This window comes from Sagittula sp. S175 (assembly GCF_049800975.1).
Taxonomy (GTDB): domain Bacteria; phylum Pseudomonadota; class Alphaproteobacteria; order Rhodobacterales; family Rhodobacteraceae; genus Sagittula.
Window position 1 is genome coordinate 1 of record NZ_JBNAGB010000002.1, and the last position, 55,908, is coordinate 55,908.

A 55,908-nucleotide genomic window follows, 5' to 3' on the forward strand; every position below is an offset into this window, starting at 1 on the left:
CGAACGAGGCGATCGGCAGCGTCACCGCAGACGGTGCGTATGATACCCGCAAATGCCACGACGCCATCGCTGACCGCGGTGCCCATGCCGTCATCCCACCCCGCAAAAACGCTAAGTCGTGGAAGGCCGTCACCGCGGGTGCGGTGGCCAGAAACGAGGCCCTGCGAACTTCGAAATACCTCGGCCGCGCTATCTGGCGAAACTGGAGCGGATACCACCGCCGAAGCCGCGTCGAGACCAAGATGCACTGCGTTAAACTGCTGGGGCAGCGCCTCATGGCGCGGGACTTCGACCGACAGGTCGCTGAGCTTCAGGTCCGTATCGCCGTTCTGAACGGCTACACCGCCCTTGGCATCCCTGTCACAGAAGTCGTGGGATAAATCCGTCCGGGGAAAGGGGAACTCCGCTCAGAGACGGTTTTGTGCAACAGAGTCACTCACGAAGCCGGGACACCAAATACCCCTGAAACGCCGCCCGCAGGAAAAGTCCGCCATCGACGCGCAGCAAGCGAAAAAGGCTCCGAGGCAACTCGGCAAGCCGCCGTTTATCCAGCCTTGGCCGCCCCCGGTAGGACGACCGCAGGCGTTTTCAAAATCGGACATTGGTCGCGGCGTCAGATGCTTTGACGCTGTCGTCCGGCGTCAAACCCCGTGCCCAAGACGCGCCCTCAGCGACGCCACATCCGCCCTGAGCTCCGGCGAAATGCGCCCCTGCCGGGGGTGGTCCAGAATGCCGGTCAATAAGGATTCGTTGGGCATCGCCCGCCCGTGCCACGTCAGCCCCCGCAACACCGCCTCCGCCCCGGCGGGCAACCGCTCCGGCACCGCCTGTCCCGACAGTTCCGCCCAGACCCCGGCCCAGCAGCGCGCCACGCTCCACGGGTTGTAGCCACCCCCGCCGGACACGATCAGGCGCGGCGACAGCCCCCGCAACGCCCGCACCGCCAGACGATGCGCGTTGTTCGACAGCGCCAGATGCGCCAGAGGATCCTCCGCCAGCGCATCCGCGCCGCATTGCAGGTACACCGCCTCGGGCCGGAAATCCGCAACCACCGGCAGGATCATCTCCTCCAGCACGTACTGGAATTCCGTATCGTTGAACCCCCGCGCCACCGGCAGGTTGAAGGCCGCGCCGCCCGCGTCATCCCCCAGTAAACCGGTGAACGGCCAGCGCCGCGCCTCGTGGACGGACACCACCCGCACCACCTCGCTGCCCACGAAAGCCGCCTCGACGCCATCGCCATGATGCGCGTCGATATCCACATAAGCGACGCGCGACACGCCCATCTGCAACAGCCGCCGGATCGTCATCACCGGCTCGTTGAGGAAACAGAACCCCGCCGCGCGGTCCGCCATGGCGTGATGCTGCCCGCCGCCAGGGTTGTAGACGGCACCGCCCTGTGCCACCAGCTCCGCCGCCAGCAGCCCGCCCCCCACCGCCGTCGCCGGTCGGCGGTACATCTCGGGAAACACCGGGTTCGACAGCGTGCCCAGCCCATGCCTCTCGCGCACCTCGGCGGACACATCCTGCGCCGCCTCGGCGGCCTGCAACGCCGCGACATAGGCCGCACTGTGAAACCCCGTCAATGCCGCCGGTTTCGCGCGCGGAGACGTCCTGTACAGCCGATCCGGCAGCCACCACATCGCCCGGCACAGGTCGATCACCGCAGGCACGCGCTGGATGGACAGCGGGTGCTTCGGGGCGTAGATCGACCCCCGATAAATGGGCGAACCGATGAAAAGCGCTTCGGACATGGCCCGAAATCTAGCCGTTTTCTCCCGGCTGAAAAGATGCGAAAGATGATCGCAGCAAATACATTGCGACAGCATGTATACCACTGTATGCAATCCATATGACACCGACTCTCCCCTCGCCGCGCACCGTCCTCACCACCGCCGTCATGCTGGTCATCGGTGCCCTCGGCGGCGCGCTGGCCATGTGGCTCTCCCTGCCGATGCCATGGATGCTCGGCGCGCTGACAACGACCGGGATCGTGGCCCGCTTCGGTCCGCAAAAGCCCTTCGAGGGATACGGCTTCCCCATGGGCTTTCGCACGCTCTTCGTCAGCCTGATCGGGGTCATGATCGGCACGCAGGTTACCCCCGACCTGATCGCGCTGGCCCCCGACCTGACGCTGACCCTCGGCGCGCTGTTCCTGTTCGTGCCGCTGGCGCATATGGGCAACATGCTGATCTTTCGCCAGATCGGCGGCTACGACCGCCCCACGGCCTTCTTCTCCGGCACGCCGGGTGGCCTGATGGAGAGCATCTTCATGGGCGAGGCCGCAGGCGCGGACATCCGCGTCCTGACCATCCAGCAATTCCTGAGGATCATCCTCGTGATAACGGTGCTTCCCCTTGGCCTGACAGTCTGGACCGGGCACGCGGTGGGCAGTGCCGCCGGGCTGTCCGGTTCCGGACCGCAAGGCCACGTCAGCCTCGCGACACTGGCCGTCATCGTCGTCACCGGGCTGGCCGGCTTGCAACTCGGGCGTCTGATCCGCCTGCCCGCCGCACAGCTCACCGGCCCGCTCCTGCTGGCCGCCGCCGCGACCGTCACCGGAATCTTTGACCTGCATCTGCCCTACTGGCTGATCGCCCTGTCACAGCTTGTGATCGGCACCAGCCTCGGCCTGCGCTTTCAGGGAATCGACGGCAAGCTGCTGCGCCGCTCGCTTTGGTTGTCGGGGCTGTCGGTGGGCTACATGATGGCCGTGGGCGCGGGCTTTGCCGCCCTGCTGCACGCCGCCACCGGCCTGCCATGGCTGCACATCTTCATCGCCTTCGCCCCCGGAGGCGTGGCCGAGATGTCCCTCGTCGCCCTCAGCCTCGCCGCCAACCCGGCGCTGGTCAGCCTGCACCACGTCACGCGCATCCTGATCACGGTGGTCGAGATGCCACTGGCCGCCCGCCTGATGAAGCTGCGCCCCGAGGACCGCTAGCGCCACGCTGGAAACTTCAAAAGTTTCCGGCCCGAAGTGTATGCAAGACTTCGCGCCTCAGCCCTCGGCCTTCTCCGCCAGTTCCAGCCACTCTTCCTCAGCCGCCGCCACGGCGTTCTGCCGCTCCACCAGCGCCTCGGTGGCCTTCTTGAACTTCAACGGCTCCTTGGTGAACAGGTCCGGCGCGGCGAGGAACTCCTCCAGCTTGGCGATCTCCGCGTTCAACCGGTCGATCTCGCCCGGAAGCGCCTCCAGCCGATGCTTCTCGGTGAACGAAAGACCCTCTGCCGCAGGTTTCGCCGCAGGGGCAACCGCCGCCTCCGCCTTTTTCGCCACAGCCGCCTTGGCCTTCGCCGGAGCCGCCGCCTCTGCCTTCTGCGACTGGTAGTCCGACCAGCCACCGGCATAGACCACCGCGCGGCCACCGCCTTCCATGGCGACGGTCGTCGTCGCCACCCGGTCGAGGAAATCGCGGTCGTGCGAGATCAGCAGCACCGTGCCGTCGTAGTCGTCCAGCAGCTCCTGCAACAGGTCCAGCGTCTCGACGTCCAGATCGTTGGTGGGTTCGTCCAGCACCAGCAGGTTCGATTCCCGCGCCATGATCCGCGCCAGCAACAGCCGCGCCTTCTCGCCGCCCGACAGCGCCTTGACCGGCGCGCGGGCCTGCCGCTCGTCGAACAGGAACTCCTTCAGATACCCCACGACATGCTTCGGCTGGCCGCGCACCATGACCTGGTCGGAATGCCCCGACACCCGCATGTCCTTGTCCGTGGTCAGCGCATCCCACAGCGACATCTCCGGGTCCAGCTGCGCGCGCGTCTGGTCAAAGATGGCTGGCAGCAGGTTCGTCCCCAGCTTCACCACGCCCGCATCGGGCGCGATTTCCCCCATCAGGATGCGGATCAGCGTCGTCTTGCCCACGCCGTTCGGCCCGACAAAGGCCACCCGGTCGCCGCGCTGCACCAGCAGGTCCAGCCCCTTGACGATGGGCTTGTCCCCGAACGCATGGCTCACACCCGCCGCCTCGATGACCTTCTTGCCGGACTTCGGCCCCGAGGCCAGCTCCATCGCTGCCGTGCCCTGCCGCCGGATCTGCGCGCCGCGCTCGGCGCGCATGTCCTGCAACCGCCGCACCCGGCCCTGGTTGCGCTTGCGCCGCGCGCTGATCCCCTCGACCGCCCAACGCCCCTCGGACTTGATCTTGCGGTCCAGCTTGTGCCGGGCCATGTCCTCGTCTTCCCAGGTCTTGTCGCGCCAGGCTTCAAACCCCTTGAAGCCCGTCTCCTGCCGCCGCACCGCGCCACGGTCGATCCACAGCGTCGCCCGCGTCAACTCCTCCAGGAACCGCCGGTCGTGCGAGATCAGCACGAAGGCCGTCCGCGTGCCCTTCAACTCGTCCTCAAGCCACTGGATCGCCTCGATGTCCAGGTGGTTGGTCGGCTCGTCCAGCAGCATCAGCTCCGGCTCCTCGGCCATGAGCTTGGCCAGCGCCGCGCGCCGCCGCTCGCCGCCCGATGCCGTGGCCACAGGCCGCGCCGGATCGAACTTCAACCCCTCGCTGGCGCGCTCCACCCGGTACATCTCCGCCTCGGTCAGCCCGCTCGAGGCATATTCGCCCAGCGTCTCGAACCCCGACAGGTCCGGGTCCTGCTCCATGTAGCCGACCGTGACCCCCGTGGGCACGACCCGCTCGCCGCGGTCCGCCTCCACCAGCCCGGCCATGACCTTCATCAGGGTCGACTTGCCGGAACCATTGCGCCCCACCAACGCCACCCGATCGCCGGGCTGGACGTTCAGCGAAAGCGCGTCAAAAACGGGCTCACCCCCAAAGGTGAGCGAGATATCGGAGAGTTGTAAAAGAGGTGCTGCCATGATGCCTGCCAGCTATGTGGCGGCGCGGGCGGCGTCAAGCGGTGTTGCAAGCCGTCACCCGTCGCTTTGACCGAACGACCGCGCGACTCCCCTCCCTGCTTCTTCTTGGTCAAAATATCTCTGGAGGGGTCCGGGGGGGCAACCCCACCCCCGCGGAGGGGCGCCCCAGGAGGGGGAAACCAACCCCCCCCGCCTCCCCCCCCCCCCGCCCCCCCCCCCCCCCCCGCCCCCCCCCCCCCCCCCCCCCCCCCCCCCCCCCCCCCGGATCGCCTCCGAAGGAGGCGAAACCCTCCCCGCCACCATTGCCTTCACCCCGCCACCGCCCGCAAGGCCCGCTTGCGCGCCTCGGGGATCGCGGCGATCTCGACCCCGGTAAAGACATGGTGCGTGTTCATCTCCCGGTCGATCACCGCGTGGTCGCTGACCCGCCCCCCCATGGCGAGGTAGGTTCGCATCAAGGCCGGCATCTGCCGCATCCCCTGCGCGGCGTCTGCCGCGCCCAGACAAGCCGCCAGCCGAAACACCTCCGGCGCCTTTTCTCCCGGTGCCCAGACCTCGGGCGCACGGTAGCGCGCGCCCAGCAGCGCCAGCGCATCGCTGGACACACCCACATCCACCCCGGCAAACGACGCACAGCCAAACAGGAACGTCGCGCCCCGCGCATCCACATAGGCAGCCATCGCCCCCCAGGCCACGCGCAGCACGTCTGGATCATGTAACACAGGGTCCACGCAGAACCGCCCCAGTTCCACCATCGGCCCCGCCTGCCGCGCCAGTCGCGACAGGTCATAGACCTGCCCCGCGTAACCCGTCCCGATCTCTGACGCCTCCAGCGTCAACAGCCGATAACAACAGGCCAGCGCTCCCGACCGCACGTCCTCGACCAAAACGTGATCGCACACGGCGTCAAACTGGTCCTCGTCCAGCCCACCGCCGCGAAAGCACAGCCCGCGCAAGGCCTGCGCCGCGCCGATGTCTGCCGAAGATACGGCCATCCGCGCCCGGTAACGCCCACGCAAAAGGGGCTGCACTGCAGCCCCCTTCCCGACAGTTTCCGTTTCGGGACCCTCGCCCGTGTCGGCCATGGCTTACTGACCCAGCATATTGCCGAGGTTGATTCCGCCGATGTTGCCGAACAGCTTGCGGATAAAGGAAATGTCCCCGTCCGAGGTCTTAGTCACGCGGCGGGTCAGCGGCACCACGCGGCCATCCTCCAGCCCGTAGGTGACGATGTTGTCCACCACACCGGCGTCGTCAAAGGTGATCGCCACGATCTGTCTGTCGGTCACCTTGGGGCGCTGCCACGCAAAGTGCCGCACCTGGCTCTCGATATAATAGTAGCCCGAATTGTTCAGCACGCCCGAGGCATTGGGCACACCCACCACGTCCTCGACCGTCGCCCGCGTGTCGACGCCCGGCGTGATCTGTTGCAAGTCCTCCTCGGGCGGAACGTAGCCATGCGTGCGGATCTTCGCGGCACAGCCTGTCACACTCATCAGTGCGACAACAACCACACCCGCTTTCAGCACTTTCCCGATGCCGTGCATATTCCGGCCCCTCTTGTCTTGTCGCCCCATGGCTTTTAATTCGGATTAGAGAAGTTTCTCCCTCCAAGCAAGATCAGGAAACCCTGCCCCCATGTCCTCATCCGATTCCCGCCGCCCCATTGCCAACCCCCGCCTGCGGGTGGCCGAGATGCGGCAGACCGGAGAAACGCCCTTTTTGCTGGAACCCACGGCGGAGGAGCGCAGCGACCTGGCCAAGGGTCTCGACATCGAAGCGGTCCGCAAACTGCGCTTCGAAGGCCGCCTCACCCCGCGCGGCAAATCTGGCTGGGATCTCGACGGCAAGCTCGGCGCCACCGTCGTGCAGTCCTGCATCGTCACGCTGGAACCGGTCAGCACCCGCATCGACATGCCCGTGACACGCCGCTACGTGCCCGCCCAGCACCTTGGCACCTATACAGAGGGCTCCGAAACCGAGGTCCCCGAGGACGACAGCCTCGAGCCGCTGGGCGAGGTCATCGACCTCGAATCCCTCATGCACGAGGAACTGGCCCTGGCCCTGCCCGCCTACCCCCGCAAGGACGGCGTCGCCCTGGAAGAGGCGCAGTTCGCCGAGGATGGCGTAGCCCCCATGACCGACGAAGATGCCAAACCCTTTGCCGGACTTGCGGCCCTGCGGGAAAAAATGGACAAGGACGGCGACAAGGGCTGAGAATCCCCTTGCCATTTGATCCGTCCTGCGTATTTTCGCGCGCTCATGAACATGGCATGCCGAGGATGCCGGGACCGGTGCGAACGTCCCAAAGATCGGCACATCGCCAAGAGAGACACAGGCAGGCTTCGCCCCTGCAATTCGAGGAGTTGAGACATGGCTGTCCAACAGAACAAGGTTTCGAAGTCGCGCCGCAACAACCGTCGCGCACATGACGCACTGACCGCGGCAAACCCCAACGAGTGCACCAACTGCGGCGAGCTGAAGCGCCCGCACCACGTTTGCCCGTCCTGCGGCCACTACGCAGACCGTGAAGTGGTTGCACAGGCCAACGACGTCGACCTGGACGAAGACGCAGCATAATCGCTGACGTGCGGGGCCCCGCGGCATGACTTCCGTAAAGGATCAACAGGCCATGGGCTCCAAACGCGTGGTAATTTCGGTCGATGCCATGGGCGGCGACCGTGGGCCGGCGACAGTTGTCGCCGGCATTGCCGACTCTGCCGCCAAGAACCCGGACCTCGCCTTCATCCTGCACGGCCCCGAAGCCGGGCTGCGGGAGCTGGTGTCCAAACGCCGTGAACTCGACGGCCGCGTGACCCTGCGCGATGCCTCCGGCGTCGTGACCATGGACGACAAGCCGTCCCAGGTCATGCGCAACGGCAAGGGCACCTCCATGTGGTCGACCCTCGAATCGGTGCGCGAGGGAGAGGCGACCGTCGCCGTCTCCTGCGGCAACACCGGCGCGCTCATGGCGCTGTCGATGATCCGCCTGCGCAAGCTGCCCGGCGTCAACCGCCCCGCCATCGCGATCCTCTGGCCCTCGCGCAACCCGCAGGGGTTCAACGTGATGTTGGACGTTGGCGCCGACATCAAGGCGGACGCGCAGGACCTGCTGCAATACGCGCTGATGGGCGCCTCCTACGCCCGCAACGGCCTGCACCTCGACCGGCCCCGCGTCGGCCTGCTGAACGTCGGGACCGAGGAACACAAGGGCCGGGCCGAGCTGAAAGAGGCGCACGACCTGATCCGCGCTCAGGCAGATCATGGTAAATACGACTTCGTGGGCTTCGTCGAAGGCGGCGATATTCCCGGCAAGCGCTGTGACGTCATCGTCACCGACGGTTTCACCGGCAATGTCGCGCTGAAAACCGGCGAAGGCACCGCGTCGCTGATCGGCGACCTCCTGAAGGAAGCCTTCGCCTATTCCCCGCTCTCCCGCATCGCCTCGCTGCTGGCGCTGACCTCGCTGAAGCGCCTGAAACAGCGCATCGACCCGCGCCGGGTCAATGGCGGCGTGTTCCTCGGGCTGAACGGCACCGTGGTCAAATCGCATGGTTCCGCCGATGCCACCGGCGTCTCGGCGGCCGTGAAACTCGCGTTCCAACTGGCGCAGTCCGGCTTTGGCGAGCGCCTTGCCGCCCGTGTCGCGGCCACACTGGAAGAAACCGGCAAGTCCGGTGTTGCGTCTGACGCCGCAGGGCAGCAGGATGCCGCCGGACATAAGGACGTTAAGTAAATGACTGTACGCGCCACCGTCGTCGGAGTTGGCCACTACCTCCCGGAACGCATCGTCGAAAACGCGGTTTTCGCACAGGGGCTCACGGGAATCACCGAAGACACCATCCAGCTGGACACCTCGGACGAATGGATTCGCTCCCGCTCGGGGATCGAACGCCGCCACTTCGCCGCGCCGGGCCAGACCACCTCGGACCTTGCCACCCGCGCCGCGCGGGCCGCGCTGGACGATGCCGGGCTCGCCGCCGATGACGTGGACGCCATCGTCCTTGCCACCTCCACCGCCGACCTGACCTTTCCCTCCGCCGCCACCATGGTGCAGGCGCAGCTGGGCATGACGCGCGGCTTTGCCTTTGATGTGCAGGCGGTCTGCGCGGGCTTCATCTATGCGCTGGCCAATGCCAACGCCCTGATCCTGTCGGGTCAGGCCAAGCGCGTGATGGTCATCGGCGCGGAAACCTTCTCGCGCATCATGGACTGGACCGACCGTGGCACCTGCGTTCTGTTCGGCGACGGCGCGGGCGCGCTGATCCTCGAAGCCTCCGAGGGCGACGGCACCAATGCCGACCGCGGCATCCTTTCGACCGACCTGAATTCCGACGGTCGCTTCCGTGACATCCTTTACGTCGACGGCGGCAGCTCGACCGGCACCACCGGGTATCTGCGGATGGAGGGCAAGGAAGTCTTCCGCCACGCGGTAGAGAAACTCGCCGCCACCGCCACCACCGCGATGGAGAAGGTCGGCATGACCCCCGACCAGATCGACTGGGTCGTGCCGCATCAGGCCAATATCCGCATCATCACGGGCACCGCCAGGAAACTCGGCCTGCCGATGGAGCAGGTCGTGACCACCGTGCAGGACCATGGCAACACCTCTGCCGCGTCGATCCCGCTGGCGCTCTCCGTTGGCAAGGAACGCGGCCAGATCAAGCGCGGCGACGTCGTCGTGACCGAGGCCATCGGCGGCGGTCTCGCATGGGGTGCGGTAGTCCTGCGCTGGTAAACCGGCCCGTTTTCCGAAAATCGCTGTGCCTGCGCAGGTTGCAACCCGCGTTTTAACCGTTTCTTAAACCCGCTGATCCAAGCCATTGATATTGACTTGGGAATTGGCCCGCGCATAAGCTGCGGCCATGCTGCCGGGAGGGAAGTGGTCATGGGGGAAAAAACCCTTACGCGAATGGACTTGAGCGAAGCGGTGTTCCGCGAGGTGGGTCTGTCGCGCAATGAAAGCGCAGAATTGGTCGAGGCGGTGCTCCAGCACATGTCCGACGCGCTGGTGAGTGGTGAACAGGTAAAGATCTCGTCTTTCGGCACCTTCTCGGTGCGGGACAAGGCCGCCCGCGTTGGACGCAATCCCAAGACGGGCGAAGAAGTGCCGATCCAGCCGCGCCGCGTGCTGACCTTCCGCCCCTCGCACCTGATGAAAGACCGCGTGGCCGCGGGCAACAAGGGCTGAGGCCCGGACTGAATGCCGAAATCCCCCGACGCGTTTCGCACCATTTCCGAGGTCTCGGAATGGCTTGAGACCCCGGCGCATGTCCTGCGCTTCTGGGAGTCGAAATTCACCCAGGTGAAACCGGTGAAACGCGCGGGCGGACGCCGCTACTACCGCCCCGGCGACATGGAATTGCTGGGCGGAATCAAGAAGTTGCTGCACGAGGATGGGATGACCATCAAGGGCGTGCAAAAGGTCCTGCGCGAACAGGGCGTGCGCTACGTGGCGGGTCTGTCCCCTGCGGTCGACGGCGACGAACCCGTCGAGGACTACATCGAAGACGCGCCCTTTACCGAGGTTGAGGAACCCGTAGGCGAGGTCGTGGCCTTCCGCCAACCCGCGTCCGAACCGGAGGACCCCTCCGAACCAGAACGCGCCCCCCTCGATCTCGATGCTGAGGACGAAGCCCCCTTCCTCGACATGGCCGAGGAAGACGACTTCGCCGACGACCAGCCCGAAGCGCCCGATGAGGATCTTGCCGCATACGCCGCCGAAGCCGCCTTCGAACCCGAGCCGGACCCAGCCCTCACGACGCAGGCCGACGACACGGACACGGCGCCAGAGGACAGCCTGCCGGAACACATGGGCGCCGAGGACACCGATGACGACGCCCTCGAACCGCTGCCCCCTCTGGCTCCGATCGAAGACATGGACGAATCGGACAGCTTCGACACCCCGCTGGATAACGAGTACGCGCCCGACGACGCCCCCGTCGCCGAGGCCTTTGACGGAGAGGAGGCGCAGGACATGCCGGCCGCCGCGAAAATCGACCCGAACCAGGGCGTCTTTGCATTCGACACGCCCGAGGCCTTCGCGCCCGGTGCCGAAGACGACTCGGTCATCGACGACCACATCGACACCCACATCGGCGCCCAGCCCGATCCGGTGGCGGACCTCGAACCGCTCGACATCCTCGCCGAGCCCGAATCCGAACCCGAAGCGCCCATGGCCGCGCAGCCTGACGCCGAAGCGCCAGCCGAGCCCCTCGAAGACGCGGCATTTGACGGGTCCGTCGACGCGGGCTCTGCCCCGCAACCGGACGACGCGCTGACCGGTTTCGGCGACGCCCCTGAATTTGAGCCGGAATATGAACCGGAATTCAAACCCGGCTCTGACCCCGAACCGGCCCCCAGAGCCTTCGACGCTCCAGAACCGAGCCCCGAACCGGCCTCGGCACCAGCGCCCAAGGGCCTCGACCTGCCCGATTTCTCGCGCCCCGAGGAGGACGGCCCCTCCCATGTGGCCGCCGGTCTTCTGGCCCACGCGGCCCGCGCAAAACACCTCTCGACGGACGCCGCCGAGACCGTCGCTGCGCAACTCCCGGCCCTGCACGCCCGCCTCACCCGGCTGCGATCAAACGCCTTCTGAGCCCGCTCTGAAAACGCGAAAAATCCCTGTCGAAAGGGGTTGCGCGTGGCGGCGAATAGGATAAACAGCCCCAACAAGTCGGGCTATAGCGCAGCCTGGTAGCGCGTCCGTCTGGGGGACGGAAGGTCGCAGGTTCGAGTCCTGCTAGCCCGACCAAAATACCCCTCCATCCCTTTGGATGGAAACCGAAAACCCCGGCCCCCGCGCCGGGGTTTCGTGTTTTCCGGGCCGCTTTTGCCAACAAACACGCCCATTTGCCCTTCCCTTCCGTCACGCCATCGGTATGCAATCCCCTGCAAACAGGAGGACGGACATGACGGGCGTATTGGCCAGCCAGCAGATCGAAACGCTGATCGCCACGGGGGCGCTGTCCTCGGACACGCCCTTTGCCGATGGTCAAGTCCAGCCCGCCAGCCTCGACCTGCGCCTTGGCCACACCGCCTACCGCGTGCGCGCCTCGTTCCTCGCAGGCCATGGCCGCAAGATCGCCGACCGCATCCCCGAATTCGAGATGCATCAGGTCGACCTGTCCAACGGCGCCGTGCTGGAAAAGGGCTGCGTCTACCTCGTGCCGCTGATGGAACGGCTCGACCTGCCCGCCGACATCACCGCCATCGCCAACGCCAAAAGCTCCACCGGACGGCTCGACCTGCTGACCCGCGTCATCACCGACGGCGGCGAGGAATTCGACCGCATCGCGCAGGGCTACACCGGCCCGCTCTATGCCGAGATCTGCCCGCGCAGCTTCTCCGTCCTTGTCCGCCCCGGCATGCGCCTCAACCAGATCCGGTTCCGCCGCGGACAGGCGGTGCTCAGCGATACGGAGCTGCGCGCCCTGCACGACGCCGAAACCCTCGTCAGCGGCGGCCCCGCCGTGATCGACCACGGCCTCGGCTTCTCCGTCGATCTGGAACCGGGACCGCAAGGCATCGTCGGCTACCGCGCGAAACCGCACACCGGCGTCATCGACCTCGACCGCATCGGGCAATACGATCCGCTGGAGTTCTGGGAACGCCTGCGCACCGACCGCCGCCAGTTGATCCTCGATCCCGGCGCCTTCTACATCCTCGTCTCGCGCGAAGCGGTGCACATCCCGCCCGCCTATGCCGCCGAGATGGCCCCCTATCTCGCCATGGTCGGCGAATTCCGCGTGCATTACGCGGGCTTCTTCGATCCGGGCTTTGGCCATGCCGAGGCAGGCGGCGCAGGCGCGCGCGGCGTGCTCGAAGTGCGCTGCCACGAGGCCCCCTTTGTACTGGAACACGGCCAGACCGTCGGCCGCCTCGTCTACGAACGCATGTCCGAGGTGCCCGCCCAGCTGTACGGTCAGGGCATCGCCTCCAACTACCAAGGCCAAGGGTTGAAACTGTCCAAGCATTTTCGCGCCACCTGACACAGGCTGACCTCGCGACAATGCGGGAACCCGCAGGAAACCGCTCAAACACCGCCGGATAAAGCAGCAAACCGCCACCCGCCGTGGCGGTTTTCGCTTTCGCAGGAACCGTTTAGCCCCGTCGCCAGTTGTGGATGCAATGACGCCGCCGACACCGACCGGCGTTGACCACATCCACGAAAGGATACGACATGCTGAAGAAACTGACCCTCGCGACCGCCCTGACCGCCGTCTCAGCCGCGCCGCTGATGGCCGCCGTTGCGGCGTCGACCACGACGGAACTGAACCTGCGCGCAGCGCCCGGCCCGCAGGCCGAAGTGCTCGCCGTGATGCCGCAGGACGCCATGGTCGACATCGAGGGCTGCACCACCACCGACTGGTGCAAGGTCAGCTTCGATGGCACCGAGGGCTGGGCCTACAGCCCCTACCTCGTGAACACCACCACCCCCGAGCCCACCGTGGTTTACCAGAACATCGAAACCATGCCGGGCATCACCGTGATCGAGGGTGACAACACCGTCGACAATGCCATGGATGCCACCGCAGGTGCCGCCGTGGGTGCCGGTGCCGCAGCGCTTCTGGTGGGTGGTCCCGTGGCCATCGCCGCTGGTGCGATCCTCGGCGCGGCAGGCGGTGCATCCGCCCCGGACGAGCAGACTGTGACCTACATCTCGCAGAACCCGGTGGAGCCGGTCTACCTGAACGGTGAAGTCGCCGTGGGTGCAGGTATCCCCGAAGGTGTCGAGATCTACTCGGTGCCGGATACCGAATACGCCTATGTCAACGTGAACGACGCGCCGGTCGTGGTGAACCCCGAGAACCGCCGCATCGTCTATATCGTTCGCTAACCTGCGGATAACCTGACGGATTGGCCCCGCGCTTCAACGGCGCGGGGCCTTTTCTGTTAGGTACACATCTGATTGGCGCACAGGCCGGATCAGGAATTCCGCCGCGCCTCGCGCGCCGCCCGCCGCGCCTGACGCACCGCTTGCTGCTCCTGCCGCCGCTGCTGCTCTTGCGGGTCCACATCGAAATCCGAGGCCATCTGCTCACCACGCGGGCGCGCGGAGCGTCCCTGCCCCATCTGGCCCATCTTGTTCATGCCCGCGTTGACACCCCGGCTGACGAACTGCCGGATCACCTGGTTCACGATCATGCGCATGATCTGATCGAAATTCATCGCTGCCTCCTGTCGCGTCCTGCTGCGCGTGGTTTGACATCTCATATGGGGCGCGGGCGGCCAGATGCCACCGCGCCACCAAAACTCACCCCCGGGATTACCGGCGAAATACGACCAATTTCGGGCAGACCTGAAGGATTATCCTCAATCCTCGAACAGTTCGCTCTGGCCTTCGCCCGCTTCCAGATCGTCGGGGTCCTCCTCCTCGCGCTGCCCGCCGATGGGCGAAGGCCGGTTGTCCAGCAACCCCGCCGCCCGCAGTTCCGCCAGCCCGGGCAGATCGCGCGCCGATTCCAGCCCGAAATGGTCGAGGAAATTCTGCGTCACCACGAAGGTCACGGGCCGCCCCGGCGTCATCCTGCGCCGACCGAACCGGATCCAGTCCATCTCGATCAACTGGTCCACCGTGCCGCGCGACACCGCCACGCCGCGGATCTCTTCGATCTCGGCCCGCGTCACCGGCTGGTGATAGGCGATGATCGCCAGCGTCTCGACCGCCGCGCGGGAAAGCTTCCGCGTCTCCACCGTCTCGCGCTGCATCAGGTAGCCCAGATCACCCGCCGTCCGCATCGCCCAGGCATCGCCCACGCGCACCACCTGCACGCCGCGCCCCTCATAGCGCTTGCGCAGGTAGGCCAGCGCCTCGGCGGGGTCACAGCCATGCGGCATCCGGTCGGCCAGTTCCTTCACCGTCACCGGCTCGGCGCAGGCAAAGAGGATCGCCTCGACCATGCGCTCCTGCTCCACGATGGGCGGCGCGGCAAAGAGGCTGTCCATGGGCCGCTGATCGCGCGGGCCGCGCTCTTCCCCAGTGTCGACGACATCACTCATTCCCGGCCCTCCCTGCGCCGCAGCTGGATCGGGGAAAACGTTCCCTCCTGCCGCAGCTCCAGCTTGCCTTCCTTCGCCAGTTGCAGCGTCGCCGCAAAGGTCGCCGCCGTGGCCGAGCGCCACATGACCTCGTCCTCGCCCCAACCCTCTGGCAGGTATGACGAAATATCCGTCCACGTCCCGGCAAAGCCGATCATACCGCGCATCCGCTCCAGCGCCTGTTCCATGGTGAACACCTTGTCGCGGTCCATGACAAAGGGGCGGAATTCATCCTTTGTCCGGATGCGCGCATAGCCCTGCATCAGGTCCAGCAGCGTCGCCGTATAGACCACCTTGCGCACCCGCTGCATTTCCTCGGGGATGCCACGGGCAAAGAAATCCCGCCCCAGCTGGTCCCGCGCCATCAGCGTGGCCGCCGCCTCGCGCATCGCCTGCAACCGCTCCAGCTGAAACGCCAGATGCGCCGCCAGATCCTCGCCCGAGGGGCCTTCCTCCGACGGATCAGGCGGCAGCAGCAGCCGCGATTTCAGGAAGGCCAGCCAGGCCGCCATCACCAGGTAATCCGCCGCCAGCTCGATCCGCAGCGCCTTGGCCTTCTCGACAAAGGCCAAATACTGATGCGCCAGCGCCAGCACGCTGATCTGCCGCAGGTCCACCTTCTGCGTGCGCGCCATGTTCAAGAGCAGGTCGAGCGGCCCCTCGAACCCGTCCACATCCACGACCAGGGCCTCCGCCGCCACGCGATCGGCGACAGAGAGCGGCAGTTGCGGCTCTGTTTCAGGGGTCTCGTCGGCCATTGGGGGTACTCGTCAGGCAATCAAGCCGTCAAATTCCGCGTTGAGCGCGGCGATGTCAACATCGTCAGGGACACGCCGCGCACTCAACGCCGCCTCTGCGCGGGTCTGCGCCTGCACGCCCATCTCGCCACACCGCTCCCAAAGGCTCTGCATCTCTGCCAGATCGCCATTGCAATGCAGCACCAGATCACAACCCGCCGCCAGCGCCGCAGCGCCCCGCTCCGCCACCGTGCCGGACAGCGCCTCCATGCTGATGTCATCGGTCATCAGCAGGCCCTGAAACCCGATCTCCTCGCGGATCAGCCGCACCATCACCGGCGAAATCGTCGCCGGGCGGGGGTCGATCTGCTCGAACACCAGATGCGCGGACATGCCCAAGGGCACATCCCGCAAGGCCCGGAACGCGGCAAAGTCCACCGCGTCCAGCTCATCCCGCGCGGCCCCGACGCGCGGCAGTTCCTTGTGGCTGTCCAGCGTGCCCAGCCCATGCCCCGGCATGTGCTTCATCACCGGCAGCACACCGCCCGCCATCAAGCCATCCACCACGGCGCGCCCATGCTCCACCACCGTCGCCACGTCGCGCCCGTAACAGCGGTTCTGCAACACCGCGTGGGTTTCATCCCGCGCCACGTCCAGCGTCGGAATGCAATTTCCGTCAATGCCCAAACCACGCAACTCATGCGCAATGATCCGCGCCCGCAGGTAAAACGCCCGCGCGCCCAGACCCGCATCCTCCAGCGGCGGCCGGAACTCCCGCGCCAAGGGCGGCCGCAGCCGCTGCACCCGCCCGCCTTCCTGGTCGATAAACACCGGCGCATCGAAACCCGCCGCATCCCGCATCTCGTCACACAAGGCGCGGATCTGCTCCGGCCCGGACAGGTTGCGCGCAAAAAGAATGAAGCCAAAAGGCTTCATTCCGGCATACAACGCCTTTTCCTCGGCTGTCAGACGCTCGCCCGCGCAGCCAAGGATGGCCGCGCCAAAGCGGCTCATTTCGTGACCACCGGGATGCAGTCGACCTTTTCCGCGACGAAGGCCGCGCAGAACCGCCGCGCATCGGCCAGATCGACAAACCCCTCGGCCCGCAGACGATAGAACGTCCGGCCACCGGATTGCGCCTGCTGGATCACCCGGCCCTTGCCTTCGAGGAACTCGCCAAAGCGCCCCTCGAGCCGCTGCCATTCCGTCCGCGCCGTTTCCGGGCTGTCGAACGCACCGATCTGCACCAGCCGCGTGCCCGCAGGCAGCGTCGCCGCATCCAGCTCGCGCGTGACGGGGGCCGTGGCCGCCGCGACAACCGCCGCATCCACCGGCCCCATCGAGGCCACCTGCATCCCGCCGGGACGCAGTTTCGGACGCAGCGAGCGCGCCAGACCCGGCCCGGTATAGGCAGGCTCTGCCTCCGCCAGGTCTTCGCCTTCGATCCCGTCCAGCAGATCGGACCCATCCATCGGATCGTCCAACAGGTCGGCCCCGCTCGACGACACGTCCTGCACGTCGGTCAGATCCGACGCGGCCATGTCCTGCGCCAGCGGTTCCAGTGGCTCCGCCTCGGCGGCAAGCTGCGCCACAAGCGCCAGAACCGCGTCTTCTTCGCTTTGATCGGGCAGCAGTTGCACGGTGTTGGCATCCTGCGTCAGGGCCACCGGCACCGACTGGGCCACCGGCACCGACTGGGCCACCGGCTCCACCGGAACCATGGCGTTCGACGCGACGTCCTCGGCGGCCAGCCCCGCAGGCACCGGCGCCAGCATGAGCTGCTCTGCAGGCCCCTCGGCCGAGCCCATGCCCGCCACGGCGTTCACCGCCAGCCCCTGATGGTCCGCCAGCGTGCCGCCCGGATCCTCGGGCGCGATGCGCATCGGCCCCGTGGCCGCCTGCACCACCGGCACGCCGCTCACGTCGCGCGCCATCACGCCGTAGCCCCAGACACCAACGCCAACGATCAGCGCCAGCGACGCCGCAGCCCCGGCGAGGTTCGTCATCGAAACCTGCTTGCCGACGCGGTGGGAAGCGGGGGCATAAGACCCCCCATCATAGGTGTAATCCGCCATGTCTGCCTCGTGTTTCCCCTCCGGGTACGTTGCCCGAAAGGTGGTTCTGCTCGTTCATGTCGTGGCACGTATTGCCCGGGAGTCAGAACGCACTCCGGCTGGAGTGTCCCTTGTCCTCATGTCGGGCGGCGCCTGCGTCACCCGCTGCCGTGCGCCTTGTGTCAGCGCAATTCATCCAGCGGAGTCACGCGCAAGATACCAAGCCCGGCGGAAATCACAACCGCCGTGGCACGGGCAAGCGCGATTTTCGGCAATGTTTCCTCAGGCGTGTCCTGAATGAAACGCACCCCCGGGTTTTCTTGGCCGCGCAACCAAAGCCGATCCACCGCCCCGGCCAGCGTGACGAGGTATGTCGCGATGCGGTGCGGCTCCATCACCCGCGCCGCAATGGCAACCTGACGCGGCCAGTCGGCCAGCAGCCGCAGCAGCGCCAGTTCCGCCGGATCGTTCAGGCCGCGCAGGTCCTGCGCCGCCAGCGTGGCGTCCTCTTCCTGGACGTCGCGCAGAACCGAGGCCAGCCGCGCATAGGCGTGGCTCACCTCGAACGCCGGATTGGCCCGCGCCTGTTCCGTCACCCGCGCCGGATCAAGGTCCAGCACCGCGTCCGGCCTGCGCGCCATCAGGTGAAAGCGCATCAGGTCCGGTCCCACCGCCTCTTCCATCGCAGCGACCGAGGTCTCGCCCCCCGGCACCGTCACAGGCGGCACCAGCCGCACGTCCAATTGCCCGCCCAAAGCCTCTGCCACCGCCATCAGCGGGCGCACATCCCCGCCGCGATCGGCGTCCAGCACCAGAACCAGCCGCCCCCCCGCGCCCAGTCCGCCCGTGCCAGAGCCTCCCAGCCGGTCGCGCAGGGCCAGCACATCGCGCCCCAGCGCCGTCAACCGCCCGTCCCCGCGCCGCAGCGGCCAACCCTCCTCGTTCCAGTCCTCCGCGTTCAGGGTCAGCACGGCATCGTCCCGCAACATCCCCTCCGGCATCCAGCCAAAGCCCTGATCCGCGACCTCTTTCACCGCCTCGAACGGCAGGCCCAAGCCCTGCGCCACCGCGTCCCCCCGCAGCCGCAGGACCCGGCGCACCGCGTGCCCGGTCCACTCCAGCAGTGTCGCGATCCCGTCCGCCGTCACCATCCCCCGCGCCTGACCCAGATGCAACGCCGCGTCCTTCCCGGCCAGCACGTATTCCACGCAGACCGGAGCCTCGCCCGCGACCCGGCCAAAATCGTCCGCCGACAGGATCGCCCCCGGCACCGCCTGCCAGACCTCCGGCGCCAGCCGCATGTTCACGAACCCCGGTCCTGCCACATCCGCCGCCAGAACCCGCGCATCCTCGCGCAGCACGGCGACCAGGGCCGCAGCGATCTCGCGCGGGCGCATCCGCGCGGGCCGTGCCAGCACCATGGCCGCGTTGGTCGCCATCTCGCCATGCAGCGCATCGCGCGGCGGCTCCGTCATGACCGCCGACAGGTCCAGCCCCTCAGGCAACGCGCCCTCGGCCACCAGCCGGGCAATCGCCACCAACACGAGGTCACGCATATCGGCAAAGACGTTCATGGGCGGGGCTCCCCTGCATAGGACAGCCCCCTCTACCACGTCACCCGGCGGCTTCAACCGCCTCGCCGTTGCCCTGACGCTCGGCCCGCGCCACGCCCACCGACAGGATCTTGGTCCCCGGCTTGTCCTGCGGCGTCTCCCCCGGCTTCAGGAACCGCAACCGCCCGCCCGGCGTAAGCTCGGCCACGGCGACCGCCTCGGGCAGGGTCTCGCGCCAGTTCTCAAGCGTCCATTCCTCCGACAGGGTCGACACCCGGAACTCGTGCCCGCCCGCGATCTGCGCATTCGCCTCCATGAAGGTCTGCTCCAGCGCCAGGGGCCGCCCGCCAAGCGTCGCCGGCAGCGCGTGCCGGGTCGAGGTCTGCTTCACCCGCTTCAGCTGGTACACGTTCTCGCGGCCGAACTCCGGCGCAAGGTCCGTCGCCACCAGCGTGTTGTAGGCGTCGTTTTCCGAGGCCGCGATGATCTTCTCGAAGGCCATCAACTCGACCCGCTCCTCGGCCACCTCCGACAGGATATCGCCCGAGAACACCGGCACGCCCGCCTCCCGCGCCAGCCGCAGCCGCGCGTGGTTGGTGTCCGCGATGATGACCGGCAGCTCCATCTTGGCAAGCGCCTTCGCCAGCGCCACCGACCAGCCCGACGACCCCACGATCAGCACGCCCGGCTTCTCCCCGGCGCTCAGCCCAAGGAACCGCGCAAAGGGCGTCAGGGTAAAGCCGTGCAGCACCACCGTCGCCGCCACCAGCACAAAGGCCAGCGGCGCGACCCGCTCGCCATCCGCGATGCCCAGCCCCGCCAGCCGCTCGCCGAACAGCCCGGCCACCGCCACCAGCACCACGCCACGCGGCCCGGTAAAGGCCACCAGCAGCCGCTCCTTCAGCGGCACATTGGTAAAGGCCAGCGCGATCAGCACCGGCAAGGGCCGCGCGATCAGCACGACCGCCAGCACGAACACCAGCGCCCGCCAGTCCAGCACCATCAGCCGCTCGAACGACATGCCCGCGGCCAGCAGGATGAACACCCCCGACACCAGCAGCACCGTCGCATGTTCCTTGAACCGGTAAAGCTCGGTGAAGGACGGGAGGCCCGCATTGGCAATCCACAGCCCCATGAGCGTCACCGCCAACAGCCCGCTTTCATGCAGAACCGAATCCGAGACCGCGAAAACTGCAAGCAAAACAACGAACAACACCGGGACTTTCATGTATTCCGGCACAAAGCCCCGCTTGAAGGCCTGCGCCAGCCCCCAGCCCGCCGCCAACCCCAGCGCCGAGGCCACCGCGATGCCCACCAAAAGGTCCATCACCGCCTCGCCCGCACCGCTGGCGGTCTGCAACACGACGACCACCTCGAAGGCCAGCACCGCCGCCAGCGCGCCCACCGGGTCGTTGACGATGGCCTCCCACTGCAACAAGGCCGCAGGCCGCCGCGCCAGTTTCGCCTGCCGCAGCAAGGGCGCGATCACCGTCGGCCCGGTCACGATCATGATGCCGCCAAAGACCGCCGAGCTTTCCCACGACAGCCCCGCCACGTAATGCAGCGCCGAGGCCGACGCCAGCCAGCCCAGCGGCGCACCGATGAAGACCAGCCGCCGCACGCCCTTCGCCGCGTCCGACAAGCTGTGGAAATCCAACGTCAATCCGCCTTCGAACAGGATGATCGCCACGGCAATGGCAATCATTGGCGACAGCATGTCCCCGAACTGCGCGGGCGGGTCCAGGATGCCCAGCACCGGGCCGACGATCAGCCCCGCCGCCAGCATCAGCACGATGGCCGGCAACCGCAGCCGCCACGCGAGCCACTGGCTCCCCACACCCAGCGCCCCTACAAGCGCAAAAGCCAGCACCGGGTCCAGAAGGCCTGCCGCCGTTTCAGCTGTTGCCATGTCAATCTCCGTTCACGTTTCCGACAGAGCTAGGCCTGTTCAGGGCTCCAGTCGACAATTGAACCGTTTTTTAATCCACGACTGACAGGATGGAACAGCGTCAGCACCATGTCACCGGCCGAAACACAGTCCGCCCCGGTCCATGTGCCAACGCCCTGTGGCAGGCGCAGCCCGACGAAGCGACCGGGCTGCGCACGGCTCGCCAATCGCATCAACAGCGCCTCGTAACCCACTATGTTTTCGACACCTTTCAGGGGGACATCCGCCATCCACGCGGTATCCGAAACCACCATGACGCTCATGGCGCGCCCCGCTCTCATCCCCGGCAAAAGCGCCGCCGCCAACCCGGCACTCTGGGCAAAGACCTCGTGCGGCGCCACGTCGCGTCCCGCCACGTCGAGCGGCCAGAAATCTGCGTAAAAGTTCAGCGGCTCGTCGCCCCATGTGTCCTTGAGGATCGCCAGCATGTCCCGCCGCCCGGCCCCGATGGCCAGCGTCTCGATCCGCTTCGGGTCGCGTCGGGCAATGTCGCGCAGCGCCGCCTCGGACCGCCCGACCGCGACGACCAGCGCCCCGAACCCTGCCAGCCTGCGGCACAGCGAGGCACCCAGCGGATGCTCCGCGCCGGCGACGACCGCCACCTTGTCCTTGAACCGCGAAACACCGAACATCGCTCTACCCACCTGACATATCGCGGGTTTGCCATATAGCTCAGTGCTGCGAAAGCCCGCTTTGCCCGAGGCCGTCCAGAACGTCCGCGCCGGTCAGCTCCGCATGTTGTTGCAGCGCGAAACGGTCGGTCATGCCCGCGATGTAATCCGCGACCAGACGCGCCAGCGCCGCCCGCCCTTCGGCCCGCGCCACGTCGCCCTGCCAGCGATGCGGCAGCAGGTCGGGACGCTCCATGTAGATGGGAAACAAGTCCTTCAGCGCCCGCGTCACCCGCTCGCGCACCACCATGACCTTGGGCGCGCGGTACATCCGCGTGAACAGGAAATGCCGGATCTCCTTCAGGTCCGCGTACAGGCCATCGGAAAACGCGATCACCGGCGCGCCGCAATCGCGCACCTCCTGCGCCGAGCGCGCGCCGCTGTCGCGCAGCCGCGCCCGCGAACAGTCGATCAGGTCCACCACCATGTAGCCGAACACCCGCCGCAACGCCTCGTGCCGACGGCGATAGGGGTCGGTGTCAGGATACAGCCGGTCGACCTCCGCATAGGCCGCGCCGACCATGGGCAGCTGCACGATCTCCGCCTCGGTGAACAGCCCCGCCCGCAAGCCGTCATGCAGGTCGTGGTTGTTGTACGCGATGTCATCGGACAGGGCCGCCACCTGCGCCTCGGCGCTGGCATGGGTGTGCAGTTCCAGATCATGCAGCCGGTTGTACTCGGACAGGGCGTAGGGGATCACGCCCTCCACCGGCCCGTTGTGCTTGGCGATGCCTTCCAGCGTGTCCCACGTCAGGTTCAGCCCGTCGAACTCGGCGTAATGCCGTTCCAGCATCGTCACGATCCGCACCGTCTGCGCGTTGTGATCGAAGCCGCCAAACGGCAGCATCAATTCGTCCAGCGCGTCCTCTCCGGTATGACCAAACGGCGTGTGGCCAAGGTCATGCGCCAGCGCCACCGCCTCCGCCAGATCGACATCCAGCCCCAGCGTGTTCGAGATCGTCCGCGCCACCTGCGCCACCTCGATCGAATGGGTCAGCCGCGTGCGGTAGAAATCGCCCTCGTGTTCGACAAAGACCTGCGTCTTGTGCTTCAGCCGCCGAAACGCGCTGGAATGGATGATCCGGTCGCGATCCCGTTGAAAGCACGACCGATGCGCGCTTTCGTCCTCCGGGTACAGCCGCCCGCGCGACTGCGATGGGTCGCAGGCAAATGCCTCGCTCATGCCGTATCCTCCGGCTGAAAATTTGCCCGTCTTCTAACGTTTACATGTAAAGGAAACAACCAACGGCCCACGCGCGCCTTGCCGCAGCCTGCGGGATTTCCTACATAAAGGGTCGGACAACAAGGAACGCGCCATGAACCTGCCGCCCATCGTGACCTCCCGCGCCTTCGAACGCCTCTCCGAGATCGGCGCCGCCGACCAGGGCAAGGCCCTGCGCGTGGCCGTCGAGGGCGGCGGCTGCTCGGGGTTCCAGTATGACATCCGGCTGGATGAACCGGCGACGGACGACCTCGTGATCGGCGAGACCGAGAAGGTCGTGGTTGACCCGGTCTCCCTGCCCTTCCTCGCGGGCGCCACCATCGACTTCGCCGACGAGCTGATCGGCGCCCGGTTTACCATCGAAAACCCGAACGCCACCAGCAGTTGTGGCTGCGGCACGTCCTTCAGCATCTGAGCGGACACCGCCCCTTCACGATCCCGACCAGAAACCCCAAAGCGGGGCGCCCGAGGCACCCCGCTCTTTCATTAAACCGACATCTTCACTCGGCCGGAATGACCTCTCCGCGCCGGTAGACAGAGGTCCGGGGACGGGCACGCACCGTGTGCTCCTCCAGCACCAGCCAGGCCCCCGACGCGATCACCAGCGTCACCCCGACCAGCGTCCCCATCGCGGGCACCTCGCCGAAGGCCACCACCCCGATCACCACCATCCAGACGAACTGCAGGTTCATCAGCGGCGTGGCCACATAGGCCGGCAGCAGGCGCAGCGCCTCGGCCACCACGTAGCGCGCCCCGAACAGCGCCGCCGCGTAAACCGCAACCCACAGCAGGTCGCTCATATCCATCGGCTTCCACACGAAGGGCAGCGCCACCGCCATCGCCACCATCAGCGCGAGGTTCGGCCAGAACACCTGCGCCAGCGGCACACGTTCCACCTTGGCGATCACCCGTGCCGCCAGGAAGGACCCGGTCCCCGACAGCGCCGCCAGCAAGGCCCAGGCATGACCCGCCTGCATCCCTGCCAGACCGCCCGGCATCAGGAACATCACGCCGCAGGCACCGGCGGCCAGCGCCAGCCAGGCCGAGGGACGCGGGCTCTCGCCCAGGATCGGCCCGGACATCACCGCCGCCAGCAGCGGGATCAGCGCGATGAACAGGAAGACATCGGCGAACTGCAGCAACCGGAAGGCCATGAAGTAGCCGACCGACGCCACCACCGTCAGCACGGCCCGCACGAACATCACCATCTTGCAGCGCACCGTCAGCCCGGCGCGCATCCCCTGCCCCTGCATCTTTGCAGCGCCCATCGAGAACAGCACCACCAGCAGCGAGGACAGCACGAACAGTTGCGGCGCGGCGTAGCTGCCCGCGATGAACTTCGTGATGCCGTCCGCGGCGGCCATCATGCCGGTGTAGACCACCACCAGGACAGCGCCAACGGCGGTCCCTGACAAAACGATACGATTCATGCTGCACCTGCCCGGGCGAAGCCCGCAAAGAACTCGGAAAAAAGGTCGCTGCTTTCCGACGCGGCGGTCAAGACCTCAAGCGTCGTTTCTGACAAGGCCGGTACAATCGCGCGCCGCATCAGCTCCCAGTCGCCCGACCGCGTGTCCATGCCCATCATTGCCTGGCTGATCTCGCGCAGCGCCGTCTGCGGACGCGCGCCCCGGTCGAACCGCATCCGCTGGTGATCCGACACCGGCTTGCGGAACACGGGCGCGCCGATCACCGCCTGATGCCAGTTGCACACGAGGAACTCGTGGTAATCGTCGTTCAGCATGACGTGCTCACCGGCCTCGACCGTATAGGCGGCGGTCTCTTCCTCCAGCCAGTCGGTCCAGGTCTCGGGCGGCGTCACCCCGGCATAGATCAGCGCGATGCAGATCTCGGACAGCAGGTCGGCGTTCTGGTCCAGCAGCGCGGTCAGGCCAGCGAAATGAAGGCTCATCTTTGCCCGTTCGTCGAGCATGGGATCTTTCCGGCCGTATTCCGACAGGTAAAAGACGATGTGTGTCAGCTCGTAAGCCGCCTTCTTGTTCGGCAGCGCAAAAGTCGCGGTTCGTCCGCAGAACGCGCGCAGCCGGTCGCTCAGTCCTTCGTCGCGCACCGGATCGACGCCCCGGCGCACCATCAGGCGCCGTGCTTCCGCTCTCTGAAGATCCGAGAGCTCAGCCTCTGCGAGGCCCTGGGATGCCGCAAACTCAACCATTCGTTGCGCAGCATTCCCCGAAACGCCCAAATCTTCAAGATCCAATGCAAGGGAAAGTAGAAATCTGTAATATTGCGGGAAGAATCTCAGCCGTTCTTCCGCCTCGGCATAAAAGCCCATGTGAACATCCAGCGCTTCGACAGGCACAGGCTGCCCGGTGCATTCGAGAATGTTCAGCAATTCGGCATTCTCCTTCAGCCAGAAAACATCGTCGCTCTTGCGGCGAAAGTCAGCGAAGGAGCCCAGAAGCGCGGTGATCCGCGCTTCCAGAGGCGCAATCCGGGACGGGACGGTCAGTTGAACGATATTGGTCATGTCAATTCCTCTGTCACTGGAGGCAGAGCCGTCGCGCCCCGCCCGGGTTTGCATCACTCGTAAGAAACAATCACGCCTTGGCCGGTTCGCAGGCCGAGCAGAACGCTTCCACGTTGTCGCCAGAGATCTTGTCGCCAGCCGCCGGACCGGACCACGAGGTGAAGGCCTGGACGTTGTCGCCGGTTGCGGTCTCGCCATCGGTCTCGATGCAGGCCGAGCAGAAGGCTTCGACATTGTCGCCGCTGATGGCGTCGCCGGTCACAGGGGCAGACCACGAGGTGAAGGCTTCGACATTGCTGCCGGTCGCGGTTTCGCCGTCGGTTTCGATGCAGGCCGAGCAGAAGGCTTCGACATTGTCGCCGCTGATCGCATCGCCGGTCACCGGTGCCGACCACGAGGTGAAAGCCTCGACATTGCTGCCGGTTGCGGCGTCGCCATCGGTCTCGATGCAGGCAGAGCAGAAGGCCTCGACATTGTCGCCCTTGATCGCGTCGCCTGCGGCCGGACCGGACCAGGAGGTGAAGGCCTGAACGTTGTCACCGGTGCGTGCATCGCCGGTCACAGGTGCCGACCACGAGGTGAAGGCTTCGACCGCATCGCCGCGGGATGCGTCGCCGGTTGCCGGGGTCGACCACGAGGTGAACATCTCGACGGCCGCGCCGTTTGCTGCGGACCCGGTGGTGTCGATGCAGGCAGAGCAGAACATTTCGACCGCGTCACCCGAGGTGAAATCGCCAGCGGACGGACCGGACCAGGAGGTGAACATCTCCACCGAATCGCCGGCAAAGGCGCTCTGTGCGGGGGCTGCGGCAAAGGTCGAGGACAGCTTGCGCTTGAGGACTGCGGACATTGGGTAACTCCTTGTTGGGGTTGCAGTTTTCGTTGCCCCCTCAGGCTGCACCCAAAAAATGTTTACGGAAAATTAATTCTGGTTAAAGTTGCGATATACAGGGTTTGTGCACATGAGCATCGCCCGGCAATTGTTTCGAAAATCGAAACAATACGCCTTTTCCCCAGCCTCGCAATTTCAGTGGATATCGAAAACTTTTGCAGAAGCGCCGAATTTGCAGACTTGCAAAGTCCCGATTTCGGATTATTGCCGACAAATCAGCGCTCTGTCCGGCTGTCTCATTCTGTATCGCATTATCCGAAAGCTGATACAGACCCGATACAATTACCCGGATTTCTGACGCTAATCAACACCAGACTTTCTCCGGTTCCGCGTCACATTTTGCACCGGCTCGAATCGCTTCACCTTGACCGCTGGCCCGAAACGGGGTCTCCCTAGCCCAGATTCGCGCTATCGGAGGGCCAAATGAAGATCGCCACCTTCAACATCAACGGCATCAAGGCCCGCATCGAGACACTTCTGGACTGGCTCGACGCCGCGCAACCGGACGTGGTCCTGTGCCAGGAAATCAAATCCGTCGACGAAACCTTCCCCCGCGAGCAGTTCGAGGACCGCGGCTACACGGTCGAGACCCACGGCCAGAAGGGCTTCAACGGCGTCGCCATCCTGTCGAAACTGCCGCTCGAGGACGTGACGCGCGGCCTGCCCGGCGATGACAGCGACGAACAGGCCCGCTGGATCGAGGCCACCGTCATGGGCGAGCACACCGCCGTGCGCCTCTGCGGCCTCTACCTGCCCAACGGCAACCCGGCCCCCGGCCCGAAATACGACTACAAACTGGCCTGGATGGAGCGCCTGCACGCCCGCGCCCGTGACCTCATGGCCGACGAGATGCCCGCCCTCATGGCCGGCGACTACAACGTCATCCCCCAGTCCGAGGACGCCGCCAACCCCAAGGCCTGGGAACAGGACGCGCTCTACCTGCCGCAAACCCGCGAGGCCTTCCGCCGCATCCTCAACCTCGGCTTCACCGAGGCCTTCCGCGCCCGCACCCAGGGCCCCGGCCACTATTCCTTCTGGGACTACCAGGCGAACAGCTGGGAACGAAACAACGGCATCCGCATCGACCACTTCCTCCTGACACCGCAAGCCGCCGACCTCCTCGACGACGCCTGGATCGAAAAGGACGTGCGCGCCATGACCAAACCCTCCGACCACGTCCCCGTCTGGATCGACCTCGCCGCCTGACCCGGGGCGCCAGACCCGGTGCGCCCGACCCGATACGCCTGACCCGATACGCCCGACCCGATACGCCTGACCCGGGCCGCCCCCCCTTCATCTTGATGAAAATACCCCAAAGAGCGCGAGAGGGGACCTCTCGCACCCTGGTTCATGCGACAAGCTCCCTCCCGCCACCCGACGCCCACCCTTGCACCTCGGCCCCGCGACGATTAATTCTGAGCAAAGCAGTCAAACACAGACACCACAGGGACCCGACCACATGCCGATGCACGCCCAGGAACTCGAAGACCTGCTCCGCCAGTCCTTCCCCAACGCCCAGATCGCGGTCGAAGGAGACGACGGCGTGCATATGTCCGCCATGGTCGTCGACGAAAGCTTTCGCGGCATGAACCGCGTGCAGCAACAGCGCGCCGTCTATGCAGCGCTCAAGGGCAAGATGGACGGCGCCTCCGCCGAACTGCACGCCCTCGCGCTCACCACCCGCGCCCCCGATTGATCCAGACACAGGACACAGCCAAAATGACCGACGCGAAAACCCGCATCGACGAAACCGTGAAATCCAACGACGTGGTGCTCTACATGAAGGGCACCAAACAGATGCCGCAGTGCGGCTTCTCGCAGCGCGTCGCGGGCGTGCTGAACTACATGGGCGTCGACTACGCCGATGTGAACGTGCTCGAGGACGCCGACATCCGCCAGGGCATCAAGGACTACTCCGACTGGCCGACCATCCCCCAGCTCTACGTCAAGGGCGAGTTCGTCGGCGGCTGCGACATCATCACCGAGATGACGCTCAGCGGCGAACTCGACAGCCTCTTTGACCAGAGCGGCGTGACCTACAACAAGGAAGCCGCCGACAAGATCCGCGAAGCCAACAACGGCTGATCGGCGCGACGCACCCAAGGGCGGCCCCGGACGGAGCCGCCCTTTTTCATGCACCATTTTCCCATCAGTCATTCGAACAAACCCAAAGGGACGGCTTTCGTGCTCGAAATCCCCTGGTATCTGCCCTTTCTGCTGCCCTTCGTTCTGGCCATCGCGGTCTTCGCCTACGCGCGCTCGCTCTCTCCCGACCGCTTTGGTCGTCCGCTGCGCCGCATGGCGACCCTGCATGACTGGCGCTACCTGCAACGGACCGATCCGGGCAACATCCGGCGCAACACGCTGGAGGCCTTCGACGAAGGCTGGACCCTGACCCTGACCTTCCGTCTCGGCCAAAAGCACACGCCCGCCATCCTCGAAACCGACATCACCCTGCCCCAGGCCGCGATCAACGGCTTTGCCGCCCAGCTTTCCGACCGCAAGGGCGGCGACCTGCGCCGCATCAAGAGCCACTTCGACCCGAAATCAACCGCAACCGGCCCTGGCATCCTCTTTGCCCTCACCGGCCATATGCCAGACTTCCCGGATGGCGTGCGCCTGATCGACAGCCCCGTTCACGGGCGTCTGCTGCTGGCGGCGCCGGGCAGCGAAACCGCGCTCGACGCCGTCCTCCGCCTGCCCGAGTTCACACCGCTCTACCGACGAAAATCAGCCTATAACCCCACGCTGGTACGATCGACGCAGGGACTGACCCTCCGGATGCAACGCCTGCCACAGGACGCCGCCCACCTCGAAGCCTTCATCAAGGCAGGCCGCGCACTTGCACGCGCCCTGTCCACCAGCCCCCCGAAGTCTTGAAACGACTTCGTCCCGGAAACTTCAAAAGTTTCCGTCCCACCGTTTCCGCCGCTCAAGCGCTCAGACGTTCAGACGTTCAGACGTTCAGCTTCTCGTCGACCGTCTCGGCCAGCGCCTCGGTGCGCGCGGCGATTTCCGCCAGCGCGTCGATCACATCATTGGGGATGACCGCCACCTCGACCTTCTCCGGCTCCGGCGCGGGCGCGTTCTTCAATTCCTCGACCTGCGCCTTCAGCACGCGCATCTGGCCCTCGACCTCGCGCAGCTTTTCCTCCAGCCCGGCGGTCTTGTCCGCCAGCATCAGCCCGGCCATCAGCAACATGCGCGGCTCGGGGATGCGGCCGATCTGGTCCACCAGCACCTGCGCCTCCGCATCCAGCAGCGCCGCCGCCGATTGCAGGAACTGCTGTTCGCCTTCCTGGCAGGCCACCTCGAAGGACCGCCCGCCAATGATGATCTCGACCTCGATCTGGCTCATGCCCGGGCCTCCTCTTCTTCACCGGACCCATCCTCACTGGCCTCAACCGCCGCAGCGACCAGCAGCGGCTCCAGCACCTGGATCAGCGCCTGCGTCTCGGCGGCATCCACGGCACGACTGGCGCGCATGGTCTCCAGCTCGGCGGCCAGCGCCTTGTTGATAAGCTGCGTGTCCCCGACCCCCATGGCATTGGCCTCGCGCAGCGCGGCGTTGCTTTCGGCCAGCGCCGCGTTGGCTGCGCGCAGCCGCTGCACCTCGGCGTCCAGTTCCGCCACGGCCTCGGGCGTCAGCCCGGCGACACCCGCCGCCTCGACCACCGCCGCCGATCCACCCGCCAGCATCTTTTCCTTCAGGTGACGCATCCGCTCGGTCAATTGTGCGTTGGCCAGCTTCTCGTCTTCCAGCGCCTCGCGCAGAACCCGAAGTTCATCCTCGACCCGCGCCCAGTCCGAAGACGGCACCTGCGCCTCGGCCTCTCCCGGCAGCGACGCGGTCCCGGCGGCGGCCACCGCCGCCTCTGCCTCGGCCCGGATCGCCGCAATGGCCGCGTTGCGTTCCGCCGTGGCCTTTTCCAGCGCCTCGGCCACCGCCTGCTCCTGTGCCGCAGCCGCTTCGCCGGCCACGACCTCCAGCGCCGCCGCGTGGTCCTCTGCCAGCTGAACGCGCGCCGCTTCGACAGCGGTCTCCGCCGCCGCAGCCGCCGCGTTGGCCGTCTCATGCGCCTCCGCCAGCGCGGCCTCGGCCGCCGCCAGACGCTGCGTCAGCGCCTCCACCTCGTCAGAGCCCGCCCCCGGCTCGTGCTTCTCCAGCCCGTAGCCGATCCGGTCCAGCGCGCGCGTGATCCGCGCCTGCAAGTCGTCGATCTGGGTCATCTGCCCTCACGCCCCCGTAACCAAGTCAAAGCCCTTCTCGCGACCGATTCACTCCCGAATCAACCTCTGGCCCTTTCGCCAGAGTCTAGCAACTGTCCAGAAAAAATGCCTCCCCCTAAATCCCCGCCATAAATCCCAAGGGGTTGGACGGCGGTTTTCATCCGCTTTGCGCGGCTCGGGTGGCGCAAACCTTGCCTTTCTTCCCGACGCTGCTATTGAGCGCCCAAACGCTGCAAACCAAGGAACATCACGGTGGATATCCAAGAGCTTCGCACCCGCAACCCGGAACACTGGATGCGCTCGACCGCGATCCGCGCGCTGGCGCTCGACGCCGTCGCTCAGGCCAACTCGGGCCACACCGGCATGCCCATCGGCATGGCCGACGTCGCCACCGTGCTGTTCTCCAAGCACCTCAAATTCGACGCCCAAAACCCCGAGTGGCACGACCGCGACCGTTTCATCCTGTCGGCGGGCCACGGCTCGATGCTGATCTACGCGCTCCTGCACCTGACCGGCGACCCCGAGGTGACGCTGGACGAGATCAAGAACTTCCGCCAGTGGGGCGCCAAGACCGCCGGCCACCCAGAGAACTTCCTCCTCAAGGGTGTCGAGATGACCACCGGCCCGCTGGGTCAGGGCATTGCGCATTCGGTCGGCTTCGCCATGGCCGAGGAAATGCTCCGCGCCCGCTTCGGCAAGAAGCTGGTCGACCACCACACCTATGTCATCGCCGGTGACGGCTGCCTGATGGAGGGCGTCTCCCAGGAGGCCATCGGCCTCGCCGGCCGCTACGAGCTCGGCCGCCTGATCGTGCTTTGGGACAACAACGACATCACCATCGACGGCAAGGTCTCCCTCTCGGACGTGACCAACCAGCCCGCCCGCTTCGCCGCCTCCCAGTGGCACGTGCAGGAAATCGACGGCCACGACCCGGAGGCCATCGACGCCGCCCTCACCGCCGCCAAGGCCGACCCGCGCCCCTCGCTGATCGCCTGCAAGACCCACATCGCCCTCGGCCACGCCGCGCAGGACACCTCCAAGGGCCACGGCGCGCTGACCAACGCTGACCAGAACATCGCGGCGAAGGAGAACTGGGGCTGGACCACCGGCCCGTTCGAAGTCCCCGCCGACATCAAGTCGTGGTGGGAAACCGTCGGCTCCCGCGGCGCCCAGGACCGCGAAGCATGGGAACAGCGCCTGTCCGAGCAATCCGCCGCCCGCCAGGCCGAATTCGCCCGCACCATGGCCGGTGACGCGCCGAAAAAACTCTCCGCCACCATCAAGGCGCTGAAGAAACAAATCTCCGAAACCGCCCCCAAGGTCGCCACCCGCAAGGCCTCGGAAATGGCGCTCGAAGTCATCAACCCGATCCTGCCCGAAACCTGCGGCGGCTCCGCCGACCTCACCGGCTCGAACAACACCCTCACCGGCGACATGGGCAAGTTCGACACCGACAACCGCAAGGGCCGCTACGTCTACTGGGGCATCCGCGAACACGGCATGTCCTCGGCGATGAACGGCATGGCGCTGCACGGCGGCATCCGCCCCTACGGCGGCACCTTCATGGCCTTCACCGACTACGCGCGGCCCGCGATGCGCCTCGCCGCCCTCCAGCACATCCCGACCGTGTTTGTCATGACCCATGACTCCATCGGCCTGGGCGAGGACGGCCCGACCCACCAGCCGGTCGAACACCTGGCCATCTCGCGCGCCACGCCGAACACGCTGGTCTTCCGCCCGGCCGACGCCGTGGAAACCGCCGAGGCCTGGGAAATCGCCCTGACGCAAAGCGCGACGCCTTCCGTGATCTCGCTCACCCGCCAGAACCTGAAAACCGTCCGGACCGAGCACAAGACCGCCAACCTCACCGAGAAAGGCGCCTATGTCCTCGCCGATGCCGAGGGCAAGCGCCAGGTCATCCTCATGGCTACCGGGTCGGAGGTCGAGATCGCCATGGCCGCCCGCGACGCGCTCCAGGCCGAAGGCATCGGCACCCGCGTCGTCTCCATGCCCTGCTGGGAACTCTTCGAGCAGCAGGACGAAGCCTACCGCCGCAAGGTCCTCCCCGCAGGCCCGGTCCGCGTCGCGGTCGAGGCCGCCTGCGGCATGGGCTGGGACAAGTGGCTGTTCAACGAGCGCGGCAAGCGCGACAAGGGCGCGTTTGTCGGCATGACCGGCTTCGGCGCCTCCGCCCCCTACGAAGTCCTCTACGAGCAGTTCGGCATCACCTCGGCCAAAGTCGCCGAGGCCGCCAAAGCCCTGCTGTAGTACGAGTATTGTGGCTTGCCCCGAAAAGGGGCAAGCCTAGTCCGATCTTAATTTGCGTTGGACAATACGGCTAAATATTTCCGAGCAGCTATCGCCGCCAGCGCTACGTCTGCCGCATGCTTGTAAGCACCGGAAGCGGCCTCGATATCATCGATAAACTTCAGCGCCTGAATAGTTAGCCTTGGGTTCGAGCAAACACAAAATGGAATTGCCTCCAATGCGTAAGAAACTGCGGTCCCTGCATCCTCTTCCCCCAACCAAGTTTTCACAAATGACTGACACATTTCGAAAGAAATGCGAGTATGTGAGCCTTGCCCATCAAAGTTGTGTAGCCTCAGATGCGCTTTAAAACGTTTAAGATTATCGAAAAAGACACTCATAATTTCAAAATCATCAAAATACTCTTTCGCTATCTCCCGCATAAGGCCAAATGTACTTGAGTTGGGCATAATGGAACAACATGCAATCGCTTCTTCGGGCCGGTGGCACGCTCTCATAGAAAGAGCATCCTGCACACCCAAAAGTCGATTTGGACCGAACAGGAATGGAAATTTTAAGTACCGGAGAACCCTGTCGTTCTCTTCAATTAGCTCAAACCTTATTTCCTTGAGCTTGACAGACTCAAGAATGGCATTTTCTCCACCAATCTCAGTTTTCGCGTCAACAACTACAGTCCTCCGATAACCATCCAACTCAGCGGATACCGAATTTGGCAAGAAGACAGACTCATCCTGAGACACAATGAAAACCTTGCAAAATGAACTGATAAAATCTGCGTTTGAAACAAGGAAATCTGTTAAAAGTCCCGTATTGCTTCCATCAAAAATCGCCACTCGGCGACCTGCTGCATCTGAAGTATAATTGCTTTGAACCCTTGTTACATTTCGAATGCTTAAATCGAATTCGGAATCATAAAATGCCTCAATAGGCACTTGAAGCCTGAAAGCCGCAATGCGAGCTTTTTCTGCCGTCAAGCGTTCGCAATAATTATAATAAGTGGACCTGCTCACCCCTAGGCGATCCGGCATAGACTTTGAGCCAAGAATTTTTCCGATTTCTCGTAACCTCGCACCCGCAAAGGCTTGGTCGAACTTGCCGTCATCACTCATACTTGGACTCTTCTTGGACAGTTTCCCCGCGAGATTTCGTACATAGTTTCCGTGTCGTCAACAGAGGAGACACTCAATGTCCGACCATCTCATCAGAAAGGCTGAGCAACTGGAGGCCAGCGCAAGAGAACTTCGCGCACAGGCGGATAATGCCGACGCTCGCGATTGTGGGTGTGAAGTAGCCAAGACCGTGGCTGGCGCTGTTGCACGAACCGCTGCTGTCGCCGTGGTGGCGGCAACGACCGGCATCGTACTTCCTACGGTCTAAACGCAAATGCAGTGGGCTGTAAAGGCCCACTGCGATTTCGGGAGAACCAAAATGCAAAGCAAGCAAAGCGCACTTCGTGCGAAGGCCGAAGAACTAGATCGACAAGCTAAACTTCTCCGTGACGAAAGCAGAAAGCAAAAAGCACCAGATGCAAGTGGTGATGGGGAGGCTGCATTCGTAATTATAGTTCTGGGCCTGTTGGCACTCGGCTATTTCTTTGGCTAAGCCGCGTTGCATAGCGAAGTCTATCACTTGAGTGCGTGCTCCGCACGCACCATCCCCTTCACCGCGCCCGACCACGCCCCCGCCGCGCCTTGGACCAATCCACCCAAACGCTCACATCCTCGCCCGCGTCAAACGCCTCGTCAAACTCCTGCGCCGTCATCACCGCCTCCTTGGCCCGCCTCTCGCCAACGTACCCCCAGGCCAATCCCCCCGTCCATCCCCGGCGCACTCCCCCTCCAAAACCTCTCTCTCCCCCAAACATTAACCTTAATGCCTGTTCACACTTTCAAACCTTACCAAGTGGCCGCGAATCCCCCCCAAAGCGGCCACTTCACCCCATAAAAAATCCTGAACGTGGCCCCCCGTTTCTTAACGACCCAAGGGCCCACCCGGGGCCCCACACCACATCTGGTAGGCGCACGCCGCGTTAACCGCGCGCGCACGGGTAACGAACGCAGCCGTTTCCGTTAAGATCAGAGTTTGTTAAGCACAGCGCGCGCCGCCCGCAGGCCCGGTTCTTCCCCATCCCGGCCCAGCCGCTCCATGGTCAGATCCATTGCCGCCTGCTGTCCTTCGGGGTGGTCGAGAACCGCCAGGACCCCCTCGCAAATCCTTGATGGCACGCAATTCTTTCCGATGAACTCCGGCACCGCCCGCGTCTCGGACACAAGGTTCACCAGCGTCACCGTATCCACCAGCAGCAGCCGTCCGATCACCTGCCGGCTCAACCAGGACATGTCATAAGCGATCACCATCGGACACCCGCTTGCCGCCAATTCCAACGACACCGTCCCCGACGCCGCCAGCGCCACATCCGCCGCCCGGAACGCCGCGCGCTTGCCGGGAACGTCCTTTGAATCAATCACTTGCACCGGCACGGGCCAGTCCGCCACGGCCTCGCGAACCAGCGTTTCCACCGCCCGTCCGGCGGGTAACACAAAGTGAATCCCGGGCCTGCGCGTTATCAATTCCGCAACCACTTCGCGGAAAATCGGCAGAAGTCTTAACACCTCCGACCGCCGCGATCCCGGCAGAACAAGGCACAGATCACCCTCGGCAAACCCCTGTTCCGCCCGCCATTCCTCAGCCTCTTCGACCGTCGCCACAGGCTCCAGAACCACCGGATGCCCGACGAAATCACAAGCGATCCCAACGGCTTCCATATAGGGCGGCTCAAACGGCAGCAGCGCCAGAACCTGGTCGACCACGCCGACCATCTTCTTCGCCCGCCCCGGACGCCACGCCCAGACGGTCGGCGCAACATAATGCACCACCCGGATATTCGAAGCCGCCTTTATCAACCCATTGACCCGCAACGAAAATTCCGGAAGGTCGATGGTGACGACCACATCGGGCCGCCACTCCAGCACATGATCCGCCGTCTGCCGAATACGTCGCCTCAACGCCTTGTATTCCTTGAGGATTTCCACGATCCCCATGATCGAGATCTCGTCCATCGGGAAGATGGACACCAACCCCTCGGCCTCCATCAACGGCCCACCGACGCCTTGGAACTCCACATCGGGGCACAAGGCCTTGAAACCCCTCATGAAAGCCGCGCCCAGCTTGTCGCCCGAAGCCTCCCCGGCGGTGACAAAGACCTTCATGATGCGCCTCTTTCCCGGATCCAGAGAAACATACCCTCCGCCTCGATCAACCGCCTCACCCGTGGCTGATCCAGCACCATGACCCCCTGATATTCAATAATAATTCCAAGCAATCCGACCTTGGCCGCGCCCGATACCGTGTCAGGTCCAATCACCGGTAAATCTGCACGCCGGTCCTGCCCAGGCTTCGGAGCCTTGTAGAGAACGCCGCCTTCACCATTCGTCAACCGCGCCAGCATAGCATCCGTGCCCATGTCGTCCTCACGTGCAACCACTTCCGACCGACGCAGCACACAGGCCTGACCGAGATCGTTAACCGCCTGTTGGGCGCTCACCCTATCGCCTATAGCGGCCTCCAAGGACACATCCGCCAGGAGCCGTCCCCACACGCCTTCCCCTGGCAACAATTCCGGTGCGGCCTCATGCGCCGCCAAAACGGTGAACCCCGCACCTTCAAAAATCCGGATCACGATCCGCAAGGCACCGTCGTCCCCACGGCCCAGAGCCCGCAAAACCCGCGGGACCAGTGGCCAGGTTCGCCAGTCCACCTTGCGCCAGTCCAATGACGGTCGGGTGATCGAACCGCACAGGCAGACCTCCCGAACACCCTCCGCGCGCAGCCAGCGCAGCAAAGTCCCGAGTGTCTCCAACCGAAATGTGTAATCGACCGACAGACGGTCCGGCGGGCAATGCTCCAACGCGCAGACCAAGGCCTGCCCACGGGCCGCCAGAACAGCCTCGGGCAATGCCCCCCGTCCCGCGATCAGCGCCAGCATCAGCCCGGCGTCAGGAACGAGCGATCGCTGTCGCCCAAGATAAAGTCAACGATTTCCCGCACATAGTCGCTCGACGTCTCTGCGCCCAGCCTGCGCGCGCGGTCCTGAAATGCGCCCTCGCCCTGCGCAAGCATCTGGAACGCGGCCCGCAATGCGGTGATGTCTTCGCGCGCAACGCCCCTCCGCTTCAGGCCCACGAGGTTCAGCCCGTCCAGCTTGCCGCGCGGAGCCTGCACCAACCCGTAAGGGATCACGTCGTTTGTCACCATGGTCACAGCGCCGATGATCGCACCGCGACCGATGCGCACCCACTGGTGCACGCCCGACAGCCCGCCAATGATGACGTCGTCTTCGATGATACAATGGCCGGCCAAGGCAGCGTTGTTCACGATGATGACGCGATTGCCGACCTGCGCGTCATGGGCAACATGGCAGCCCGCCATGAACAGACCGTCATCGCCGACGCGCGTGACACCGCCGCCGCCCTCGGTGCCGCTGTTCATCGTCACATGCTCGCGAATGCGATTGCGTTCACCGATGACCAGCCGGGTCTTTTCACCGTTGAACTTCAGGTCCTGCGGGATCTCTCCGATCACCGCGAAATTGAAGATCACCGTATCGGCGCCGACCTCGGTGTTGCCGGTCACGACGACATGGGATTTCAGCTCTACACGATCGCCAAGAACGACCTCGGGGCCCACGTGACAAAACGGACCGATGCGGACACCTTCGCCAAGACGCGCGCCCTCCTCGATCACCGCCGAAGGATGGATCAGATCGCTCATGCGCTCACCGGAGCAGGCAGGTCCATCATGGCTGTGAACTCGACCTCGGCAGCCATTTCGCCATCGACCTCGGCCACACCGCCGAACTTCCAGACCTTGCCACCGGGCTTGCCGCGCAGGGTCTGCAACTTCATCAGCAGCTGATCGCCCGGCACCACCTTGCGGCGGAACTTGCACTTGTCGATGGCCATGAAGTAGACCTTCATCTCCTTGTCGGCCATCTCCAGCGTCACGCCCACCATGACGGCAGCCGTCTGCGCCATGGCCTCGACAATCGTGACGCCCGGCATGATCGGCAGGCCGGGGAAATGGCCCTGGAAATGCGGTTCGTTCATGGTGACGTTCTTGATGCCCACCGCGCTCTGGGTGCCGTCGATGTCGACCACACGGTCCACCAGCAGGAACGGGTAACGGTGCGGGATGATCCGCTGGATCAGCTGGATATCGGCGGACTTCAGATCGTCACTCATCGGGCTTTGCCTTGTCTTTTGTGTCTGTCGCGTGACTACCAAGCCCCGTTCTCCGGGGCAAGCATGGCGGGACCTTCAGGGCTGGGTCGGCGCCGGTTGGCCGTCCTGAACGGGGCCATCATCACGCGTGGCCACCACGTCGTCGATGCGCGCGATGGCTTGCTCGGTGATGTCCACCGCGTCTGCGACCACCAGGACACCGCGCCGTTCCAGAACGACCGCAGCGTTGGATTCAACCATCAAGGCCTCCAGCACGGGACGCGCTGCCGCGAGAAAATCGATCCGGCTCTGGTCTCCCAGCTTGCCAAGCGCCTCGGCCTTGGCGTCCTGCTCGGCGCGCAGCTTCTGGACTTTCTCATCAAAGGCATCGGCAAGCGCGCGGAAATCCTCCGGCGCCATGGATGCGCGCTGCTGGGTCAGGCGCTGTTCTTCTTCGGTCAGTTCCGCCTCGATGCGACGGTTTTCGGCCACGATGGCGGCGCCTTCCCGCTCGACTTCAGCGTTCAGGCGTCGGCCAAAGGCGCTCTCGGAAAAAGCGCGCTCGAAGTCGATCACCAACACCGGGCTTTGTACCGTTCCCAGGTCCAACTGGTTGCCCTGTTGCGCAAAAACGCCCCCGGCCATAAGGCCGAGGGCGAGAGTCATGACAGATCCAATGCGTCGCATCAGCTTAGAATTGCGTCGACACGGTCAGGTTGAAGTTCTTGACCTCGTCGTACTTCTGCTTGGACAGCGGTTCGGCAAAGTCCAACCGCAGCGGCCCAAGGGCGCTGTCCCAGAAGACCGAGAAACCGACAACGTGGCGCAGCTCAAAGTCCTGCGACACGATGCTGTTCCCCGCCGCCGGCGAAGTCGTCGAGTTCACGCCCCAGACCGAACCCATGTCGTAGAACAGACCGCCGGAGATGCCGTATTCCTCCGGCAGACCCACCGGGAATTCGGCCTCGAACCGTGCCACGGCAAAGTAGTTGCCGCCCAGCGGATCGCTGTTGCCAGAGCCGTCGATCTCGCGCGGACCAATGCCCGCATAGTCGAAACCACGCATCAACGAGGGGCTTATCATGAAGCGGTCGGTCACGCGCGACTCGCCCTTGGAGTAGCTCAGCGCGCCGCCTTCCAGCGTGGCCCGCAGGGTGACTTCCTCGCTCATGATCTTGGTCTGCGCGACGGCCTTGACGCCCGTGCGGACAAAGGTCGTATCGCCACCGACACCGCCGAAGTCCTGGCTGAATTCCAGCAGGGTCCGCTTCGTCGGGCTAAGCCCCGCACGCTTGGTGTCAAAGCTGTAGGTGTAGCCAAACGAGCTGTCGATACGTTCGCCCAAAGCGGCCTCGGTTGCCACGACGCCACCCGCCAGCGCGCCGCCTGCGGCGATTTCCGACATCTGCGCCGTATAGCGCAACTGCAGGCGACCGTTGTCGGACACCGGGAAATCCAGGAAGGGCCGGAAGGTCCCGATCCGCGTATCGTAATCGCTGCCGAGGTTGTCCGTCTCGCTGTAATTGACCGCAAAGCCAAGGCCTAGATCCTGACCGAACAGGGCCGGTTCGACAAAGGTCAGCCCGTAGGATTTGGCCGAAGACGCGGTGTTGACCGAGAAGCTGAACGCCTGACCACGGCCAAGGAAGTTCTTCTCGGAGAACGAGATATTCGCCCCGAAACCGCTGGTCGACGAGAAGCTGGCACCAAAGGACAGCGAGCCCGTCGGCTGTTCCTCGACGTTCACATCAACGACGACCTGCTGCGGGCTGGAGCCCTCGCGGGCATCCACGGCCACATCGCCAAAGAAGCCAAGCGCGCGGATGCGTTCGGCACTCTCGCGGATGGCACGCGGGTTGAAGGGATCGCCCTCGACGGTGTCGAACTGGCGACGGATGACGCTGTCGACGGTTGTGGTGTTGCCCTCGATGTCGATGCGCTCGACAAAGATGCGCGGCCCACGAACCAGATTGAAGGTCACGTCCAGCGACAGGTCCCGATCATTGCGGTCGATGCGCGGATCGACACGGACAAAGCTCAGCCCTTCGCGAATCGCGAGTTTTTCCAGACGGGCGATCTCGTTCTCGACCCGCAGCGGCGAGTAGACCACGCCCGGACGCAGCTTCAGGGCGCGCTGGAATTTCTCGACGTCCACGTCCGGCAAATCGGAATTGACCGCGACCTGACCGACCTTGAACTGCTGACCTTCCTCGACGCTGAAAGTCATGAAGTAGCCGTCACGTTCCTGCGCCAGTTCGGCGTTCACGCCGGTGATGCGGAAATCGACATAGCCACGCGCCATGTAGAAGTCGTTCAGCAATTGTTTGTCGAACTCGACGCGGTCCTCGATGAAGGTGTCCTTCTTGATGATCGCGCGCAGGATACCGGCCTGCTTGGTATCAACGACACGGCGCAAACGGCGGTCCGTGTAGACCGTGTTGCCGACAAAGCCGATGCGCTCGACTTCGGAGACGCCACCTTCGAAAATCTCGAACACCAGATCGACGCGGTTGTCCGAGCGGCGAATGACCTTCGGCGTGACGCGCGCGGCCAGACGGCCCTGGGTCACATAGGCCTCGGAAATCTTCTGGGCGTCCTGCTCGGCCACGCGGGCGCTGAACACGCGGCGCGTCTGGCTCTGGACGATGGGCGCGAGGTCCTCGTCCTTGATGCGCTTGTTGCCCTCGAACACGATGCGGTTCACCGTCGGGTATTCCACGACGCGAATGACCAGTGTGTTCCCCTGCGGGACCATGTCCACGCTCTCGAACAGGCCGGAGGCAAGGATACGCTGATAGGCGTCATTTAGCTCACCGGCCGACAGACGCTGCCCGCGCGAGATGCGGGCGTAGGTCAGGATGGTTCCTGCCTCGACCCGCTGGTTGCCCTGCACGTCCACGCTGTTGAAGCTGTAGACCTGAGCGTAGGCCGCCTGCGGGATCACCGCGATGGCAGTCGCGGCTCCTGTCCCCAGTGCCATCGTCAGGCATACGGCTTGAACGAAATCGCCCAGACGGTTGGTATTGTTTTTCTGCGCACCCTGCGCGGAAATGACCTTTGCCATTTTCGCTTTCCACTTCGACATCCCTCGCCAAAGTGACTAGCCGCAATGCCCCCGCTTGTCAAAAGCCCAGCCGCGGTTTTTGCGCGTGGCGTCGCCGTGCAACACCGAAATATTGAAAAAGCCGGTGCGGCAGACACGAGACCTGCCGCGACCACCGTCAAACATCATCCCGATGTCAGTTGATGAAGGTGCCGAGGAACGCCCCAAAGAACAGTGCAAAGACAATGGTGAAGACATACAGCAACCGGTCGAAGTTGATGCTCACAAGCAGGCTCATGCTGCGGTATCCGGCGGAGATGGTCTGCATGGATTCGGTCCTTGGTTGTCGTCCAGGGGCATCATGCGCGAGAAATCGGGCGGGATTTGGGCGCAGACTCGAAATCCTGTGGCGGGACCGTCAACGCCGCCTGCCGCAACGCCCGGATTGTCCACGCAACAGCCAAGATGCAAGGCGCCGCCGCGAGACCTTCGCGACGGCGCCTGTATCCACGATCTCCCGACGATCAACAGAATATGTCGTTCGTCAGTCCAAAGATCATCATCGACAGCACGATCATCAGGCCGATGGACATCAACACCTTCAACGCGCCATCGCTCGGCGGCTTGCCCGCAACCGCCTCATAGCCGTAGAACACCAGATGCCCGCCATCCAGCACCGGGATCGGGAACAGGTTGATGAGCCCGATCGCCGTGGACAGCACACCGATCAGGTAGATGAAGTCGATCGCCCCCTGCTTGGCCACGTCGCCCGCCGTTTCGGCGATGCCCAGCGGGCCGGACAGGTTGCAGGTGCTGATCGCGCCCGTTGCCATGTGCCACAGGCCCGACACCGAGCCATACATGATGTCGCCCACCTGCCGCACGCTGCCCCAGACGGCGTCGAAGAACGACGGCGTCACCGTGGCTGGCTCGAACACCGGGCCGCTGCCAAGGCCAATGCGATACACGGTCTTGAAGGTCCCGTCTTCCTGCGGCTCGTCGATGCTGCGCGCCTGAAGCGTCTTCGTCAGCACCTCGCCGTCGCGCCAGATTTCCAGCTCGACCGGGGCACCGCCGGAATTCTCGATCACCTCGGGCAGTTGCGCGAAGGCAAAGACCTCCTGCCCGTTCAGCTTCGTGATGACGTCGCCCACCTGCAACCCGGCATCCATCGCCGGAGAGCGGGGCATCACCGTGCCCGCGATCGACGCGTGCAGATAGGGGCCCTGCACCGTCACCTCGGACCCGTCGCGCAGCACGCGGTAGTCCAGCAGCGGCTGCATCGGCAGCGTGTCCATGAAGGCACGATAGGCCGCGATGTCACCGGGTGCCGGCAGCGCCTCGCCATTGATGGCAAGGATCTGGTCGCCCTCGCGCAGTTCCTGCGTGTAGGGCGTGGGCTTCAGCGCCGACACGACCAGCGGGTCCGCCGTCACGCCGCGCATCATGAACACTGCCACGAAGATCACGATGGAGAGGGCAAAGTTGAACAGCGGTCCGGCGGCAACGGTGGCCGCCCGCGCCCAGAGCGGCGCGCCGATCATGGTCGACCGCTTCTCGGTCTCGGTCATGCCCTCCATCACGCCGTCCTCGGCTAACGCGCCAGAGGCATTGCCGTCCCCGCGGAATTTCACGTAACCGCCAAAGGGGATCGCGGCCAGCTGCCACTTCGTCCCGTCACCATCGACTCGCGAATACAGCACCGGACCGAAGCCCAGCGAAAAGACCTCCGGGAAGATGCCCGATTTCTTGCCGACGATGTAATGGCCATACTCGTGGATGGCGATGATGACCGACAGTGCAACGATGAAGAACACCGCATAGAAGAGAAAACCGCTGAAACTCGCCGTCAGTGTCGTCAGATCCAAAACGCGCCCCTTCTAGGAATCTTATGCTCAGGCCGTAGCCGCAATGATTTCACCCGCCCCTACCCGAGCGAGATGGTCGACCTCAACCACCATATCAAGGTCAAAGGCGTCATCAATGTGACGCACCTGCGACGAAAGCCGGGTGAGAACCTCCTCCACGACCCCCGCCATGCGGGTAAAGCTTATGCGTCCGTCAATGAAGGCATCCAGCGCCACTTCCTTGGCGGCGTTGAACACCGCGCCCGACAGGCCGCCCGCCTCCATCACCTCGCGCGCAAGGCGCAGCGCAGGCCAGCGGGTTTCACAGGCGGGCCGGAAGGTCAGCGCGCCCAGCTTCACAAGGTCCAGCCTTTCCACCGGCAGGGTCCGACGCTCCGGGTAATGCAGCGCAAACCCGATGGCGTGCCGCATGTCCGGCGGCCCGACATGCGCCATGAACGCCCCGTCATTGAACCCTACAAGCGCGTGGATCATGCTTTCGGGATGGACCACCGTCTCGATCTTCGCCGGGTCGAGGCCAAAGAACTCGCGCGTCTCGATCAGCTCCAGCGCCTTGTTGAACATCGACGCCGAGTCGATGGTGATGCGCTGCCCCATGTCCCAGTTCGGATGCGTCGCCGCCTGCGCGGGCGTCGCCTTGTGCAGGTCCTCCAGAGGCCAGTCGCGGAACGCACCGCCCGAGGCCGTGATGATGACCCGCTCGACGGCGGCCATGTCCTCGCCGATCAGCGCCTGAAAGACGGCGGAATGCTCGGAATCCACCGGCAGGACGCGCCCGCCATGGGCCTCGGCGGTGCGCATCATCAGGCGACCGGCGCAAACCATGCTTTCCTTGTTGGCCAGCGCAAGGGCCGCGCCCTGCTGCAAGGCGCGCAAGCCCGGCTCCAGCCCCGCCGCGCCGACGATGGCCGACATGACCCAATCCGCCGGGCGATCCGCCGCCTCGACCAAAGCCTGACGCCCTGCCTGCGCCTCAATGCCGGACCCGGCAAGCCGCTCGCGCAATTCGGGCAACAGCGGCTCATCCGCCGCGACCGCCACCTCGGCACGCAGACGCCGCGCGTCCTCCGCCAGTTGCGCCACGTTGCGGCCCCCCGTCAGGGCGACGACGCGGTATTCCTCCGGCGCGCGTGCGATCAGGTCGATGGTGTTCTGACCAATGGACCCGGTCGCGCCGAAAATGCTGACCCTGCGCATGACGCCTTACAGCCCCGCCGGGAAATCGACGATCTGCGAGGCGAACACCAGGAACACCGAAGCCCCCAGCATCCCGTCGAACCGGTCCAGCAAGCCGCCGTGCCCCGGAATCAGGTTCGAGGAATCCTTCACCCCCGCCTTCCGCTTCAACGCGCTCTCGGCGATGTCGCCGATCTGGCTGGCCATGCTCACGGCGATGGAAATGCCGATCAGGCCGCTGCCCGCCCCGGTCCAGCCCATGAACAGCCAGCCGACCACAGCCGCCCCCAGCCAGCCCGCCGCCGTGCCGGACCACGTCTTTTTCGGCGACACCTTGGGCCAGAACTTCGGCCCGCCGATGGCGCGCCCCGCGAAGTAGCCAAACACATCCGTCACCACCACGGTCGTGATGAGCCACAGCATCCAGACCACGCCCAGATCGTCGCGCAGGTCCATCATCCCGTAGCCCGCAAAGACGATCAGCGTGGCAAAGACAGCGTAGCGCGTGCCGCCCTGCTCCATCCGGGCAAAGCCGAGCATGGCAGGCGCCATCATCAGCGGCAGGGCAAAGCCCGGCGACAAGCGGATCGCCACCACCGCCACCAGGAACGTCGCCGCCCCAAGGATGTATTGCGATTTCGTCCGCCCGGTATCCAGCAGGCAGACCAGTTCCCAGACCATCACACCCGAGGCCAGCGCGATCAGCAGGTGAAACACCACGCCCCCGGCCCAGACCCCCAGAACGCCCACCGCGATCATCACCACGGCCGAAGCCAGCCGGACCTTCAGGTCATCCCAACGATGTGCGCTCATGCGTTCTTTCCGTCCTTAAACCTTCACCGCGCCGAAACGCCGGTCGCGCTTGCCATAGGCTGCGCAGAGTCGCCCGAATTCCTCGGGCGCAAAATCCGGCCAGAGCGTGTCGACGAATTCGTATTCCGAATAGGCCGACTGCCACAGCAGGAAGTTCGAGATCCGCGCCTCGCCGCTCGTGCGGATCACCAGATCCGGGTCCGGCAGCACGCAGGTGTCGAGGTAGCGCGGCAGCGTCTCCTCGCAAACATCTTCGGGCTTCAGCTTGCCATCCGCCACGTCCTGCGCGAGCCGCTGCGTCGCCCGCGCGACCTCGTCCCGGCCACCGTAATTCAGCGCGATGGTCAGGTTCGTGCCGGTGCAATGCTCGGTCATCTTCTCGGCCTCGTCCATCAGGCCGCGCAGCTTGGCGTCCAGCCGGGGACGATCCCCGATGAAACGCACCCGGACGTTTTCCTTCACGAAGGCCTGCATCTCCTTCATGATGTAGCGCCGGAAGAGGCTCATCAGCCCGGCCACCTCGACCTGCGTGCGCTTCCAGTTCTCGGTCGAGAAAGCAAAGATCGTCAGGTATTTGACGCCGTAGTCCGGGCAGCTTTCCACGATCTCGCGCACCCGCCGCGCGCCCGCGTGATGCCCGAACAGGCGCGGACGCCCCCGCATGGTGGCCCAGCGGCCATTGCCATCCATGATGATCGCGACGTGACGCGGGCCACCCTCTTCGGGGCTGGTCGGACGGGTCATGGAAGCTCCTTCAGGGGGCAAGTGCTCGTTCATTGGACGTCATAGACGAAAGGCCGGGGCTTGCCAAAGGGATAGTCGCGCAGAGATCGTGCAGGAACCGTGCATGCCCACTTCATCCCCACGAGGCCCCCGCGCCAGCGCACGAAAAAGGGGCGGTCGCCCGCCCCCGTCCACTGCACTCCGACCCATGCGGCTCAGACCTGCATGATTTCTTCCTGCTTGTGCTCAAGCGCCTCGTCGACCTTCTTGATGTAGGTGTCGGTAAGGTCCTGAACCTCGCCTTCCCACAGCTTTGCGTCGTCTTCGGACATGGAATCCTTGCCCTTCTTGATCTGCTCCATTCCGTCGCGGCGCACGTTGCGGATCGCGACGCGGGCGTGCTCGGCGTATTGCCCGGCGACCTTGGTCAGCTCGCGGCGGCGTTCCTCGTTCAGCTCGGGGATCGGCAGCATGATGATGGTGCCGTTGAGCTGCGGGTTGATGCCCAGACCCGACTCGCGGATCGCCTTTTCCACCTTGCCCACCAGCGACCTGTCCCAGACGTTGATGGTGACCATGCGCGGTTCCGGCACGTTTACGGTGCCCACCTGGTTGATCGGCGTCATCGACCCGTAGGCGTCCACCTGGATCGGTTCCAGCATCGAACCCGACGCGCGCCCGGTCCGCAACGAGGCGAATTCCGTCTTGAGGTTCCCCATCGCGCCTTCCATGCGGCGCTTGAGATCATCTGTGTCGAGTTCGAATTCGTCGGACATGAGCGTCAGCCTCTGCGGTAACCTTCGTCGGTGGCGAGGCTTAGCCCGTCCCGCCCTCCATTTCAATCACTCTTGGACGACGTCGTTTTCCATAAGCCTTCGTTAATGCCTGATGTGCGAAACATGGGTAACGGGCGTGGCTGATGCCCGAAACACCCTGAACCATACCTGAACGACCGTATCGGACACCTCATGCACGTCTGCCTTATCCTCTTTCCCGGCTTTCCAATGCTGGGCTACGTCCTCATCCGCGAGGCGTTGCGCATCGCCAACCTCTGCGCCGGTCAGACGCTGTTCACCTGCCGGATCCGCACCGTGACAGGCGATCCCGTGACCGCGTCCGACGGCACGGTGATCGCGGCCGACGCGCAGGATTGGGAGGGCGCGCAGGGCTTTGACCTGATCGTGCTGTGCGCCGGACCGGACCCGTTGGGGCACCTGCCGATGGGTCTGCGCGGCTTCCTGACACGGGCGTCGAACGCCGGGACAACGCTCGCGGGCCTCGATCAGGGCGCGCTGATCCTCGCCCGCCTCGGCCTGCTCGACGGGCGCGAAGCCGTGCTGCCGCCCGATCCCGAACGCAGCTATCCCGCCGTCGCCCTGTCCCGGCGCACGCATGTATTCGACCGTCAGCGCCTGACCTCCACGGGTGGCCTCGCCGCCGCCGAGGCGCTTCTGGACTGGATCGCCCGCGCCCACGGGCCCTCGCTCGCGTCAAAGACCGGACAGGCCATGGCGCTCGGGCGTGTCGCGGACAATTCCAGCCGCCAAAGCCTGCCGAACAGCGCCGATCCGGTGATGGCGCGGATGCAATCCATCATGGCCGCGCACCTGCAGGACCCCTTGCCCTTGCCACGCATTGCCGCCGAACTCGACCTGTCGATGAAACAACTCCGCCTGCGCTGCGACAAGGCTCTGGGCAAGACGCCCATGCAGGTCTACCTCGACCTTCGCCTGAGGCGCGCCGCGCAACTCGTTGAGGAAACGGCACTTTCCGTGTCCGAGATCGCCTCCGCCACCGGCTTCGCCTCAGCCTCCGCCTTCACGCGGAGCTATCGAGGCCACTTCGGCCAACCGCCGCGTGCTGAACGTGCAGGACGCAAACGCGCGGCGGAACGCGCCGCGCCGCCGGCCAACATCCCACCCCAGATCCCGGCAAGGACCTGGGCCGAGGACAGCGAGGCCACGCGCCCCTCGTCCAGCTCTGCGCCGCCTCCGCAGACCGGCACCGCCTGAAACAAGAACGCCCCGGAGCATGATCCGGGGCGTTAAATCGCTCAATCGTCCAGAAAAGACCCGGAACCGTTCAGGGAATCACGCGGGTACAGGTGCCCGTGCCAGCGAGGATGCCTTTGAACCCGCCCGGTTCGTTCAGCGAGAACACCAGAAGCGGCATCTTGTTGTCGCGGGTCAGTGCAATGGCCGAAGCGTCCATGACCTTCAGGTTCTTGGTCAGGACATCGTCGTAAGTGATTTCATCGAAACGCTTTGCGTCCGGGTTGATCTTCGGATCGCTGTCATAGATCCCGTCGACATTCTTGCCCATCAGGATCGCTTCGCAGGCCATCTCGGAGGCGCGCAGCGCCGCCGCCGTATCCGTGGTGAAATACGGGTTGCCCGTCCCGGCGGCGAAAATGCAGACGCGCTTTTTCTCGAGGTGCCGCACGGCGCGGCGGCGGATGTAGGGTTCTGCAACCTCGTCCATGCGGATCGCCGAAATGACCCGGACAAAGACCCCCAGCCCTTCCAGCGCCGACTGCATCGCCAGCGCGTTCATCACCGTGGCCAGCATCCCCATGTAATCCGCCGTGGTGCGCTCCATCCCCTGCGCCGACCCGGCCAGCCCGCGAAAGATGTTGCCGCCGCCGATCACCATGCAGATCTCGACGCCAAGGTCGTGGACCGCCTTGATCTCGCGCGCGACGCGCTCGACGGTGGGCGGGTGCAGGCCAAAGCCCTGATCGCCCATCAGCGCCTCCCCCGAGATTTTCAGCATGACGCGTTTATAGGTGGGGGCGGGCGTGGTTTCGCTCTCGCTCATGTTGCGCTCCATCTTTATCGGGGGGTAGGTTCCCGGCATATCTGGCGGAAAACCCGCCGTTGTGCAATGGCGCTGCGGTGCGGAAATTCCCCAAGACGTCAGCGGACCCCTGCCCATGCCCATCCCCGATGCACTGAAGACCCGGATCGACGCGCTCGACCCCGCGCGCCCGGTGTTGATCGCCGGACCGACCGCCAGCGGCAAGTCCGCGCTGGCGCTGGCCATCGCCGAACGGCAGGGCGGCGTGGTGGTGAACGCCGATGCGATACAGGTCTTCGACGACTGGCGGGTGCTGACCGCCCGGCCCTCCGCCGAGGACGAAGCCCGCGCGCGACACCTGTTGTACGGTCACGTCCCCGGCACCCGGGCCTATTCCGTCGGCGACTGGCTGCGCGACCTCGCGCCGCTGATGGACGGTCCGCGCCAGATCATCACCGGCGGCACGGGCCTGTATTTCACCGCCCTGACCGAAGGTCTGGCCGAGGTGCCTCAGATCCCACCAGAAATCCGCGAAGAGGCCGACAGTTTGCGCACGAAACACGGCCTTTCCCGCATGATCGCCGACCTCGACCCCGAGACCGCCGCAGGCATCGACCTGCAAAACCCCATGCGCGTCCAGCGCGCGTGGGAGGTCTTGCGCGCCACAGGACGCGGGTTGCGCGCCTGGCAGGACGCCACGCCGCCGCCGCTATTGCCGCTGGATCATGCACAACCTTTCCTGTTCGATGCACCAAAGGACTGGCTGACACCGCGCATCGAGCGCCGTTTTGACCTGATGTTGAAACAGGGCGCTCTGGACGAGGCCCGCCGCAACGAAGCGACATGGTCGCCCGCCCTGCCCTCTGCCAAGGCCATTGGCGCTGCCGAACTGATCGCCCACCTGCGCGGCGAACTGACCCTTGCAGAAGCGTCACAGCGCGCCACGATCCTCACCCGGCAGTTTGCCAAGCGTCAGCGGACGTGGTTCAAATCCCGCATGGCAACCTGGCCGCGCATCACTCCAGAGGACCTCGCCTAGATGGCAAGACCCGGCTTCCTGAAGAACCCCATGCCCCCCGCGCCGTCGAAACCGCGCGGACCGATCCGGGCCGGGTCCTTCATGCTGGAATTCCAAAGCGCCCCATGGCGTTACAACCTTGCGCATGACCGCGAGGACACCACGCTGTTGTGGATCACAAAGGGCCAGGGCCGCGTCATGATCGGTGGGGTGCTGCGGGGCGTGTCGATGCACCACGCGCTCTGGCTGCCCGCCGGGACGCTGTTCAGCGTCGATCTTCAGCCCGGCACGCAAGCGCTTTTCGTCCATGCCGCCCCCGGACTTGGCCCGCGCGAGCCGCATGAACCGACCGTCCTGCGCATCCGCGACAGCTTTGCCCAGGCCGAACTGACCGCCGAAATCGACGCCATGCACCGGGAACTGCAACAGAAACGCGCCCTCATGCAGGACGCGCTGGAGGCCCGCGTGCGCCTGATGGGCATCTGGCTGGCGCGCCAGATCGACAATGGCGCGTCGGAGCCGCCCAAGGAGACCGCCGCGCAACGCCTCGCCCGACGCTTTGCCACCGCGCTCACCCGCGACTTTCGCACCGCGCAGACCATGGGCGACTACGCCGAGGCGCTGGACGTCACGCCCACGCATCTGTCGCGCACCTGCAAGGCGACCTGCGGCAAGACCGCCGCCGACCTGCTGACCGAACGCAAGCTGCACGCCGCCCGCATGGCGCTGGACAGCCCGAAACCGCCCGTTCAGGACGTGGCGAAATCGCTGGGCTTCTCTTCGGCGGCGTACTTCACCCGCTTCGTGCAGACCCACACCGGCAAGACCCCCTCGGCCCTGCGCAACGGCGCGCGCAAGGCCCCCGTCCGCGCCTGACCCCGCGCACCGAACCTATCCCAACGATCTCTTGCGCCGCGCAAGTGTCGCTTTCAAACTAGCGACATGTCGGTTTCGAACCCAAAAACGCCGATCCAGAGCGTTGACGCAGCGCCTCGCTTCGTGCGCAATGGTCCAAATACGGGGCGCAACAGTTCCGCGCGATGCGTGAAGCGGCTGTTACACAGACCTCCGACAATACAAAACGTGTCACAGGGAGAACACGATGACCAAGCTTGACCAGCCGCGTCGGATCCATCCGGCTGCGGAAATGTATGCACGCGAGTTCAAGCAGGGCCTGCTCGACCGCCGTGAATTCCTTGCCCGTACCACCGGCCTCGGTGTGTCGGTGGCGGCGGCCTATGCGCTTGGCGGTCTCGGCGCGCCGGCGCAGGCGGCGGCCCACGCCCAGCAAGGCGGCACCCTGCGCATCCAGACCGACGTACGCGCGCTCAAGGACCCGCGCACCTATGACTGGTCGCAGATCGCCAACTTCAGCCGCGGGTGGCTGGAATACATGGTGGAATACAACCGCGACGGCTCCGTCCGCGGCATGCTGCTGGAATCCTGGGACGCCAATGACGACGCCACCGAATACACGCTGCACGTCCGCCCCGGCGTGACATGGAACAACGGCGATGCCTTCACCGCCGATGACGTGGTGCGGATGATCGAATACTGGTGCGACAAGACCGTCGACGGCAACTCGATGGCCGGCCGCATGGCGGTTCTGGTGGACGAAAGCACGTCCAAGCTGATGGAAGGCGCCGTGACCAAGGTCGACGATCTGACCGTCACGGTGAAACTGCCGACCCCCGACATCGCGCTGATCGTCGGCATGGCGGACTACCCGGCGGCGGTGGTCCATTCCAGCCACGACCCCGACAACATGCTCGGCAACCCCGTCGGCACCGGCCCCTACCTGCCGGAAAGCCTCGAGGTCGGCGTAAAGGGCGTCGTGGTCAAGAACACCGAGCACACGTGGTGGGGCGCCGAGGCCGAAGGCTACGGCGGCGCAACGCTCGACCGCGTGGAATACATCGACTACGGCACCGACCCGGCGTCCTGGATCGCGGCGATCGAATCCGAAGAAGTCGACATGCTCTATCAGAACGTGAACGAGTACATCGACATCGCCGACGCCATCGGCTGGGAGAAATCAGAGGTCGTCACCGGCTCCACCGTCGTTCTGCGCATGAACCAGCAGACCCCCGTGGGTGACAGCGCCCCCTACGCCAATGCCAAGCTGCGCGAAGCGGTGGTGAAGGCCGTGGACAACGCCGTCCTTCTTGAACTGGGCTACTCGGGCCTTGGCACCGTGGCCGAAAACCACCACGTCGCGCCGGTGCACCCGGAATACGCCGACATCGGCCCGGCCCCGCTGGACCCTGCGGCGTCCAAGGCGCTGCTCGACGAGATCGGCATGGCGGATTTCGAGCACGAGATCATCTCGCTCGACGATGGTTTTACCAAGAACACCGCCGACGCCTGTGCCGCGCAGATGCGCGACGCCGGGATGAACGTCAAACGCACCGTCCTGCCCGGTTCGACCTTCTGGAACGACTGGACGAAATACCCCTTCTCGATCACCGAGTGGAACCACCGCCCGCTGGGCGTGCAGGTGCTGTCACTGGCCTACCGCACGGGCGAGGCATGGAACGAGGCGGGCTATTCCAACCCCGAGTTCGACGCCAAGCTGGGGGAGGCCATGTCCATCGCCGACGCCGACGCGCGCCGCGAGGTGATGAAGGACGTCGAGGGCATCCTGCGGGGCGACTCGGTCTTCATCCAGCCCTACTGGCGCTCGCTGTATCGCCATTACAAGCCGGGCGTCGTCGGCGCGGAAATGCACCCCTCGTTCGAGATCCACGTCTACAAGCTGGGCCTCGCCGCCTGACCTGACAGACCACGGGCCGTTCCCAGATGGGGGCGGCCCACCTTGTCGGACAGGCATCCGCCAGCCCGAAGGGGCTGACGCATCCCTGACCGGCCCCCAAGTACAGGGAGGCGCCCTTGGGACTGTTCATCCTCAGACGTGTGGCCGTGATGATCCTCACCGCCCTGTGTCTGACCTTCGTCGTGTTCACCATGACGAACCTCTATCCCAACCTCGAAAAGCTGGCGAAGTCCGAAGGCAACTTCCGGATGACCGATATCGAGGTCGCCTCGTGGCTGGCCAACAACGGCTACCGCTCGCCGGTGGACCCCGAGATGCTGGCCGCCTACCGCTCGGGCCAGATCACCGCCGAAGAGGCCGCCACGCAGATCAATACCGGCTTTGACCTGCGCCTCGTGCGCAACTACGCCGAATGGCTGGGCGTCGCCCCCGGCTACCGCATCGAAACCCCGGACGGAGAGGTCAACGCCCGCTGCCAGCTTCCCGGCACCGCGCTGGAAGACGCGCCGCGCTTTTGCGGCATCCTGCAAGGGCACTGGGGCTTTTCCACCCGGTTCAAGGAGCCGGTGGGCGGCGTGATCGGCACGCGCCTCGGCCTGACCGGGAAACTCATGTTCTGGGTCATGGTGCTGATGGTGCCCTCGGCGCTGATCCTCGGCATCCTCGCCGGGATGCGCGAAGGCTCGGCGCTGGATCGTTCGCTGTCGACCGTGTCCATCACCACCACCGCCACGCCGGAATACGTCTCGGGCGTGATCCTGATCGCAGTGTTCACCTCGTCGGCCGTGGGCCTGAAATGGTTCAAGGGCTCCGCCGCCTCCGCGATGGAGGACGCGAATTTCGAGAACTTCTTCCTGCCCGTCCTGACCATCGCGCTCTACGGCATGGGCTACATCGCCCGCATGACCCGCGCGTCGATGGCCGAGGTCATGAGCGCGCAGTACATCCGCACCGCCCGGCTGAAGGGCGTTTCCTTCCGCAACATCGTCCTGAGGCACGCACTCAGGAACGCGCTCATCGCCCCCTTCACCGTCATCATGCTGCAATTCCCGTGGCTGCTGAACGGCGTGGTCATCGTCGAAACCCTGTTCAACTACAAGGGCTTCGGCTGGGCGGTGGTCGAAGCGGCGGGCAACAACGACATCGAACTGCTGCTCGGCGTGTCGGTCGTGGCGGTGTTTGTCGTGCTCATCACGCAGCTGATCTCCGACATCGGCTACGTCTACCTGAACCCGCGCATCAGCGTGACCTGAGGAGAGGACCATGGACCCTTTGACCTGGACCGGCAGCCTCGGCACCGTTCTCGACCCGATCCTCTATATCCTCGTGCCGCTCTTTGCGCTGGTGGTGGTGCTGCGCGTGTTGCTGTCGTTCTTCGAACCCGACACCGGGATGAAGGCCAACCCCGATGGCACCCTCGTCGCCACGGGCGGCATCTGGGGCGGGCTGCGCATGGCGTCGAACCTGCTGGGGCTGGCGCTGATCGCCCTGCTCGCCGCCTACCTGCTGGGCGGCATCCTGCTGGGCGCCTCCGGCGGCATCGTCGGCGGCATGATCCGCCGTTTCCTGCCCGTCTGGATCGCGCTTGCCGCGACCTTCGCGCTGTCAATCCACTACAAACGGCGGCTTGGCCTCTATGGCAAGCTCTTCGACTCCACCATCGGCATGATCGGCTTTGCGCTCGTGATGTTCTGGGTCTTCACAGCGCTCTTTGCCGGGGTATTCGACCTGATCGCCACCCACGACCCCGTGGCGCAGCTGTCGGGGATGAAAAACAAGGTCCCCGGCACCCCGACGCCCACCGCCGAGGCAGGCTTTGGCTGGTATCTGCTTGGCGGCGATAACCTCGCCCGCGACGTGTTCTCGCGCATGGTCAAGGGATCGACCATCGTCATGGCCATCGCGCCATTGGCGACGCTCTTTGCCTTCATGGTCGGCATCACGCTGGGCCTGCCCGCGGGCTACTACGGCGGCAAGCTGGACACGGTGCTCAGCTTCCTCGCCAACCTGATCCTCGCCTTCCCGGTGATCCTGCTGTTCTACCTGCTGGTCACGCCCGAGATCATCGCCACCGGCCTGCCGCAGTTCATGGCCGTCTTCCTCTTCATCTTTCCGCTGATCTTCGTCGCCGTGCTGATACACTCCCGGTTCCGCACGCAGCCGCGCAAGAACATCACCTACCTGGTAGTGCTGCTGGTCCCCATGGCGCTGGCCTACCTCTCGCTCATCAACGAACCGCTGTCGAAAATCGACTTCTGGCCGCTCGACCTGTTCGACGTGCCGGGGGGGATCCTCGTGGTTTTCGTCTCGGTGGTCTTCGTGAACTCGCCCACGGTGTTCCGCATCGTGCGGGGCCTGACCATGGACATCAAGACCCGCGATTACGTCGCTGCCGCACAGACCCGCGGCGAAGGCCCGTGGTACGTCATGCTGTGGGAAATCCTGCCCAACGCCCGTGGCCCGCTGATCGTCGATTTCTGCCTGCGCATCGGCTACACGACGATCCTTCTGGGCACGCTGGGGTTCTTTGGCCTTGGCCTGCCGCCGGAAAGCCCGGACTGGGGCACGACCATCAACGAGGGCCGCCGCCTGCTGGCCGTCTACATGCACCCGGCCCTGCCGCCGGCGCTGGCGCTCTTGTCGCTGGTGCTGGGGCTGAACCTGCTGGCAGACGGGCTGCGCGAGGAATCGTTGCGGGATTGACGACGGCGGACCGAGGCTCTGCCCCGGACCCCGAGGGTATTTGGAAAACCAAAGAAGCAGGGGCGCGCGCTCTTGTTCTGGAGGCTAAGACATGACCGAGCGCTTTGACGGGCCGATCCTGGAAATCGAGGACCTCTCGATTTCCTTCTTCACGCGGCTGCGGGAAATCCCTGCCGTGATGGATTTTTCGGTGCGGGTCATGCCGGGCGAGGCCGTGGGGCTGGTGGGCGAAAGCGGCTGTGGCAAATCCACCGTGGCGCTGGGGATCATGCAGGACCTCGGCAAGAACGGCCGCATCGTCGGCGGGTCGATCAAGTTCAAGGGCCGCGACCTCAACACCATGTCGCTGGAGGAGTTGCGGCGCATTCGCGGCTCCGAGATTGCCATGATCTACCAGGAGCCCATGGCCTCGCTCAACCCGGCGATGAAGATCGGGCGCCAGCTGATGGAAGTGCCGATGATCCACAAGGGCGCGTCCGAGAAAGAGGCCTACGACCGCGCGCTTCAGGTGGTGACGGACGTCAAGCTGCCCGACCCGAAGCGCATCCTCGACAGCTATCCGCACCAGCTGTCCGGCGGCCAGCAGCAGCGCATCGTCATTGCCATGGCGCTCATGGCCGAACCCTCGCTGCTGATCCTCGACGAACCCACCACCGCGCTGGACGTGACGGTCGAGGCCGCCGTGGTGGAACTGGTCAAGGAGCTTGGCGCCAAATACGGAACGTCGATGCTGTTCATCTCACACAACCTCGGGCTGGTGCTGGAGACCTGTGACCGTCTTTGCGTGATGTATTCCGGCGAGGCGGTGGAGACCGGCTCCATCGCCGACGTCTTTGACCAGATGCAGCACCCCTACACG

57 protein-coding genes and 1 tRNA gene (1 of these 58 only partly in view) are annotated in these 55,908 nt (G+C 65.1%); 26 read left to right on the forward strand and 32 right to left on the reverse strand.

Annotated elements, in window-relative coordinates:
* The coding region (locus tag ACP16H_RS03080; protein ID WP_425070187.1) for a transposase at positions 1 to 380 on the forward strand (380 nt) is incomplete at its 5' end.
* A 261-nt stretch (positions 381 to 641) separates the two neighbouring features.
* Here the strand turns inward: ACP16H_RS03080 and ACP16H_RS03085 are convergent.
* Positions 642 to 1,754, reverse strand: a complete 1,113-nt coding sequence (locus ACP16H_RS03085) for an acetoin utilization protein AcuC (RefSeq protein WP_425070788.1) — start codon at positions 1,752 to 1,754, stop codon at positions 642 to 644.
* Positions 1,755 to 1,852: 98 nt separating this feature from the next.
* Between ACP16H_RS03085 and ACP16H_RS03090 the strand changes: the two genes are divergently transcribed.
* Complete coding sequence (locus tag ACP16H_RS03090) at positions 1,853 to 2,941, forward strand: AbrB family transcriptional regulator (protein WP_425070789.1); 1,089 nt, start codon at positions 1,853 to 1,855, stop codon at positions 2,939 to 2,941.
* A 57-nt stretch (positions 2,942 to 2,998) separates the two neighbouring features.
* Here ACP16H_RS03090 and ACP16H_RS03095 read toward each other — a convergent pair whose 3' ends face one another.
* From ACP16H_RS03095 to ACP16H_RS03105, 3 genes are all read right to left on the reverse strand, one after another.
* Entirely contained in the window at positions 2,999 to 4,816 is a 1,818-nt protein-coding gene (locus ACP16H_RS03095; RefSeq protein ID WP_425071122.1) for an ABC-F family ATP-binding cassette domain-containing protein, read from the reverse strand.
* 305 nt (positions 4,817 to 5,121) lie between these two features.
* Positions 5,122 to 5,808: a GNAT family N-acetyltransferase gene (locus ACP16H_RS03100; RefSeq protein ID WP_425071123.1), complete on the reverse strand. Its 687-nt coding sequence runs from the start codon at positions 5,806 to 5,808 to the stop codon at positions 5,122 to 5,124.
* Positions 5,809 to 5,901: 93 nt separating this feature from the next.
* Entirely contained in the window at positions 5,902 to 6,360 is a 459-nt protein-coding gene (locus ACP16H_RS03105) for an outer membrane protein assembly factor BamE (protein WP_425070790.1), read from the reverse strand.
* A gap of 91 nt (positions 6,361 to 6,451) precedes the next feature.
* Here ACP16H_RS03105 and ACP16H_RS03110 point away from each other — a divergent pair, with 91 nt between their 5' ends.
* The 9 genes from ACP16H_RS03110 to ACP16H_RS03150 all read left to right on the forward strand — a co-directional run bounded on the left by ACP16H_RS03110 (position 6,452) and on the right by ACP16H_RS03150 (position 13,652).
* Positions 6,452 to 7,030 (forward strand): YceD family protein, encoded by a 579-nt coding sequence (locus ACP16H_RS03110; protein WP_425070791.1) that lies wholly within the window; start codon positions 6,452 to 6,454, stop codon positions 7,028 to 7,030.
* A 156-nt stretch (positions 7,031 to 7,186) separates the two neighbouring features.
* Positions 7,187 to 7,393, forward strand: a complete 207-nt coding sequence (gene rpmF / locus ACP16H_RS03115; RefSeq protein WP_425070792.1) for a 50S ribosomal protein L32 — start codon at positions 7,187 to 7,189, stop codon at positions 7,391 to 7,393.
* A 25-nt stretch (positions 7,394 to 7,418) separates the two neighbouring features.
* Positions 7,419 to 8,549, forward strand: a complete 1,131-nt coding sequence (plsX, locus tag ACP16H_RS03120) for a phosphate acyltransferase PlsX (protein WP_425070793.1) — start codon at positions 7,419 to 7,421, stop codon at positions 8,547 to 8,549.
* Positions 8,550 to 9,551, forward strand: coding sequence for a beta-ketoacyl-ACP synthase III (locus ACP16H_RS03125; protein ID WP_425070794.1), 1,002 nt, complete (start codon positions 8,550 to 8,552; stop codon positions 9,549 to 9,551). It begins immediately after the preceding gene.
* Between the two features lie 150 nt (positions 9,552 to 9,701).
* On the forward strand, positions 9,702 to 10,004 hold the full coding sequence (ihfA, locus tag ACP16H_RS03130) for an integration host factor subunit alpha (protein WP_425070795.1): 303 nt from the start codon (positions 9,702 to 9,704) through the stop codon (positions 10,002 to 10,004).
* 12 nt (positions 10,005 to 10,016) lie between these two features.
* Positions 10,017 to 11,411 carry a MerR family transcriptional regulator gene (locus tag ACP16H_RS03135; protein ID WP_425070796.1) on the forward strand — a complete coding sequence of 465 codons (1,395 nt, stop codon included), beginning with the start codon at positions 10,017 to 10,019 and terminating at the stop codon, positions 11,409 to 11,411.
* Between the two features lie 79 nt (positions 11,412 to 11,490).
* Positions 11,491 to 11,567 (forward strand) — tRNA-Pro (locus ACP16H_RS03140).
* A 157-nt stretch (positions 11,568 to 11,724) separates the two neighbouring features.
* Entirely contained in the window at positions 11,725 to 12,804 is a 1,080-nt protein-coding gene (locus tag ACP16H_RS03145) for a 2'-deoxycytidine 5'-triphosphate deaminase (protein WP_425070797.1), read from the forward strand.
* 191 nt (positions 12,805 to 12,995) lie between these two features.
* Positions 12,996 to 13,652 (forward strand): DUF1236 domain-containing protein, encoded by a 657-nt coding sequence (locus ACP16H_RS03150; protein ID WP_425070798.1) that lies wholly within the window; start codon positions 12,996 to 12,998, stop codon positions 13,650 to 13,652.
* Between the two features lie 89 nt (positions 13,653 to 13,741).
* On the opposite strand, the gene ACP16H_RS03155 is transcribed toward ACP16H_RS03150, so the two are convergent.
* From ACP16H_RS03155 to ACP16H_RS03195, 9 genes are all read right to left on the reverse strand, one after another.
* A complete protein-coding gene (locus tag ACP16H_RS03155; RefSeq protein WP_425070799.1) occupies positions 13,742 to 13,984 on the reverse strand; it encodes a hypothetical protein in 243 nt (80 codons plus the stop codon).
* Between the two features lie 144 nt (positions 13,985 to 14,128).
* On the reverse strand, positions 14,129 to 14,815 hold the full coding sequence (gene scpB / locus ACP16H_RS03160) for an SMC-Scp complex subunit ScpB (protein ID WP_425070800.1): 687 nt from the start codon (positions 14,813 to 14,815) through the stop codon (positions 14,129 to 14,131).
* The gene (locus ACP16H_RS03165) at positions 14,812 to 15,612 is read right to left on the reverse strand and encodes a segregation and condensation protein A (protein ID WP_425070801.1); all 801 of its coding nucleotides are present in this window, start codon (positions 15,610 to 15,612) and stop codon (positions 14,812 to 14,814) included. The genes scpB and ACP16H_RS03165 overlap by 4 nt, the downstream gene beginning before the upstream one ends.
* 12 nt (positions 15,613 to 15,624) lie before the next feature.
* Complete coding sequence (locus tag ACP16H_RS03170; protein ID WP_425070802.1) at positions 15,625 to 16,605, reverse strand: glycoside hydrolase family 3 N-terminal domain-containing protein; 981 nt, start codon at positions 16,603 to 16,605, stop codon at positions 15,625 to 15,627.
* Positions 16,602 to 17,666 carry an SPOR domain-containing protein gene (locus ACP16H_RS03175; RefSeq protein WP_425070803.1) on the reverse strand — a complete coding sequence of 355 codons (1,065 nt, stop codon included), beginning with the start codon at positions 17,664 to 17,666 and terminating at the stop codon, positions 16,602 to 16,604. Before ACP16H_RS03175 ends, ACP16H_RS03170 begins: the two co-directional genes overlap by 4 nt.
* A gap of 161 nt (positions 17,667 to 17,827) precedes the next feature.
* Complete coding sequence (locus tag ACP16H_RS03180; protein WP_425070804.1) at positions 17,828 to 19,219, reverse strand: DALR anticodon-binding domain-containing protein; 1,392 nt, start codon at positions 19,217 to 19,219, stop codon at positions 17,828 to 17,830.
* Positions 19,220 to 19,259: 40 nt separating this feature from the next.
* Positions 19,260 to 21,107, reverse strand: a complete 1,848-nt coding sequence (locus tag ACP16H_RS03185; protein WP_425070805.1) for a cation:proton antiporter — start codon at positions 21,105 to 21,107, stop codon at positions 19,260 to 19,262.
* Positions 21,108 to 21,136: 29 nt separating this feature from the next.
* Positions 21,137 to 21,778 carry a hypothetical protein gene (locus tag ACP16H_RS03190; RefSeq protein WP_425070806.1) on the reverse strand — a complete coding sequence of 214 codons (642 nt, stop codon included), beginning with the start codon at positions 21,776 to 21,778 and terminating at the stop codon, positions 21,137 to 21,139.
* A gap of 40 nt (positions 21,779 to 21,818) precedes the next feature.
* Positions 21,819 to 23,000 (reverse strand): deoxyguanosinetriphosphate triphosphohydrolase, encoded by a 1,182-nt coding sequence (locus tag ACP16H_RS03195; protein WP_425070807.1) that lies wholly within the window; start codon positions 22,998 to 23,000, stop codon positions 21,819 to 21,821.
* Positions 23,001 to 23,133: 133 nt separating this feature from the next.
* Here ACP16H_RS03195 and ACP16H_RS03200 point away from each other — a divergent pair, with 133 nt between their 5' ends.
* The gene (locus ACP16H_RS03200; protein WP_425070808.1) at positions 23,134 to 23,454 is read left to right on the forward strand and encodes a HesB/IscA family protein; all 321 of its coding nucleotides are present in this window, start codon (positions 23,134 to 23,136) and stop codon (positions 23,452 to 23,454) included.
* A gap of 85 nt (positions 23,455 to 23,539) precedes the next feature.
* On the opposite strand, the gene ACP16H_RS03205 is transcribed toward ACP16H_RS03200, so the two are convergent.
* The 3 genes from ACP16H_RS03205 to ACP16H_RS03215 form a co-directional block, all read right to left on the reverse strand.
* A complete protein-coding gene (locus tag ACP16H_RS03205) occupies positions 23,540 to 24,469 on the reverse strand; it encodes a DMT family transporter (RefSeq protein ID WP_425070809.1) in 930 nt (309 codons plus the stop codon).
* Positions 24,466 to 25,527: a DUF6902 family protein gene (locus ACP16H_RS03210; RefSeq protein ID WP_425070810.1), complete on the reverse strand. Its 1,062-nt coding sequence runs from the start codon at positions 25,525 to 25,527 to the stop codon at positions 24,466 to 24,468. Before ACP16H_RS03210 ends, ACP16H_RS03205 begins: the two co-directional genes overlap by 4 nt.
* Positions 25,528 to 25,597: 70 nt before the next feature.
* A complete protein-coding gene (locus ACP16H_RS03215) occupies positions 25,598 to 26,377 on the reverse strand; it encodes a hypothetical protein (RefSeq protein WP_425070811.1) in 780 nt (259 codons plus the stop codon).
* Between the two features lie 465 nt (positions 26,378 to 26,842).
* On the opposite strand from ACP16H_RS03215, the gene xth reads away from it, so the two are divergent.
* The 4 genes from xth to ACP16H_RS03235 all read left to right on the forward strand — a co-directional run bounded on the left by xth (position 26,843) and on the right by ACP16H_RS03235 (position 29,299).
* Positions 26,843 to 27,625, forward strand: a complete 783-nt coding sequence (xth, locus tag ACP16H_RS03220; protein WP_425070812.1) for an exodeoxyribonuclease III — start codon at positions 26,843 to 26,845, stop codon at positions 27,623 to 27,625.
* 253 nt (positions 27,626 to 27,878) lie between these two features.
* Positions 27,879 to 28,115, forward strand: coding sequence for a BolA/IbaG family iron-sulfur metabolism protein (locus ACP16H_RS03225; protein ID WP_425070813.1), 237 nt, complete (start codon positions 27,879 to 27,881; stop codon positions 28,113 to 28,115).
* A gap of 23 nt (positions 28,116 to 28,138) precedes the next feature.
* Positions 28,139 to 28,504 (forward strand): Grx4 family monothiol glutaredoxin, encoded by a 366-nt coding sequence (gene grxD, locus ACP16H_RS03230; protein WP_425070814.1) that lies wholly within the window; start codon positions 28,139 to 28,141, stop codon positions 28,502 to 28,504.
* Between the two features lie 99 nt (positions 28,505 to 28,603).
* Entirely contained in the window at positions 28,604 to 29,299 is a 696-nt protein-coding gene (locus ACP16H_RS03235; RefSeq protein WP_425070815.1) for a hypothetical protein, read from the forward strand.
* 76 nt (positions 29,300 to 29,375) lie between these two features.
* Here the strand turns inward: ACP16H_RS03235 and ACP16H_RS03240 are convergent, their stop codons facing one another.
* Positions 29,376 to 29,777, reverse strand: coding sequence for a cell division protein ZapA (locus ACP16H_RS03240; protein ID WP_425070816.1), 402 nt, complete (start codon positions 29,775 to 29,777; stop codon positions 29,376 to 29,378).
* Positions 29,774 to 30,649 carry a hypothetical protein gene (locus ACP16H_RS03245; RefSeq protein WP_425070817.1) on the reverse strand — a complete coding sequence of 292 codons (876 nt, stop codon included), beginning with the start codon at positions 30,647 to 30,649 and terminating at the stop codon, positions 29,774 to 29,776. The genes ACP16H_RS03240 and ACP16H_RS03245 overlap by 4 nt, the downstream gene beginning before the upstream one ends.
* 252 nt (positions 30,650 to 30,901) lie before the next feature.
* On the opposite strand from ACP16H_RS03245, the gene tkt reads away from it, so the two are divergent.
* A complete protein-coding gene (tkt, locus tag ACP16H_RS03250; RefSeq protein WP_425070818.1) occupies positions 30,902 to 32,917 on the forward strand; it encodes a transketolase in 2,016 nt (671 codons plus the stop codon).
* Positions 32,918 to 32,964: 47 nt separating this feature from the next.
* Here the strand turns inward: tkt and ACP16H_RS03255 are convergent, their stop codons facing one another.
* Entirely contained in the window at positions 32,965 to 34,026 is a 1,062-nt protein-coding gene (locus tag ACP16H_RS03255; protein WP_425070819.1) for a hypothetical protein, read from the reverse strand.
* A gap of 76 nt (positions 34,027 to 34,102) precedes the next feature.
* On the opposite strand from ACP16H_RS03255, the gene ACP16H_RS03260 reads away from it, so the two are divergent.
* Positions 34,103 to 34,294 (forward strand): hypothetical protein, encoded by a 192-nt coding sequence (locus tag ACP16H_RS03260; RefSeq protein WP_425070820.1) that lies wholly within the window; start codon positions 34,103 to 34,105, stop codon positions 34,292 to 34,294.
* Between the two features lie 51 nt (positions 34,295 to 34,345).
* On the forward strand, positions 34,346 to 34,519 hold the full coding sequence (locus ACP16H_RS03265) for a hypothetical protein (protein ID WP_425070821.1): 174 nt from the start codon (positions 34,346 to 34,348) through the stop codon (positions 34,517 to 34,519).
* Between the two features lie 473 nt (positions 34,520 to 34,992).
* Here ACP16H_RS03265 and lpxB read toward each other — a convergent pair whose 3' ends face one another.
* From lpxB to frr, 12 genes are all read right to left on the reverse strand, one after another.
* Complete coding sequence (gene lpxB / locus ACP16H_RS03270) at positions 34,993 to 36,126, reverse strand: lipid-A-disaccharide synthase (RefSeq protein ID WP_425070822.1); 1,134 nt, start codon at positions 36,124 to 36,126, stop codon at positions 34,993 to 34,995.
* A complete protein-coding gene (locus ACP16H_RS03275; protein ID WP_425070823.1) occupies positions 36,123 to 36,902 on the reverse strand; it encodes an LpxI family protein in 780 nt (259 codons plus the stop codon). The genes lpxB and ACP16H_RS03275 overlap by 4 nt, the downstream gene beginning before the upstream one ends.
* Positions 36,902 to 37,687, reverse strand: a complete 786-nt coding sequence (gene lpxA / locus ACP16H_RS03280) for an acyl-ACP--UDP-N-acetylglucosamine O-acyltransferase (protein ID WP_425070824.1) — start codon at positions 37,685 to 37,687, stop codon at positions 36,902 to 36,904. The genes ACP16H_RS03275 and lpxA overlap by 1 nt, the downstream gene beginning before the upstream one ends.
* The gene (gene fabZ, locus ACP16H_RS03285) at positions 37,684 to 38,157 is read right to left on the reverse strand and encodes a 3-hydroxyacyl-ACP dehydratase FabZ (RefSeq protein WP_425070825.1); all 474 of its coding nucleotides are present in this window, start codon (positions 38,155 to 38,157) and stop codon (positions 37,684 to 37,686) included. Before fabZ ends, lpxA begins: the two co-directional genes overlap by 4 nt.
* A 75-nt stretch (positions 38,158 to 38,232) precedes the next feature.
* On the reverse strand, positions 38,233 to 38,802 hold the full coding sequence (locus ACP16H_RS03290) for an OmpH family outer membrane protein (protein ID WP_425070826.1): 570 nt from the start codon (positions 38,800 to 38,802) through the stop codon (positions 38,233 to 38,235).
* A 25-nt stretch (positions 38,803 to 38,827) separates the two neighbouring features.
* On the reverse strand, positions 38,828 to 41,116 hold the full coding sequence (gene bamA, locus ACP16H_RS03295; RefSeq protein ID WP_425071124.1) for an outer membrane protein assembly factor BamA: 2,289 nt from the start codon (positions 41,114 to 41,116) through the stop codon (positions 38,828 to 38,830).
* Between the two features lie 259 nt (positions 41,117 to 41,375).
* Positions 41,376 to 41,507 (reverse strand): hypothetical protein, encoded by a 132-nt coding sequence (locus ACP16H_RS03300; RefSeq protein WP_425070827.1) that lies wholly within the window; start codon positions 41,505 to 41,507, stop codon positions 41,376 to 41,378.
* Between the two features lie 196 nt (positions 41,508 to 41,703).
* A complete protein-coding gene (gene rseP, locus ACP16H_RS03305; RefSeq protein ID WP_425070828.1) occupies positions 41,704 to 43,047 on the reverse strand; it encodes an RIP metalloprotease RseP in 1,344 nt (447 codons plus the stop codon).
* A 27-nt stretch (positions 43,048 to 43,074) separates the two neighbouring features.
* Positions 43,075 to 44,244 (reverse strand): 1-deoxy-D-xylulose-5-phosphate reductoisomerase, encoded by a 1,170-nt coding sequence (dxr, locus tag ACP16H_RS03310; protein ID WP_425070829.1) that lies wholly within the window; start codon positions 44,242 to 44,244, stop codon positions 43,075 to 43,077.
* Between the two features lie 6 nt (positions 44,245 to 44,250).
* Positions 44,251 to 45,036 (reverse strand): phosphatidate cytidylyltransferase, encoded by a 786-nt coding sequence (locus ACP16H_RS03315; RefSeq protein ID WP_425070830.1) that lies wholly within the window; start codon positions 45,034 to 45,036, stop codon positions 44,251 to 44,253.
* Between the two features lie 15 nt (positions 45,037 to 45,051).
* On the reverse strand, positions 45,052 to 45,780 hold the full coding sequence (locus ACP16H_RS03320) for an isoprenyl transferase (RefSeq protein ID WP_425070831.1): 729 nt from the start codon (positions 45,778 to 45,780) through the stop codon (positions 45,052 to 45,054).
* Positions 45,781 to 45,974: 194 nt separating this feature from the next.
* Entirely contained in the window at positions 45,975 to 46,535 is a 561-nt protein-coding gene (gene frr, locus ACP16H_RS03325; protein WP_425070832.1) for a ribosome recycling factor, read from the reverse strand.
* Between the two features lie 192 nt (positions 46,536 to 46,727).
* Between frr and ACP16H_RS03330 the strand changes: the two genes are divergently transcribed.
* Positions 46,728 to 47,771: a GlxA family transcriptional regulator gene (locus ACP16H_RS03330; RefSeq protein WP_425070833.1), complete on the forward strand. Its 1,044-nt coding sequence runs from the start codon at positions 46,728 to 46,730 to the stop codon at positions 47,769 to 47,771.
* 70 nt (positions 47,772 to 47,841) lie between these two features.
* Here the strand turns inward: ACP16H_RS03330 and pyrH are convergent, their stop codons facing one another.
* On the reverse strand, positions 47,842 to 48,588 hold the full coding sequence (gene pyrH / locus ACP16H_RS03335) for a UMP kinase (RefSeq protein WP_425071125.1): 747 nt from the start codon (positions 48,586 to 48,588) through the stop codon (positions 47,842 to 47,844).
* Between the two features lie 103 nt (positions 48,589 to 48,691).
* On the opposite strand from pyrH, the gene miaA reads away from it, so the two are divergent.
* The 6 genes from miaA to ACP16H_RS03365 form a co-directional block, all read left to right on the forward strand.
* Complete coding sequence (gene miaA / locus ACP16H_RS03340) at positions 48,692 to 49,594, forward strand: tRNA (adenosine(37)-N6)-dimethylallyltransferase MiaA (RefSeq protein ID WP_425070834.1); 903 nt, start codon at positions 48,692 to 48,694, stop codon at positions 49,592 to 49,594.
* Positions 49,595 to 50,449: a helix-turn-helix domain-containing protein gene (locus ACP16H_RS03345; protein ID WP_425070835.1), complete on the forward strand. Its 855-nt coding sequence runs from the start codon at positions 49,595 to 49,597 to the stop codon at positions 50,447 to 50,449.
* A gap of 226 nt (positions 50,450 to 50,675) precedes the next feature.
* Positions 50,676 to 52,346, forward strand: coding sequence for an ABC transporter substrate-binding protein (locus tag ACP16H_RS03350; protein ID WP_425070836.1), 1,671 nt, complete (start codon positions 50,676 to 50,678; stop codon positions 52,344 to 52,346).
* Between the two features lie 116 nt (positions 52,347 to 52,462).
* Positions 52,463 to 53,599: an ABC transporter permease gene (locus ACP16H_RS03355; protein ID WP_425070837.1), complete on the forward strand. Its 1,137-nt coding sequence runs from the start codon at positions 52,463 to 52,465 to the stop codon at positions 53,597 to 53,599.
* 10 nt (positions 53,600 to 53,609) lie between these two features.
* Positions 53,610 to 55,049: an ABC transporter permease gene (locus tag ACP16H_RS03360; protein WP_425070838.1), complete on the forward strand. Its 1,440-nt coding sequence runs from the start codon at positions 53,610 to 53,612 to the stop codon at positions 55,047 to 55,049.
* Positions 55,050 to 55,140: 91 nt separating this feature from the next.
* Positions 55,141 to 55,908, forward strand: the start of a protein-coding gene (locus ACP16H_RS03365; RefSeq protein ID WP_425070839.1) for a dipeptide ABC transporter ATP-binding protein. The gene runs 1,320 nt beyond the window's last position; 768 of the gene's 2,088 nt are visible here — the first part of the coding sequence; its start codon is at positions 55,141 to 55,143; its stop codon lies off the right edge, out of view.

Excerpts from the sequence above, each read along its gene's own strand:
- ACP16H_RS03185 (WP_425070805.1), bottom strand. The coding sequence starts at position 21,107 with ATGGCAACAGCTGAAACGGCGGCAGGCCTTCTGGACCCGGTGCTGGCT.
- ACP16H_RS03290 (WP_425070826.1), bottom strand. The coding sequence starts at position 38,802 with ATGACTCTCGCCCTCGGCCTTATGGCCGGGGGCGTTTTTGCGCAACAG.
- ACP16H_RS03345 (WP_425070835.1), top strand. The coding sequence starts at position 49,595 with ATGGCAAGACCCGGCTTCCTGAAGAACCCCATGCCCCCCGCGCCGTCG.
- xth (WP_425070812.1), top strand. The coding sequence starts at position 26,843 with ATGAAGATCGCCACCTTCAACATCAACGGCATCAAGGCCCGCATCGAG.
- grxD (WP_425070814.1), top strand. The coding sequence starts at position 28,139 with ATGACCGACGCGAAAACCCGCATCGACGAAACCGTGAAATCCAACGAC.
- ACP16H_RS03275 (WP_425070823.1), bottom strand. The coding sequence starts at position 36,902 with ATGCTGGCGCTGATCGCGGGACGGGGGGCATTGCCCGAGGCTGTTCTG.
- ACP16H_RS03190 (WP_425070806.1), bottom strand. The coding sequence starts at position 21,778 with ATGTTCGGTGTTTCGCGGTTCAAGGACAAGGTGGCGGTCGTCGCCGGC.
- fabZ (WP_425070825.1), bottom strand. The coding sequence starts at position 38,157 with ATGAGTGACGATCTGAAGTCCGCCGATATCCAGCTGATCCAGCGGATC.
- ACP16H_RS03255 (WP_425070819.1), bottom strand. The coding sequence starts at position 34,026 with ATGAGTGATGACGGCAAGTTCGACCAAGCCTTTGCGGGTGCGAGGTTA.
- miaA (WP_425070834.1), top strand. The coding sequence starts at position 48,692 with ATGCCCATCCCCGATGCACTGAAGACCCGGATCGACGCGCTCGACCCC.
- ACP16H_RS03210 (WP_425070810.1), bottom strand. The coding sequence starts at position 25,527 with ATGACCAATATCGTTCAACTGACCGTCCCGTCCCGGATTGCGCCTCTG.
- lpxB (WP_425070822.1), bottom strand. The coding sequence starts at position 36,126 with ATGAAGGTCTTTGTCACCGCCGGGGAGGCTTCGGGCGACAAGCTGGGC.
- ACP16H_RS03145 (WP_425070797.1), top strand. The coding sequence starts at position 11,725 with ATGACGGGCGTATTGGCCAGCCAGCAGATCGAAACGCTGATCGCCACG.
- ACP16H_RS03265 (WP_425070821.1), top strand. The coding sequence starts at position 34,346 with ATGCAAAGCAAGCAAAGCGCACTTCGTGCGAAGGCCGAAGAACTAGAT.
- ACP16H_RS03105 (WP_425070790.1), bottom strand. The coding sequence starts at position 6,360 with ATGCACGGCATCGGGAAAGTGCTGAAAGCGGGTGTGGTTGTTGTCGCA.
- lpxA (WP_425070824.1), bottom strand. The coding sequence starts at position 37,687 with ATGAGCGATCTGATCCATCCTTCGGCGGTGATCGAGGAGGGCGCGCGT.
- pyrH (WP_425071125.1), bottom strand. The coding sequence starts at position 48,588 with ATGGAGCGCAACATGAGCGAGAGCGAAACCACGCCCGCCCCCACCTAT.
- ACP16H_RS03240 (WP_425070816.1), bottom strand. The coding sequence starts at position 29,777 with ATGAGCCAGATCGAGGTCGAGATCATCATTGGCGGGCGGTCCTTCGAG.
- ACP16H_RS03215 (WP_425070811.1), bottom strand. The coding sequence starts at position 26,377 with ATGTCCGCAGTCCTCAAGCGCAAGCTGTCCTCGACCTTTGCCGCAGCC.
- bamA (WP_425071124.1), bottom strand. The coding sequence starts at position 41,116 with ATGGCACTGGGGACAGGAGCCGCGACTGCCATCGCGGTGATCCCGCAG.
- ACP16H_RS03175 (WP_425070803.1), bottom strand. The coding sequence starts at position 17,666 with ATGGCGGATTACACCTATGATGGGGGGTCTTATGCCCCCGCTTCCCAC.
- ACP16H_RS03165 (WP_425070801.1), bottom strand. The coding sequence starts at position 15,612 with ATGGCCGACGAGACCCCTGAAACAGAGCCGCAACTGCCGCTCTCTGTC.
- rpmF (WP_425070792.1), top strand. The coding sequence starts at position 7,187 with ATGGCTGTCCAACAGAACAAGGTTTCGAAGTCGCGCCGCAACAACCGT.
- ACP16H_RS03100 (WP_425071123.1), bottom strand. The coding sequence starts at position 5,808 with ATGGCCGTATCTTCGGCAGACATCGGCGCGGCGCAGGCCTTGCGCGGG.
- ACP16H_RS03125 (WP_425070794.1), top strand. The coding sequence starts at position 8,550 with ATGACTGTACGCGCCACCGTCGTCGGAGTTGGCCACTACCTCCCGGAA.
- frr (WP_425070832.1), bottom strand. The coding sequence starts at position 46,535 with ATGTCCGACGAATTCGAACTCGACACAGATGATCTCAAGCGCCGCATG.
- ACP16H_RS03315 (WP_425070830.1), bottom strand. The coding sequence starts at position 45,036 with ATGAGCGCACATCGTTGGGATGACCTGAAGGTCCGGCTGGCTTCGGCC.
- ACP16H_RS03320 (WP_425070831.1), bottom strand. The coding sequence starts at position 45,780 with ATGACCCGTCCGACCAGCCCCGAAGAGGGTGGCCCGCGTCACGTCGCG.
- ACP16H_RS03110 (WP_425070791.1), top strand. The coding sequence starts at position 6,452 with ATGTCCTCATCCGATTCCCGCCGCCCCATTGCCAACCCCCGCCTGCGG.
- ACP16H_RS03155 (WP_425070799.1), bottom strand. The coding sequence starts at position 13,984 with ATGAATTTCGATCAGATCATGCGCATGATCGTGAACCAGGTGATCCGG.
- ACP16H_RS03330 (WP_425070833.1), top strand. The coding sequence starts at position 46,728 with ATGCACGTCTGCCTTATCCTCTTTCCCGGCTTTCCAATGCTGGGCTAC.
- ACP16H_RS03170 (WP_425070802.1), bottom strand. The coding sequence starts at position 16,605 with ATGAGCCGCTTTGGCGCGGCCATCCTTGGCTGCGCGGGCGAGCGTCTG.
- ACP16H_RS03350 (WP_425070836.1), top strand. The coding sequence starts at position 50,676 with ATGACCAAGCTTGACCAGCCGCGTCGGATCCATCCGGCTGCGGAAATG.
- ACP16H_RS03150 (WP_425070798.1), top strand. The coding sequence starts at position 12,996 with ATGCTGAAGAAACTGACCCTCGCGACCGCCCTGACCGCCGTCTCAGCC.
- ACP16H_RS03300 (WP_425070827.1), bottom strand. The coding sequence starts at position 41,507 with ATGCAGACCATCTCCGCCGGATACCGCAGCATGAGCCTGCTTGTGAGC.
- ACP16H_RS03135 (WP_425070796.1), top strand. The coding sequence starts at position 10,017 with ATGCCGAAATCCCCCGACGCGTTTCGCACCATTTCCGAGGTCTCGGAA.
- ACP16H_RS03180 (WP_425070804.1), bottom strand. The coding sequence starts at position 19,219 with ATGAACGTCTTTGCCGATATGCGTGACCTCGTGTTGGTGGCGATTGCC.
- ACP16H_RS03195 (WP_425070807.1), bottom strand. The coding sequence starts at position 23,000 with ATGAGCGAGGCATTTGCCTGCGACCCATCGCAGTCGCGCGGGCGGCTG.
- plsX (WP_425070793.1), top strand. The coding sequence starts at position 7,419 with ATGACTTCCGTAAAGGATCAACAGGCCATGGGCTCCAAACGCGTGGTA.
- ACP16H_RS03085 (WP_425070788.1), bottom strand. The coding sequence starts at position 1,754 with ATGTCCGAAGCGCTTTTCATCGGTTCGCCCATTTATCGGGGGTCGATC.
- dxr (WP_425070829.1), bottom strand. The coding sequence starts at position 44,244 with ATGCGCAGGGTCAGCATTTTCGGCGCGACCGGGTCCATTGGTCAGAAC.
- ACP16H_RS03225 (WP_425070813.1), top strand. The coding sequence starts at position 27,879 with ATGCCGATGCACGCCCAGGAACTCGAAGACCTGCTCCGCCAGTCCTTC.
- ACP16H_RS03260 (WP_425070820.1), top strand. The coding sequence starts at position 34,103 with ATGTCCGACCATCTCATCAGAAAGGCTGAGCAACTGGAGGCCAGCGCA.
- ACP16H_RS03200 (WP_425070808.1), top strand. The coding sequence starts at position 23,134 with ATGAACCTGCCGCCCATCGTGACCTCCCGCGCCTTCGAACGCCTCTCC.
- ACP16H_RS03205 (WP_425070809.1), bottom strand. The coding sequence starts at position 24,469 with ATGAATCGTATCGTTTTGTCAGGGACCGCCGTTGGCGCTGTCCTGGTG.
- ACP16H_RS03090 (WP_425070789.1), top strand. The coding sequence starts at position 1,853 with ATGACACCGACTCTCCCCTCGCCGCGCACCGTCCTCACCACCGCCGTC.
- ACP16H_RS03245 (WP_425070817.1), bottom strand. The coding sequence starts at position 30,649 with ATGACCCAGATCGACGACTTGCAGGCGCGGATCACGCGCGCGCTGGAC.
- ihfA (WP_425070795.1), top strand. The coding sequence starts at position 9,702 with ATGGGGGAAAAAACCCTTACGCGAATGGACTTGAGCGAAGCGGTGTTC.
- scpB (WP_425070800.1), bottom strand. The coding sequence starts at position 14,815 with ATGAGTGATGTCGTCGACACTGGGGAAGAGCGCGGCCCGCGCGATCAG.
- ACP16H_RS03360 (WP_425070838.1), top strand. The coding sequence starts at position 53,610 with ATGGACCCTTTGACCTGGACCGGCAGCCTCGGCACCGTTCTCGACCCG.